General features: G+C 73.8%; 56 protein-coding genes (1 of these 56 running past the window's edge). 26 read left to right on the top strand and 30 right to left on the bottom strand.

Translation table 11 applies throughout. The features are described 5' to 3' along the window. Positions 1–46 precede the first annotated feature (46 nt). Together ABD976_RS26645 and ppgK are read right to left on the bottom strand one after the other, a co-directional pair. Positions 47–1,441, bottom strand: a complete 1,395-nt coding sequence (locus tag ABD976_RS26645; RefSeq protein ID WP_345367832.1) for an RNA polymerase sigma factor — start codon at positions 1,439–1,441, stop codon at positions 47–49. A gap of 239 nt (positions 1,442–1,680) precedes the next feature. Continuing rightward, positions 1,681–2,442 (bottom strand): polyphosphate--glucose phosphotransferase, encoded by a 762-nt coding sequence (gene ppgK / locus ABD976_RS26650; protein WP_345367833.1) that lies wholly within the window; start codon positions 2,440–2,442, stop codon positions 1,681–1,683. Between the two features lie 93 nt (positions 2,443–2,535). On the opposite strand from ppgK, the gene ABD976_RS26655 reads away from it, so the two are divergent. Beyond that, positions 2,536–3,336, top strand: coding sequence for an inositol monophosphatase family protein (locus ABD976_RS26655; protein WP_345367834.1), 801 nt, complete (start codon positions 2,536–2,538; stop codon positions 3,334–3,336). A 96-nt stretch (positions 3,337–3,432) separates the two neighbouring features. Here the strand turns inward: ABD976_RS26655 and cei are convergent, their stop codons facing one another. Continuing rightward, positions 3,433–4,182 (bottom strand): envelope integrity protein Cei, encoded by a 750-nt coding sequence (gene cei, locus ABD976_RS26660; RefSeq protein ID WP_345367835.1) that lies wholly within the window; start codon positions 4,180–4,182, stop codon positions 3,433–3,435. A 449-nt stretch (positions 4,183–4,631) separates the two neighbouring features. On the opposite strand from cei, the gene ABD976_RS26665 reads away from it, so the two are divergent. Beyond that, positions 4,632–4,931: a DUF4193 domain-containing protein gene (locus ABD976_RS26665; RefSeq protein WP_345367836.1), complete on the top strand. Its 300-nt coding sequence runs from the start codon at positions 4,632–4,634 to the stop codon at positions 4,929–4,931. A 110-nt stretch (positions 4,932–5,041) separates the two neighbouring features. On the opposite strand, the gene ABD976_RS26670 is transcribed toward ABD976_RS26665, so the two are convergent. Continuing rightward, positions 5,042–5,548: a DUF3093 domain-containing protein gene (locus tag ABD976_RS26670; protein ID WP_345367837.1), complete on the bottom strand. Its 507-nt coding sequence runs from the start codon at positions 5,546–5,548 to the stop codon at positions 5,042–5,044. 24 nt (positions 5,549–5,572) lie between these two features. Between ABD976_RS26670 and dut the strand changes: the two genes are divergently transcribed. From dut to ABD976_RS26690, 4 genes are all read left to right on the top strand, one after another. Continuing rightward, complete coding sequence (dut, locus tag ABD976_RS26675; RefSeq protein WP_345367838.1) at positions 5,573–6,067, top strand: dUTP diphosphatase; 495 nt, start codon at positions 5,573–5,575, stop codon at positions 6,065–6,067. A 3-nt stretch (positions 6,068–6,070) separates the two neighbouring features. Then, positions 6,071–6,712 carry a DUF3710 domain-containing protein gene (locus tag ABD976_RS26680; protein ID WP_345367839.1) on the top strand — a complete coding sequence of 214 codons (642 nt, stop codon included), beginning with the start codon at positions 6,071–6,073 and terminating at the stop codon, positions 6,710–6,712. Positions 6,713–6,947: 235 nt separating this feature from the next. Next, positions 6,948–7,322, top strand: a complete 375-nt coding sequence (locus ABD976_RS26685) for an OB-fold nucleic acid binding domain-containing protein (RefSeq protein ID WP_345367840.1) — start codon at positions 6,948–6,950, stop codon at positions 7,320–7,322. Then, positions 7,319–8,161, top strand: coding sequence for a DUF3159 domain-containing protein (locus ABD976_RS26690; RefSeq protein ID WP_425570127.1), 843 nt, complete (start codon positions 7,319–7,321; stop codon positions 8,159–8,161). Before ABD976_RS26685 ends, ABD976_RS26690 begins: the two co-directional genes overlap by 4 nt. 17 nt (positions 8,162–8,178) lie before the next feature. Here the strand turns inward: ABD976_RS26690 and ABD976_RS26695 are convergent, their stop codons facing one another. Continuing rightward, the gene (locus tag ABD976_RS26695) at positions 8,179–8,847 is read right to left on the bottom strand and encodes a potassium channel family protein (RefSeq protein ID WP_345367841.1); all 669 of its coding nucleotides are present in this window, start codon (positions 8,845–8,847) and stop codon (positions 8,179–8,181) included. After that, entirely contained in the window at positions 8,847–9,512 is a 666-nt protein-coding gene (locus ABD976_RS26700; RefSeq protein WP_345368027.1) for a potassium channel family protein, read from the bottom strand. The genes ABD976_RS26695 and ABD976_RS26700 overlap by 1 nt, the downstream gene beginning before the upstream one ends. A 227-nt stretch (positions 9,513–9,739) precedes the next feature. Here ABD976_RS26700 and ABD976_RS26705 point away from each other — a divergent pair, with 227 nt between their 5' ends. From ABD976_RS26705 to ABD976_RS26730, 6 genes are all read left to right on the top strand, one after another. Continuing rightward, positions 9,740–11,749 carry an APC family permease gene (locus ABD976_RS26705; protein WP_345367842.1) on the top strand — a complete coding sequence of 670 codons (2,010 nt, stop codon included), beginning with the start codon at positions 9,740–9,742 and terminating at the stop codon, positions 11,747–11,749. After that, positions 11,746–12,981, top strand: coding sequence for a class I SAM-dependent RNA methyltransferase (locus tag ABD976_RS26710; RefSeq protein ID WP_345367843.1), 1,236 nt, complete (start codon positions 11,746–11,748; stop codon positions 12,979–12,981). Before ABD976_RS26705 ends, ABD976_RS26710 begins: the two co-directional genes overlap by 4 nt. After that, entirely contained in the window at positions 12,981–14,066 is a 1,086-nt protein-coding gene (locus tag ABD976_RS26715; RefSeq protein ID WP_345367844.1) for a hypothetical protein, read from the top strand. The genes ABD976_RS26710 and ABD976_RS26715 overlap by 1 nt, the downstream gene beginning before the upstream one ends. A gap of 327 nt (positions 14,067–14,393) precedes the next feature. Continuing rightward, positions 14,394–16,334 carry a 1-deoxy-D-xylulose-5-phosphate synthase gene (dxs, locus tag ABD976_RS26720; protein ID WP_345367845.1) on the top strand — a complete coding sequence of 647 codons (1,941 nt, stop codon included), beginning with the start codon at positions 14,394–14,396 and terminating at the stop codon, positions 16,332–16,334. Between the two features lie 82 nt (positions 16,335–16,416). After that, complete coding sequence (locus ABD976_RS26725) at positions 16,417–17,088, top strand: response regulator transcription factor (RefSeq protein WP_345367846.1); 672 nt, start codon at positions 16,417–16,419, stop codon at positions 17,086–17,088. A 95-nt stretch (positions 17,089–17,183) separates the two neighbouring features. Continuing rightward, positions 17,184–18,323: a sensor histidine kinase gene (locus ABD976_RS26730; protein ID WP_369774577.1), complete on the top strand. Its 1,140-nt coding sequence runs from the start codon at positions 17,184–17,186 to the stop codon at positions 18,321–18,323. A 118-nt stretch (positions 18,324–18,441) separates the two neighbouring features. On the opposite strand, the gene ABD976_RS26735 is transcribed toward ABD976_RS26730, so the two are convergent. From ABD976_RS26735 to ABD976_RS26755, 5 genes are all read right to left on the bottom strand, one after another. Beyond that, positions 18,442–20,541, bottom strand: a complete 2,100-nt coding sequence (locus ABD976_RS26735) for a 3-hydroxyacyl-CoA dehydrogenase NAD-binding domain-containing protein (protein ID WP_345367847.1) — start codon at positions 20,539–20,541, stop codon at positions 18,442–18,444. Beyond that, positions 20,538–21,779: a thiolase family protein gene (locus tag ABD976_RS26740; RefSeq protein WP_345367848.1), complete on the bottom strand. Its 1,242-nt coding sequence runs from the start codon at positions 21,777–21,779 to the stop codon at positions 20,538–20,540. Before ABD976_RS26740 ends, ABD976_RS26735 begins: the two co-directional genes overlap by 4 nt. A 157-nt stretch (positions 21,780–21,936) precedes the next feature. Further along, positions 21,937–23,181: an HRDC domain-containing protein gene (locus ABD976_RS26745; protein ID WP_345367849.1), complete on the bottom strand. Its 1,245-nt coding sequence runs from the start codon at positions 23,179–23,181 to the stop codon at positions 21,937–21,939. 119 nt (positions 23,182–23,300) lie between these two features. Continuing rightward, positions 23,301–24,017 (bottom strand): response regulator, encoded by a 717-nt coding sequence (locus ABD976_RS26750; protein WP_345367850.1) that lies wholly within the window; start codon positions 24,015–24,017, stop codon positions 23,301–23,303. Between the two features lie 474 nt (positions 24,018–24,491). Further along, complete coding sequence (locus tag ABD976_RS26755; RefSeq protein WP_345367851.1) at positions 24,492–25,070, bottom strand: DUF3000 domain-containing protein; 579 nt, start codon at positions 25,068–25,070, stop codon at positions 24,492–24,494. A 172-nt stretch (positions 25,071–25,242) separates the two neighbouring features. Here ABD976_RS26755 and hemE point away from each other — a divergent pair, with 172 nt between their 5' ends. Genes hemE through hemQ form a run of 3 tightly spaced genes read left to right on the top strand, consistent with a single transcriptional unit; the run spans position 25,243 to position 28,456 of the window. Beyond that, positions 25,243–26,322, top strand: coding sequence for a uroporphyrinogen decarboxylase (gene hemE / locus ABD976_RS26760; RefSeq protein WP_345367852.1), 1,080 nt, complete (start codon positions 25,243–25,245; stop codon positions 26,320–26,322). Continuing rightward, positions 26,322–27,734, top strand: a complete 1,413-nt coding sequence (gene hemG, locus ABD976_RS26765; protein WP_345367853.1) for a protoporphyrinogen oxidase — start codon at positions 26,322–26,324, stop codon at positions 27,732–27,734. The genes hemE and hemG overlap by 1 nt, the downstream gene beginning before the upstream one ends. Before the next feature lie 26 nt (positions 27,735–27,760). Beyond that, positions 27,761–28,456: a hydrogen peroxide-dependent heme synthase gene (gene hemQ, locus ABD976_RS26770; protein WP_345367854.1), complete on the top strand. Its 696-nt coding sequence runs from the start codon at positions 27,761–27,763 to the stop codon at positions 28,454–28,456. A 93-nt stretch (positions 28,457–28,549) separates the two neighbouring features. On the opposite strand, the gene msrB is transcribed toward hemQ, so the two are convergent. Further along, entirely contained in the window at positions 28,550–28,972 is a 423-nt protein-coding gene (gene msrB, locus ABD976_RS26775; protein WP_345367855.1) for a peptide-methionine (R)-S-oxide reductase MsrB, read from the bottom strand. Positions 28,973–29,043: 71 nt separating this feature from the next. Then, positions 29,044–30,297, bottom strand: a complete 1,254-nt coding sequence (locus ABD976_RS26780; protein WP_345367856.1) for an MFS transporter — start codon at positions 30,295–30,297, stop codon at positions 29,044–29,046. A 251-nt stretch (positions 30,298–30,548) separates the two neighbouring features. On the opposite strand from ABD976_RS26780, the gene ABD976_RS26785 reads away from it, so the two are divergent. Further along, positions 30,549–30,842, top strand: coding sequence for an EF-hand domain-containing protein (locus ABD976_RS26785; protein WP_345367857.1), 294 nt, complete (start codon positions 30,549–30,551; stop codon positions 30,840–30,842). A gap of 92 nt (positions 30,843–30,934) precedes the next feature. Here ABD976_RS26785 and ABD976_RS26790 read toward each other — a convergent pair whose 3' ends face one another. The 3 genes from ABD976_RS26790 to ABD976_RS26800 form a co-directional block, all read right to left on the bottom strand. Next, the gene (locus tag ABD976_RS26790; RefSeq protein WP_345367858.1) at positions 30,935–31,213 is read right to left on the bottom strand and encodes a hypothetical protein; all 279 of its coding nucleotides are present in this window, start codon (positions 31,211–31,213) and stop codon (positions 30,935–30,937) included. A 45-nt stretch (positions 31,214–31,258) separates the two neighbouring features. After that, complete coding sequence (locus tag ABD976_RS26795; RefSeq protein WP_345367859.1) at positions 31,259–31,810, bottom strand: AAA family ATPase; 552 nt, start codon at positions 31,808–31,810, stop codon at positions 31,259–31,261. 340 nt (positions 31,811–32,150) lie between these two features. Continuing rightward, positions 32,151–33,692 carry an alpha/beta hydrolase gene (locus ABD976_RS26800; RefSeq protein WP_345367860.1) on the bottom strand — a complete coding sequence of 514 codons (1,542 nt, stop codon included), beginning with the start codon at positions 33,690–33,692 and terminating at the stop codon, positions 32,151–32,153. Between the two features lie 251 nt (positions 33,693–33,943). Here ABD976_RS26800 and ABD976_RS26805 point away from each other — a divergent pair, with 251 nt between their 5' ends. Next, positions 33,944–34,771: an EamA family transporter gene (locus ABD976_RS26805; RefSeq protein WP_345368030.1), complete on the top strand. Its 828-nt coding sequence runs from the start codon at positions 33,944–33,946 to the stop codon at positions 34,769–34,771. 29 nt (positions 34,772–34,800) lie between these two features. Here the strand turns inward: ABD976_RS26805 and ABD976_RS26810 are convergent, their stop codons facing one another. From ABD976_RS26810 to ABD976_RS26850, 9 genes are all read right to left on the bottom strand, one after another. Continuing rightward, positions 34,801–35,688, bottom strand: a complete 888-nt coding sequence (locus tag ABD976_RS26810) for a 2-dehydropantoate 2-reductase (RefSeq protein ID WP_345367861.1) — start codon at positions 35,686–35,688, stop codon at positions 34,801–34,803. Between the two features lie 57 nt (positions 35,689–35,745). After that, a complete protein-coding gene (gene amaP, locus ABD976_RS26815; protein ID WP_345367862.1) occupies positions 35,746–36,360 on the bottom strand; it encodes an alkaline shock response membrane anchor protein AmaP in 615 nt (204 codons plus the stop codon). Continuing rightward, complete coding sequence (locus tag ABD976_RS26820; RefSeq protein WP_345367863.1) at positions 36,357–36,893, bottom strand: DUF6286 domain-containing protein; 537 nt, start codon at positions 36,891–36,893, stop codon at positions 36,357–36,359. The genes amaP and ABD976_RS26820 overlap by 4 nt, the downstream gene beginning before the upstream one ends. Positions 36,894–36,918: 25 nt before the next feature. Continuing rightward, positions 36,919–37,326 carry an Asp23/Gls24 family envelope stress response protein gene (locus ABD976_RS26825; protein ID WP_345367864.1) on the bottom strand — a complete coding sequence of 136 codons (408 nt, stop codon included), beginning with the start codon at positions 37,324–37,326 and terminating at the stop codon, positions 36,919–36,921. After that, positions 37,323–37,502, bottom strand: a complete 180-nt coding sequence (locus ABD976_RS26830) for a hypothetical protein (protein WP_345367865.1) — start codon at positions 37,500–37,502, stop codon at positions 37,323–37,325. The genes ABD976_RS26825 and ABD976_RS26830 overlap by 4 nt, the downstream gene beginning before the upstream one ends. A 36-nt stretch (positions 37,503–37,538) precedes the next feature. Beyond that, the gene (locus tag ABD976_RS26835; RefSeq protein ID WP_345367866.1) at positions 37,539–37,787 is read right to left on the bottom strand and encodes a hypothetical protein; all 249 of its coding nucleotides are present in this window, start codon (positions 37,785–37,787) and stop codon (positions 37,539–37,541) included. After that, entirely contained in the window at positions 37,787–38,101 is a 315-nt protein-coding gene (locus ABD976_RS26840; protein WP_345367867.1) for a hypothetical protein, read from the bottom strand. The genes ABD976_RS26835 and ABD976_RS26840 overlap by 1 nt, the downstream gene beginning before the upstream one ends. A gap of 56 nt (positions 38,102–38,157) precedes the next feature. Further along, entirely contained in the window at positions 38,158–38,697 is a 540-nt protein-coding gene (locus tag ABD976_RS26845) for an Asp23/Gls24 family envelope stress response protein (protein ID WP_345367868.1), read from the bottom strand. A 210-nt stretch (positions 38,698–38,907) separates the two neighbouring features. Further along, positions 38,908–39,654, bottom strand: a complete 747-nt coding sequence (locus ABD976_RS26850) for a pyrimidine reductase family protein (protein ID WP_345367869.1) — start codon at positions 39,652–39,654, stop codon at positions 38,908–38,910. 145 nt (positions 39,655–39,799) lie between these two features. On the opposite strand from ABD976_RS26850, the gene zapE reads away from it, so the two are divergent. Further along, complete coding sequence (gene zapE / locus ABD976_RS26855; protein WP_345367870.1) at positions 39,800–40,828, top strand: cell division protein ZapE; 1,029 nt, start codon at positions 39,800–39,802, stop codon at positions 40,826–40,828. Positions 40,829–40,877: 49 nt separating this feature from the next. On the opposite strand, the gene rocD is transcribed toward zapE, so the two are convergent. Next, positions 40,878–42,110 (bottom strand): ornithine--oxo-acid transaminase, encoded by a 1,233-nt coding sequence (gene rocD, locus ABD976_RS26860; protein WP_345367871.1) that lies wholly within the window; start codon positions 42,108–42,110, stop codon positions 40,878–40,880. A 200-nt stretch (positions 42,111–42,310) separates the two neighbouring features. Between rocD and ABD976_RS26865 the strand changes: the two genes are divergently transcribed. Then, entirely contained in the window at positions 42,311–43,369 is a 1,059-nt protein-coding gene (locus ABD976_RS26865; RefSeq protein WP_345367872.1) for a lactonase family protein, read from the top strand. A 16-nt stretch (positions 43,370–43,385) separates the two neighbouring features. Here the strand turns inward: ABD976_RS26865 and ABD976_RS26870 are convergent, their stop codons facing one another. Next, complete coding sequence (locus ABD976_RS26870; RefSeq protein WP_345367873.1) at positions 43,386–45,158, bottom strand: serine/threonine-protein kinase; 1,773 nt, start codon at positions 45,156–45,158, stop codon at positions 43,386–43,388. Positions 45,159–45,407: 249 nt separating this feature from the next. On the opposite strand from ABD976_RS26870, the gene ABD976_RS26875 reads away from it, so the two are divergent. Genes ABD976_RS26875 through ABD976_RS26885 form a run of 3 tightly spaced genes read left to right on the top strand, consistent with a single transcriptional unit; the run spans position 45,408 to position 48,950 of the window. Next, on the top strand, positions 45,408–46,913 hold the full coding sequence (locus ABD976_RS26875) for a sugar ABC transporter ATP-binding protein (protein ID WP_345368031.1): 1,506 nt from the start codon (positions 45,408–45,410) through the stop codon (positions 46,911–46,913). Further along, complete coding sequence (locus tag ABD976_RS26880; protein WP_345367874.1) at positions 46,910–47,923, top strand: ABC transporter permease; 1,014 nt, start codon at positions 46,910–46,912, stop codon at positions 47,921–47,923. The genes ABD976_RS26875 and ABD976_RS26880 overlap by 4 nt, the downstream gene beginning before the upstream one ends. Before the next feature lie 19 nt (positions 47,924–47,942). Further along, entirely contained in the window at positions 47,943–48,950 is a 1,008-nt protein-coding gene (locus ABD976_RS26885; protein WP_345367875.1) for a sugar ABC transporter substrate-binding protein, read from the top strand. Between the two features lie 23 nt (positions 48,951–48,973). On the opposite strand, the gene ABD976_RS26890 is transcribed toward ABD976_RS26885, so the two are convergent. Further along, entirely contained in the window at positions 48,974–49,732 is a 759-nt protein-coding gene (locus ABD976_RS26890; protein WP_345367876.1) for an SDR family NAD(P)-dependent oxidoreductase, read from the bottom strand. Between the two features lie 228 nt (positions 49,733–49,960). Here ABD976_RS26890 and ABD976_RS26895 point away from each other — a divergent pair, with 228 nt between their 5' ends. Continuing rightward, the gene (locus ABD976_RS26895; RefSeq protein ID WP_345367877.1) at positions 49,961–50,821 is read left to right on the top strand and encodes a 3-hydroxybutyryl-CoA dehydrogenase; all 861 of its coding nucleotides are present in this window, start codon (positions 49,961–49,963) and stop codon (positions 50,819–50,821) included. 60 nt (positions 50,822–50,881) lie between these two features. Here ABD976_RS26895 and ABD976_RS26900 read toward each other — a convergent pair whose 3' ends face one another. Then, positions 50,882–51,526, bottom strand: coding sequence for a GntR family transcriptional regulator (locus tag ABD976_RS26900; protein ID WP_345367878.1), 645 nt, complete (start codon positions 51,524–51,526; stop codon positions 50,882–50,884). Positions 51,527–51,632: 106 nt separating this feature from the next. Here ABD976_RS26900 and ABD976_RS26905 point away from each other — a divergent pair, with 106 nt between their 5' ends. Together ABD976_RS26905 and ABD976_RS26910 are read left to right on the top strand one after the other, a co-directional pair. Beyond that, the gene (locus ABD976_RS26905; protein ID WP_345367879.1) at positions 51,633–52,838 is read left to right on the top strand and encodes a CaiB/BaiF CoA transferase family protein; all 1,206 of its coding nucleotides are present in this window, start codon (positions 51,633–51,635) and stop codon (positions 52,836–52,838) included. After that, positions 52,835–54,022, top strand: a complete 1,188-nt coding sequence (locus ABD976_RS26910) for an acyl-CoA dehydrogenase family protein (protein WP_345367880.1) — start codon at positions 52,835–52,837, stop codon at positions 54,020–54,022. Before ABD976_RS26905 ends, ABD976_RS26910 begins: the two co-directional genes overlap by 4 nt. Before the next feature lie 61 nt (positions 54,023–54,083). Here the strand turns inward: ABD976_RS26910 and ABD976_RS26915 are convergent, their stop codons facing one another. Next, positions 54,084–55,547, bottom strand: a complete 1,464-nt coding sequence (locus tag ABD976_RS26915) for an amidase (RefSeq protein ID WP_345367881.1) — start codon at positions 55,545–55,547, stop codon at positions 54,084–54,086. Between the two features lie 188 nt (positions 55,548–55,735). On the opposite strand from ABD976_RS26915, the gene ABD976_RS26920 reads away from it, so the two are divergent. Continuing rightward, position 55,736, top strand: partial view of an MFS transporter gene (locus ABD976_RS26920; RefSeq protein ID WP_345367882.1) — a 1-nt sliver only. 1,184 nt of this gene lie beyond the right edge of the window; only 1 of the gene's 1,185 nt is visible here; only part of the start codon is in view: it crosses the right edge, with 1 base visible at position 55,736; the stop codon falls past the right edge of the window.

A 55,736-nucleotide genomic window follows, 5' to 3' on the forward strand; every position in this document is an offset into this window, starting at 1 on the left:
CGTCGACCCGCGGGTCGACGGCAGCCCCCTTCGGCGGAGCTCCGCCTCAGTCCAGGTAGTCGCGCAGCACCTGGGACCGGGACGGGTGGCGCAGCTTCGACATGGTCTTCGACTCGATCTGCCGGATGCGCTCCCGGGTGACCCCGTAGACCTGCCCGATCTCGTCCAGCGTCCGCGGCTGGCCGTCGGTGAGGCCGAACCGGAGGCGGACCACACCGGCCTCGCGCTCGGAGAGCGTGGCGAGCACCGACTGGAGCTGGTCCTGCAGCAGCGTGAACGACACGGCGTCGACCGCGACGACCGCCTCGGAGTCCTCGATGAAGTCGCCGAGCTGGCTGTCGCCCTCGTCGCCGATGGTCTGGTCCAGCGAGATCGGCTCCCGGGCGTACTGCTGGATCTCCAGCACCTTCTCCGGGGTGATGTCCATCTCCTTGGCGAGCTCCTCGGGCGTGGGCTCGCGGCCCAGGTCCTGGAGCAGCTCGCGCTGGATGCGGCCGAGCTTGTTGATCACCTCGACCATGTGGACCGGTATACGGATGGTCCGCGCCTGGTCCGCCATCGCCCTGGTGATGGCCTGCCGGATCCACCAGGTCGCGTAGGTGGAGAACTTGTAGCCCTTGGTGTAGTCGAACTTCTCCACCGCGCGGATGAGGCCGAGGTTGCCCTCCTGGATCAGGTCCAGGAACGCCATGCCGCGGCCCGTGTAGCGCTTGGCCAGGCTGACCACCAGGCGGAGGTTGGCCTCGAGCAGGTGGTTCTTGGCGCGCTCGCCGTCGCGCACGATCCAGCGCAGGTCGCGCCGCATCTGCGTGGTGAGCTGCTCACCGGCCTCCTCGACCTGGCGCACCCGCTCCGCGGCGTAGAGACCGGCCTCGATCCGCTTGGCGAGCTCGACCTCCTCCTCGGCGTTGAGCAGGGCGACCTTGCCGATCTGCTTCAGGTACGCCCGCACCGAGTCCGCGGAGGCGGTGAGCTCGGCGTCCTTGCGCGCCTGGCGGAGGGCCTCGGACTCCTCCTCGTCCCAGACGAAGTCGCCGGACTCCTTGCTCTCCTCGTCCGGGACCGGCTCCTCCGGGATCTCCACCTCGACGTCGGCGAGGTCGCCGACGTCAGGAGAGGTCAGGTCGGTCTCGATCGGTTCGTCGATCTCCAGGCTCTCGCCGTTGCCCTTGGCGGCCTTGGCCGGCTTCTTCGCCGGAGCCGACTTGGCGCCCTTCTTGGCCGTCGTCTTCGGCGCGGCCTTGCGGGCGGTCGACTTCGTGCCGGCCGTGCTCTTGGCGGTGCTCTGGGGAGCGGTCGTCGGTGTGTTCGACTCGACGGCTTCGGCCTGCTCCGCGCCGGAGGCGGCCTGCGCCGCGTCGGTCTGGGCCGACGGGGACTGGGCACCGCCAGTGGTAGCAGCGGAGCTGGAGCGTCGGGTTGCGGTTTCTGCGGCTGCCACGTACGCCCTTTCGCGACGGTCGATCAGGGCAGGCCGGAGGGCGCGAAACCTCGGCCGCCAAAGGTCGGGGACAACCCACCCGTCGAAACCCCCCGCGAACTCGAGAGAACCGCTGGTCGGCTCCCAGGTGGAGGTGTCGGCTCAAGTGGGCCGTGTTCCATTGTAACTGCGTTGAGCGAGTGCGGTTCCGCTGCAAGGCGGACTCCGCACCCGTTCCGGTGTGCTAGCCCCGGGGGAATTCAGCCGTTGAGGCTGGTGGCGGCGGCCGTGGCGGCCCCGACGATCCCCGCGTCGTTCTTCAGCTCGGCCGCCACGACCGGGGTGCGCGTGTCGAGCAGCGGGATCCACTTGTGAGCCTTCTTGCTCACCCCGCCACCCGCGATGAGCAGGTCCGGCCACAGGAACCGCTCCAGCGCGCGCACGTACCGGCTCACCCGGGGCGCCCATTCGGGGTACGACAGGTCCAGGGTGTCCTTGACCGATGCCGCGGCCTCGGTCTCGGCGTCCTTCCCGTCGACCTCGATGTGCCCGAACTCGGTGTTGGGCACCAGCGCGCCGTCGACGAACATCGCGCTGCCGATCCCGGTGCCGAAGGTCAGCACCACGACCAGGCCCCGGTGCCCGGCGCCCGCGCCGGAGCGCATCTCGGCGATGCCCGCCGCGTCGGCGTCGTTGAGCACCACGACCTCGTCCCGCCGCAGGCCGAGGCGCTCGGCGAACAGCGCCTGCGCGTCGGTGCCGATCCACCCCTTGTCGACGTTGGCCGCCGTGCGGGCCTCACCGTCCTTGACGACGCACGGCAGGGTGACGCCCACCGGTCCGGTCCAGGAGAACTTCTCGACGATCTCGGCGACCACGTCGGCCACCGCATCGGGCGTCGAGGGCTGCGGTGTGGGCACGCGCATCCTCTCTTCGGCGAGAACGCCCCCGTCGATGTCGACGGGGCATCCCTTGATGCCGGAACCGCCGATGTCGACGCCGAAACCGCGGGCACTACCCATGGCTGACCCTTCCTTTTCGATTCAGACCAAGGTGTGCAGACCTTAACCGCGTTGTGTTGCGATGTGCGTGTGGGATCCGGAAATGAAGTCGATGTGGAAACGTTGCGCGAGGTCGCGGTGCGGATCGCCGGGGAGGCGGCCGACCTCGCGCGCACCGTGCGTGCCGAGTCGGTCACCGGGCGTGCGGTGGACACCAAGAGCACCGAGACCGATGTGGTGACCCAGGGCGACCGCGCGGTCGAGCGGCTGGTGCGGGAACGGCTCGCCGCACTGCGCCCGGGCGAGTCGGTGCTCGGCGAGGAGGAGGGCGGGGCCGCGGCCCTCGAAGGCCTGCGCTGGGTCGTCGACCCGATCGACGGCACCGTCAACTACCTCTACGGCTACCCGTGGTACTCGGTGTCGCTGGCCGCCCAGATCGACGGCCGTTCGGTGGCGGGCGCGGTGGTCGAACCGGCGACCGGGCGGACGTGGAGCGCGGCGGCCGGGCGCGGAGCCCTCGTCGACGGGCAGCCGCTGCGGGTCACCGGCGCGCAGCGGCTCGACCTCGCGCTGATCGGCACCGGGTTCGCCTACGCCGCCGAGCGCCGGTCCGCCCAGGCCGCGGTGGTCGCCCGGCTGCTCGGGCAGGTGCGCGACCTCCGCCGCAGCGGCGTGGCCTCGCTGGACCTGTGCGCGGTCGCGGCGGGATGGCTGGACGGCTTCTACGAGGTGGGCCTGAACCGATGGGACTGGGCCGCCGGCGCGCTCGTCGCCGCCGAGGCGGGTGCCGCGCTGCGGCTGCCGGGCCCCGACTTCGCCGACGGCCTCGGCGACGGGATGCTGGTGTGCGCCGCACCGGGCGTCAACCGGGAGCTGACCGAGGTGCTACAGGCCGCGGACGCCGGCGGCGTCTGAGCGCGGGTGGCGCCGCTCCGCCGGGGCGGTCGCCCGCACGATGAGGCGGGCTCCGGGGTGCGGAACCCCGGAGCCCGCCTCATCGTCGGTGCGGCCTCAGCAGTGCACGTCGCGGGCCTTGGTCATCAGCTCGTCGCTGATCCGCGGTGGCGTGACCTCCCGCTGGGCCGCGTCGGCCTCATCGCGCTCGGGAACCCAGTTCTCCAGCTCCTGGAGCACCTGCTTGGCCTCCTGGGTGGTCTTGATGTCGTCGAAGCGGGCACCCAGGGCCAGGTCGACGCTCGCCCCCTCGCGGTCGTCCCGCACGAGCTGGGCGCACGGCACGACCAGGCTCAGCGTGCGCGCCGCGCTCACCCCGGCGCCGCCGAAGCGGATCTGCCCGTGGCAGTCGAGGTCGTAGTTGACGTACACCGGGTCGTTGGCGGCGTCACCGCCCTTGGCGAAGCCGAGGTTGCTGAGCTCGCTGCTCACCAGCGTCGCCTGGTTGCTCTCCCCGTTGCCGTTGAGCACCCGCACCTGGACGTCCGCGGGCGGGATCGGGTGGGCGTCGTCGAGGGCCTTGCGGGGCAGCATCTGGCCGAGCGCGGCGGGCTGGGTCGGCTCCTCGCCGGGGGCCGGCGGCGCGGTCGGCGCGCCGGGCGGGTTGCAGGTCGTCGCGGTCTCGATGTCCTCGACCGCGCCGAACACCTGCGTCCACAGCAGCACGGAGGCCACCACGAGCGTGGCGAGCAGCACGAGGGCGGGCACCGGCCGCCGTCGGCGGTACCGTGGGCCGCGCCGTCCCCACCTTGCACTCACCGCAGACACGTCTTGGCCCTCCCTGGATGATCCGACCCGTGTGCGCACCGGGTTCCGCTCGTCCCTAGATCAGCGTAGGCGCTGCCCGGTCGCCGCGCGGTGCCGGACGGCCGGTCGTGTCGGTACTGGTACCCGGCCGTGCCGGAACCGCCGTCCGGCGCTGCGGACCGGCGAGAACCGGCCGGTTCACCGCATCACGAGGCGCGTGGCGGGGCAACCGGATGGGAGCCGGGTAACCCGGACCGGCGGGCACGAGCCTTCCAGGCTGCCGCACGTGCCACACGTACGGGTGACCCGGTGGGTATCCGGTGGACGGATGAGCTACCCTCTCGGCGCCTCAGGGAGTGCCGGATGAGGCGAGTCGCTCGCAAACGGGGGAACTACCGCGTTCCAGGGCGAGACCACGATCACTCGTGCCCGCGGGCACAAATCCGGGTCCTGGAACGTTGACCAGCGGCACACCATTGCAATCTCCACACACGCAGGGGTGAAAAACGATGGCGACCGACTACGACGCTCCACGCCGCGAGTCCGAGGATCTGGCCGAAGACTCGCTGGAGGAGCTGAAGGCGCGGCGCAACGATGCGCAATCCGGCGTCGTCGACGAGGACGAGGGGGCTATCGCGGAGAACTTCGAGCTCCCGGGCGCCGACCTGTCCGGCGAGGAGATGACCGTCAAGGTCCTGCCCAAGCAGGCCGACGAGTTCACCTGCTCGAGCTGCTTCCTGGTGCACCACCGGAGCAGGCTGGCCGAAGAGCGCAGCGGGCGGCTCGTCTGCCGCGACTGCGCCGCGTGAGGTGACCGCCCGTCGACGGCGGGCGGCCCGTGCGGCCACCGGGCGGCAGCGGCCGGGAAGTCGCTGGGCACACGCGGGCGCGTGTGCCCAGTTGTCTTTTCCGGCCCGGTTCACCGGGTGAGGACGTCGGCGAGCTCCGCGGGCCGGCGGGTGCTGACCACCCAGTACGGGGTCGGGTCGTCGGCGTCGTTCAGCCATACCCGCACCGAGGTGCGCACCCAGGGCCGGTGCACCACGAACGCGGCCGGGTCCAGTTCCGGGCCCAGGGCGCGGCGCTGCTCGCCCGCGGAGCTGACCGGCTCGGCGTGCTCGACGAACCGCAGCGGCACGTGGGCATCGCCGACGTGCAGTTCCCCGGCCCGGACCTCGATCTTGGTCCGGCCCAGCCACAGCGGGACGAGCACCGCCAACGGGATCAGCACGGCGTAGGGCAGCCAGGCCCGCACGCCCGGGTAGCCCATGTGCACGGTGGCGGCCATCAGGGCCGCACCGACGACCGGCAACGGCCACGTCCACCAGGTCGCGTGCAGGCGTTCCCGGAACTCTCGAGGTCCCTCCGCCGTCCCCTGACCGGGGGTCGCCTCGGCGGGGGCCGTGACTTCTGCGCTTTCGGACACGGCTTCAGGGTAGTCTCGCCGCCCGTGTCGAACGTGAAGGTCCTGCTGTCCCGTCTAGACCCGGACGTCCCGCTGCCCGCCTACGCGACCCCCGGTGATGCCGGGGCGGATCTGGTGACCACCTCGGACCTGGTGCTGGAGCCAGGTGCCCGGGCGGTCGTCGGCACCGGTGTCGCCCTGGCCCTCCCGGAGGGCTACGCCGGATTCGTGCACCCGCGTTCGGGGCTGGCCGCGCGCGCGGGCCTGGGCATGGTCAACGCACCGGGCACGATCGATTCCGGGTACCGCGGTGAGATCAAGGTTTGCCTGATCAACCATGATCGGGAGGAGCCGCTGGCGTTGCGGCGGGGGGACCGGATCGCCCAGCTCGTGGTGCAGCGGGTCGAGCGCGCGGTGTTCCAGGAGGTGGACGAGCTGCCCGAGTCGCAGCGCGGCACCGGCGGATACGGGTCCACCGGTGGGCACGAGGTGCTGACGGTCCCGGCCGAGGGCGGGACCGATCACAGGACGGAGGTCTGAGGGATGTTCGGATTGGGCCGTCGGCGACGCGGGGCGCAGCCCGTCGAGGACGAGGAACCGTTCGAGGCGGTGGAGCCCGGAGGCGGTCCGCACGATTCCGCCGAGGCGCCGCCGGACGACGTGGAGCGGCTCGACCTCGGTTCGGTCCGCCTGCCGGTCCCGGAGGGCGGACAGCTCCAGGTCGAGGTCGACCCGACCGGACCGGTGCGCGCGGTGCACCTGGTCACCCCGGTCGGCAGGCTGACGGTGAGCGCGTTCGCCGCCCCGCGCAGCAGCGAACTGTGGCCGGAGGTCAGCGCGGAGCTGGCCGAGCAGCTCCGCAAGGACGGGGCGCGGGTGCACACCGAGCAGGGCGACTGGGGCGAGGAGCTGGTCGCCGATTCGCCGAAGGCCGCGCTGCGGTTCGTCGGCGTGGACGGGCCGCGGTGGCTGCTGCGCGGTGTCGCGGCCGGCCCGGCCGACCACGCGGCGGAGTGCACCTCGACGCTCTACGCGGTGCTCAACGAGACCGTGGTGGTGCGCGGGGACGAGCCGCTGCCGGTCCGCACCCCCTTGCCGATCGAGCTGCCCGAGGAGATCGTGCGGCACATCCAGCAGGCCCAGGCCCAGGAGGACGGCGGCGGGCAGGCGCCTCCGCAGGCCTGAGGGGCTCGGCGGCCCCAGTCCTGGGCGCGGGCCCGGCGGGCGGGCCGCTGAGCACACCCGGGTGGGTCGATCCGGTGAGGTTGGCCACGTGCCGTGATCAATTCGGATGTCGGTTGGCCCGTTCGTGCGGCACTTCCGAGTGAGGACGCTGGGCCCGCGACTACCGTCCCCACTGGGGCTACGCTGGACTGGCACGGGCTGCGAGGCCGAGCCCCGACCCGCACGGGAGTGCGAGATGAGCAACACCGGCGGCTACTGGCGTCGCCTCGTCCGTCGCCTCACCAGCGACGTCGCCGAGCTCGACGCCGACGACCTCTCCGAGCGGTCGGAAGCGGGCGGCGCCCGCCACGCGTGCGACTGCCGGGGCGGTGAGGAGGCGGTGGTGCTGGGCAGGCTGCGCAGCGTGGGCCGGTCGCCGAAGGCCTCGGCGCCGACCCTGGAGGCCGAGCTCTACGACGGCACCGACGAGGTGGTGCTGGTCTGGCTCGGCCGCCGCCAGATCACCGGGATCGAACCGGGCCGGGTGATCAAGGCCCGCGGCCGCATCGCGGTCCGCGACGGCCGCAAGGTGCTGTACAACCCCTACTACGAGTTGCAGAACACCGCATGAGCGAACGCAGCACGTCGCCCGGCCACGAGCCGGCGGACCGCCCGGACCAGCCCGGGACCGACCAGACCGGCCCAGCGGGCGGGCAGCCCGGCGGGCAGCGCGACCCCGAGCAGGCCGAGCAGACCCTCCTGGAGCAGATGGGCGGGGTCAGCGGCCTGGCCTACTCCGCGGTTCCGATCGTGGTCTTCGTGCTGGTCAGCTCGCTGACCAGCCTGATGCCCGCGATCTGGACGGCCATCGGGACGGCCGTGCTCATCGCGGTGGTCCGGGTGATCCGCAAGGAGCCGCTGCAACCGGCCATCTCCGGACTCCTGGGGGTGGCGGTGTGCTGCTTCATCGCCTACCGCTCCGGGGAGACCAAGGGCTTCTTCCTGCTCGGCATCTGGACCAGCCTCGTCTACGGCGGTGTCTTCCTGGTGTCGGTGATCGCGCGCTGGCCGCTGGTCGGGGTCGCCTGGTCGGCCCTCAACGGCCTCGGCTTCCGGTGGCGGCAGCAGCCCCGGGCGATGCGCGGCTACGACCTCGCCACGCTCGCCTGGGTGGTCGTCTTCGGCGCCAAGTGGATCGTGCAGCGCTGGCTCTACGACGCCGACCTGACGGGCTGGCTGGCCTTCGCCCGGATCGCGATGAGCTACCCGCTGACCGCGCTGGCGCTCGTGGTGACGGTGTGGGCGATCCGCCGGGCGGGCAAGGTGGCCGAGGAGCAGGCCGAGCGGGAGCGGGCCGAGGACCGCGCGGCCGAGGAACGCCTGCGCGCCGCGCACCCGGGGCCCGCGCACTCGCCGACCGCGCACTCGCCGACCGGGCAGCCGCGTCCACCGGGCCCCGCCGCGGGGTGACCGGCCGGGCCGGTTGCTCAGCCCGCGGGCTGGTCGTGCACGACCTCGCGCAGCCGCTGCTCGGCCTCGACCGGGGCGACGAACAACATCTCGTCGCCGGGTTCGAGCGGGTCGTCGGCCTCCGGCACGATGACCCGGCCGCCGCGCAGGATCGTCACCAGGGCCGCCTCGGCGGGCAGCGCGAGGTCGCGGACCCGGCGCCCGGCCAGCGGGGTCGGGTCGGGCAGCGTCACCTCGACGAGGTTGGCCTGGCCCTGGCGCAGCGTCATCAGCCGCACCAGGTCGCCGACGTTGACGGCCTCCTCGACCATCGCGGCGAGCATCCGCGGGGTGGACACCGCGACGTCCACGCCCCACGCCTCGGTGAACAGCCACTCGGCCCGCGGGTCGTTGACCCGGGCCACCACCCGCCGGACCGCGAACTCGGTCTTGGCCAGCAGCGAGACCACGAGGTTGACCTTGTCGTCGCCGGTGGCCGCGATCATCACGTCGCAGGACTCCAGCCCGGCGTCCTCCAGCGAGGCCAGTTCGCAGGCGTCGGCCTGCACCCACTCGGCGTCGGCGATGGCCTTCGGCTGGTAGTTCTGGGCGCTGCGCTCGATGAGCATCACCCGGTGCCCGCCTTCGAGCAGCTCCCGGGCGATGGACTGGCCGACCGCGCCGGCGCCCGCGATGGCGACGCGCATCAGTCGTCCTCCTCGGGGGTGCGCCGGGCCGCCGCGGTGACGTCGGTGACGGTGCCGGACAGCGCGGCCACGTAGACGGTGTCGTCGGCCTGGATCATCGTCCGCCGATCGGGCAGCACCCCGTTGCCGAACCGCATCAGGAACGCCACCCGCGCGCCGGTGGCGGTCTCCAGCTCGTCGACCCGGCGGCCCACCCAGCCCTCGTGCAGCGGGAGCTGGAGCACGGCGACCGACCCCGAGGGCTCCCGCCAGTCGGTCGCCACCCCCTCGGGCAGCAGCATCCGGAGGAACCGGTCGGTCGTCCACGGCACGGTGGCCACGGTCGGGATGCCCAGCCGCTGGTAGACCTCGGCCCGCTTCGGGTCGTAGATCCGGGCGACCACGTGCTCGACGCCGAAGGTCTCCCGCGCCACCCGCGCCGAGATGATGTTGGAGTTGTCGCCGTTGCTCACGGCGGCGAAGGCGGTGGCGCCCTCGATCCCGGCTTCGACGAGCACGTCCCGGTCGAAACCGTTCCCGGTGACCCGCTGCCCGGTGAACCCCCTGCTCAGCCGGTGGAAGGAAGCGGCGTCCTTGTCCACGACGGCAACGGTGTGATCGAGCCGCTGCAACGCGGAGGCGAGGGAGGCCCCGACCCGGCCGCAGCCCATGATCACGACGTGCACACCAGTCTCCTCGGCGGCTCGGCGGTCGATGTTCGACCACCTCATCAGCGTGACGGTACCCGGAGCGCCCCCGTCCGGTGGCCGGCCCGCGCTCGGTGCTCGCGGGCTGGTGCACCGTACCGGGTGAGGCGCTCCGGTCCGCAGGGGTGCGGCGGGGATGTGACCTGAGAGCGATTCGGACTCCTGCGCACGACGTCGCCCCGGAGGTTGCCCTTACGCTCTGTGCCGTGTCCAAGCTCGCAACCGCGGCGAAGCGCTTGATCGTCGGGCGGCCGTTCCGCAGCGATCGGCTGGCGCAGACGCTGCTGCCGAAGCGGATCGCGCTGCCCGTGTTCGCGTCGGACCCGATGTCCAGCGTGGCCTACGCGCCGGAGGAGATCCTCCTGGTGCTGTCCGCGGCCGGCCTGTCGGCGTACGCGATCAGCCCGTGGATCGGCCTGGTGGTCGCCGTGGTGATGATCGCGGTGGTCGCCTCGTACCGGCAGAACGTCCGCGCCTACCCCTCCGGGGGCGGGGACTACGAGGTGGTGACGGTCAACCACGGCCGCCGCTGGGGTCTGGTGGCCGCCAGCGCGCTGCTGGTCGACTACGTGCTGACGGTGGCGGTGTCGATCTCCTCGGCGGCGGCCCACATCGGCTCGGCCATCCCGTTCGTGGCCACCCACAAGGTCCTGTTCGCGGTCGGTGCCATCGTGCTGCTCACCGCGGTCAACCTGCGCGGCGTCCGGGAGTCCGGGTCGTGGTTCGCGATCCCGACCTACGCGTTCGTGGTCGGGGTGCTCGGCATGATCCTGTGGGGCTTGTTCCAGACCGTCGTGCTGGACCGGCCGCTGCGGGCGGAGAGCGCGGACTTCCAGCTCGTGCAGGAGGAGACCCAGGTGGCCGGGGTCGCCTTCGCGTTCCTGGTGCTGCGCGCGTTCTCCTCCGGCAGCGCCGCGCTGACCGGCGTGGAGTCGATCAGCAACGGCGTGCCCGCGTTCCGCAAGCCGAAGTCCCGCAACGCCGCGACCACGCTGGCCCTGATGGGCGGGATCGCGATCACCATGTTCCTCGGCCTGCTCGCGCTGGCCCGGATCACCGGCGTGGTGGTCGCCGAGGACCCCGAGCACCAGCTCCTCGGCGCGCCGCCCGGCTACGAGCAGAAGACCTTGGTGGCGCAGCTCGCCAACGCGGTGTTCGCCGGGTTCCCGCCGGGCGTGTGGTACCTGATCTTCTTCACCGGCCTGATCCTGATCCTGGCCGCCAACACCGCCTTCAACGGGTTCCCGGTGCTCGGCTCGATCCTGGCCCAGGACCGCTTCCTGCCGCGCCAGCTCCACACCCGGGGCGACCGGCTGGCGTTCTCCAACGGCATCGTGTTCCTCGCGGTGTGCGCGAGCGTCCTGGTGATCGCGTTCGACGCCGAGGTCACCCGGCTGATCCAGCTCTACATCGTCGGGGTGTTCCTGTCGTTCGTGCTCAGCCAGAGCGGCATGATCCGGCACTGGCACCGGCTGCTGCGCACCGAGCAGGACCCGGCCGCCCGCGCCCGGATGCGCCGCGCCCAGACGATCAACGGCTTCGGCCTGGTGATGACCGCGATCGTGCTGCTGATCGTGCTGATCACCAAGTTCACCCACGGGGCGTGGATCGCGATCGCCGCGATGGCGACCGCCTACGCGGTGATGACCGGCATCCGGCGGCACTACGACCGGGTGGCCGAGGAGCTGCGCGAATCCGAGGCCGACGCGGTCCTGCCCTCCCGCAACCACGCGCTGGTGCTGGTGTCCAAGCTGCACCTGCCGACGATGCGCGCGATCGCCTACGCCCGGGCCACCAAGCCGGACTCGTTGGAGGCGATCACGGTCAACGTGGACGACCAGGACACCCGGGCGCTGGTCTCGGCGTGGGACAAGGAGAATCTCCCGGTGACGCTGAAGGTGCTGGAGTCGCCGTACCGGGAGATCACCCGGCCGGTGCTGGAGTACGTGAAGCGGATCCGCCGGGACAGCCCCCGCGACGTGGTGACGGTGTTCATCCCGGAGTACGTCGTCGGGCGCTGGTGGGAGCAGATCCTGCACAACCAGAGCGCGTTGCGCCTCAAGAGCAGGTTGCTGTTCCAGCCGGGCGTCATGGTGACGAGCGTGCCCTGGCAGCTCGTGTCCTCGGAGCGGTTGCGGCGGCGCAAGCCGATCGTGCCGCCCGGTTCGACGCGGCGCGGCCTGGGGTCGAACGGGAAGGACAAGGAACGGCGTTGACCGAGAAGCCGGATTGGACCGGTAGGCGGCTGGAGGTCGAGATCGGCCCGGTCGCCCACGGCGGGCACTGCGTGGCCCGGTACGAAGGGCGGGTGGTGTTCGTCCGCCACGCGCTGCCCGGCGAGGTGGTCGTCGTCGAGGTCACCGAGGACGGCGGTGGCGGGTTCTGCCGGGCCGACGCCGTCGAGGTGCGCACCCCGGCCCCCGGCCGGGTGACGCCGCCGTGCCCGCTGGCGGACATGGCGCGCGGCAAGGACCGCTGCGGGGGCTGCGACTGGCAGCACGCCGATCCCGCGACCCAGCGCGAGCTCAAGGCCGCGGTGGTGGCCGAGCAGTTGCAGCGGATCGCGGGGATCGAGCGGTCCGTCGAGGTCGAGGAACTGCCCGGCGGGCCGCTGCGCTGGCGCAGCCGCGCGCGGCTGGCCGTGGACCAGCGGGGCCGACCGGGTTTCCGGGCGCACCGCAGCCACCGGGTGATCCCGGCGGAGGACTGCCCGATCACCGTCGCCGACGCGGTGCCCGAGGTCACCGGCCGCAACTGGCGACCCGGTGCCGAGCTGGCGCTGGCCGCCGACGCCGAGGGGGAGCTGCACGTCACCGCGATCGACCACAAGCCGCAGCGCCGCCGGGGCCGCCCGGTGGCCCGCCAGGTGCGCGGTGGGGGCGTGGCCCGCGAGGTCGCCGCCGGGCGGCCGTTCGAGGTCTCGGGGCAGGGCTTCTGGCAGGTCCACGTGCGGGCCCCGGAGACCTTCACCGAGGTGGTTTCGGCGATGGCCGCGGTGCCGCGGGGCGCGGTCGCCTGGGACCTCTACGGCGGCGTCGGGCTGTTCACCGCACCGCTGGCCGAGCAGGCCGGACCGGCCGGATCGGTGCTCCTGGTCGAATCGTCGCAGCGGGCCGTGGAGGACGCGGTCGGCAACCTGCGCGACCTGCCGCAGGTGTCGTTCCGCGCCGGGTCCGTCGAGGAGGTGCTCGACGACGGTTCGCTGGACGACCCGGACGTGGTGGTGCTCGACCCGCCGCGCAAGGGTGCCGGTCGCCGCGTCGTCGCCGGGATCACCGAACGGCGGCCGAGCCGGATCGTCCACGTGGCCTGCGACCCGGCCGCGCTGGCGCGCGACCTCGGGCTCTACCGCGAGGGCGGGTACCGGCTGGCGCAGCTGCGGGCCTTCGACGCCTTCCCGATGACCCACCACGTCGAGTGCATCGCGCTGCTGGAACCCGACGAGTGATGGCCGAGCCGCGTCCCGCCGCCGAAGGCCCGCCCGCCGAGCCGGTCCCGCCGCCGGAGCGGCCCGCGCCCGGCGCGGTGCGCCACCGGCGCGCGGTGGCGCACCTGCTGGCGCTGCTGGGCGTCGTCGCGCTGCCCGGCCTGGCGCTGTGGGCGGGCGGGGTAACCGGTGCGCGGCTGGGCCTCGGGATGGGCTGGATCGCGGTCGCCGCGCTGATCTGGACCGCCGACCTGCGCGCTCCGCGGCGATGGCCCGGGTGGGCGCTGCTCGCGGCGGTGGCCGCGGCGATCGCCACCGCGCATCCCGTGGCGCTGCCCGGGCTGGTGCTCGGCCCGGTGGTCACCGGCCTGGCGGCGCGACGGCTCACCCGGCCGCTCGGCCCCGACCTGGCCGAGCGGGACCACGAGGTGCCGGTCCCGCTGCGCTCCGCGGGGACGCTGCTGATCGGCCGGGACCGCGCGGTGCTCACCCGGCGGCGCGGTCACCTCCGGCAGGCGCTGCCGCTGGCCGAGCTGCGGCTGGCCCAGCCCGGGCGGCTCGCGGAACCGGAGCGGTGGCCGCTGCCCGGCGGTGCCGTGCTCGACCTGCCCGCCGGACCCGCGGTGCGGCTCGTCGCGGCCGGGCAGCAGTGGGTGCTGCCGGTCGACGAGCCCGGCCTGGTGGCCGATGTGGTCCGGCGCCGCCACACCGCCGCCTGGCCGCTGCGCACCGGACCCACCGACGCCGCCGGCTGGCGGCGGCTGCGCGCCTGGGCGGTGCGGCACGGCACGTTCACCTGGCACGGCCGGACGGGGCGGGCGCTGCCCGGCTGGCGGCTGTGGGCCGGGGCGTTCCTGGCGCTGGTCGGTTCGCTGCTGCTGGTCAGCGCGGTGGAACGCCCGGTCCACGCCTCGGTGTGGGTGGTCGCGGTGGTGGCGCCGCTGCTCGGCGCCGCGCTGGCGGTGGACTGGTGGCGGGTGCGCAGGCGGCTGGACTCGGCCGACCGGCATCCGCTGCCGCCGGACGCCGCGCCGTGGGGCGAGCAGCGCCCGGACCGGGCCCCGGTGCCGAGCTGGCGCCCGTGGGCGCTCCGCACCGCACGATGAGGTGATCTGGCGCACAGCGGCGGGTCGCGCGCGGTAGTGCCCCTGACCGCCGAACGGCGGAACGGGGGCGCTGGTGGATGTGCTGCCGGTGAGCGCACGGAGCAATAGACCGTACGGCTGATCTTGGCCCGGCGTGTGTTCCCCCGGTGGAGTGGATTTCGACTACAGGGCCGCCTTCCCCTGTCGCCTCCCGGCGGCTCCGTAGACTGGGTGCGGTCTGCGTCGCGCGGGGGGCTCACGACGGCCACCGCGCACAGCGGAGGACCGCGGACAGCCGACGCGAGACACGCGAGAGAACCGTCCGGCGAAGACAAGCGAGGTGGAGCGGTGACGCTGCTGGGAACCGTGCAGAGTCCGGCCGACGTCAAACGCCTGGGGCACGGAGAGCTGGCGGAGCTGGCCGCCGAGATCAGATCGTTCCTGATCGAGAAGGTCTCCCAGACAGGCGGTCACCTGGGGCCGAACCTGGGGGCGGTGGAGCTCACCCTGGCGTTGCACCGGGTGTTCGACTCGCCCCGGGATGCGGTGGTCTTCGACACCGGCCACCAGGCGTACGTGCACAAGATCCTGACCGGCAGGCAGGAGGGCTTCGACCGGCTGCGCAAGCGCGACGGGTTGTCCGGCTACCCGTCGCGGCAGGAGAGCGAGCACGACGTGGTGGAGAACAGCCACGCCTCCACGGCGCTGTCCTACGCCGACGGGCTGGCGCGCTCCTTCCAGATCAGCGGGACCCCGCGGCACGCGGTGGCGGTCGTCGGCGACGGCGCGCTCACCGGCGGGATGTGCTGGGAAGCGCTGAACAACATCGCCGCGGACCAGGAGCGCCCGGTCGTCATCGTGGTCAACGACAACGGCCGCTCGTACTCGCCGACGATCGGCGGGCTCGCCGAGCACCTCGCGGCGCTGCGGCTGAACCCGAGCTACGAGAAGGCGCTGCAGAGCGGTCGCCGCACCCTGCGCAACCTGCCGGTGGTCGGCCGCTCGCTCTACACCGGCCTGCACGCGGCCAAGAGCGGCATCAAGGACGCGATCAGCCCGCAGGTGATGTTCTCCGACCTCGGCATCAAGTACCTCGGCCCGGTGGACGGCCACGACCTGCGCGCGATGGAGCACGCGCTGTCGATGGCCAAGTCCTTCGGCGGGCCGGTGATCGTGCATGCCGTCACCCGCAAGGGCAACGGTTTCGCCCCCGCGGAGAACGACCAGGCCGAGCAGATGCACCAGGTGAAGGTGATCAACCCGGAGACCGGGATGCCCACCAAGCCGGCGCCGCGGAGCTGGACCGACGTGTACTCCGAGGAGCTGGTGCGGATCGGCGGTGAGCGGGAGGACGTCGTCGCCATCACCGCCGCGATGCTCGGGCCGACCGGGCTGAGCAAGTTCGCCGCCGCCTACCCGGAGCGCTGCGTGGACGTCGGCATCGCCGAGCAGCACGCCATGACCTCGGCCGCCGGGCTGGCGATGGGCGGGATGCACCCGGTGTTCGCGGTGTACTCGACCTTCCTGAACCGGGCGTTCGACCAGTTGCTGATGGACGTGGCGCTGCACCGCCAGCCCGTCACCATCACCCTGGACCGCTCCGGCATCACCGGCGACGACGGCGCCAGCCACAACGGCATGTGGGACCTGTCGATCCTGGGCCTGATCCCGGGAATCCGGGTCGCCGCCCCGCGCGACGCGATCACCTTGCGGGAGGAGCTGCGGGAGGCGGTCGCGGTGGACGACGGCCCCACGGTGCTGCGCTTCCCCAAGGGCTCGGTCGTCGACGAGGTGCCCGCCCTGGAGCGCACCGGGTCCGTCGACGTGCTGCGCCGACCGGACGCGGGCGTGACCGAGGACGTGCTGCTGGTCGCCGTGGGGGCCTTCGCCGGGCTCGGGCTGGCGACCGCCGACCGGCTCGCCGCCCAGGGCATCGGCGTCACCGTGGTCGACCCGCGCTGGGTCGCGCCGGTGCCCGCCGAAGTGGTGGAGCTGGCGTCCCGGCACCAGCTCGTCGTCACGCTGGAGGACAGCGGGAGGCACGGCGGCTTCGGCTGGGCGACGGCCGCCGCGCTGCGCGACGCGGGCGTCGACGTGCCGCTGCGGGACCTCGCCGTGCCGAACCGCTTCCTGATGCACGCCTCCCGCGACGAGGTGCTGGCCGAGCTGGGGCTGACCGACCAGGACATCGCGCGGCAGGTCACCGAGTGGGTGGTGGACCGCGGCCGCGCCGAGGACCCGGTCCGGTTGGCCGCGGGCGAGCAGGCCCCGGGGTCGGCGCGCAGCTGATCCGCGCCCGGGGGCGGACGCGTCGGCGCGCCCGTCCCCGGAGCAGCCGCGGTGCCGTGATCGGCTGTGGCAGGGTGGGCCCGTGCGCATCCTGGTTGTCGAGGACGAACGGCCGCTGGCCGATGCGATCGCCCGCGGGCTGCGGCGCGACGGGATGGCCGTCGACATCGCCTACGACGGCGAGAGCGGTCAGGAGAAGACGACGATCACCCGGTACGACGTCGTGGTGCTGGACCGCGATCTGCCCGGTCTGTCCGGGGACGCGCTGTGCCGGGAGATCGCCGCGTCCGCCGAGCTGACCCGGGTCCTCATGCTGACGGCCAGCGCCGCGGTGGAGGACCGCGTCGCCGGGTTGTCGCTGGGCGCCGACGACTACCTCGGCAAGCCCTTCGCCTTTCCCGAGCTGGTGGCCCGCATCCGCGCCCTGGGCAGGCGCGCCACGCCCGCGCAGCCCCCGCTGCTCGCCGCGCGCGAGCTGCGCCTGGATCCCGCGCGCCGCACCGTGCACCGCGGTGGTGCCGAGGTGGAGCTGACCCGCAAGGAGTTCGGCGTGCTGGAAGTGCTGCTGTCCGCGGGGGGCGCGGTGGTGAGCTCGGAGGAGCTGCTGGAGCGGGTGTGGGACGAGAACGCCGACCCGTTCACCACCACCGTCCGGGTCACCGTGATGACGCTGCGCAAGAAGCTGGGGGAGCCGGGCGTGATCGAGACCGTGGTGGGCTCCGGGTACCGGGTGCCCTCGGCCGGTCAGGGCTGAGCGCTCGTTCCCGGCGCGAGGGGCGGGAATGGACGGAGGCAGGCACCGGGACGGCTTCGCCGCGGGTGCGTGCCGCTGTCGGGGAGGAGTGCTGAGTGTCCCGGATCTCCCGGCGCGGCCCCGGGTTGCGGCTGCGGATCACGTTGCTGGCCACCGGCCTGGTCGCGGCGGTCAGCGCGGTGCTGCTGTGGCTGGGCTGGGAGCTGGTGGGCAACGTGGTCGCGGCGGTGCCCCGGCTGCCCGAGGGCAGCGTGGTGCGGGTCCACGGGGTCGACGTGCCCGCGGGCTCGCTGGGCGAGGCGTTGCGCGCCTCGGCCCGGGAGCAGGTGCTGGTCGTCGGCGGGTTCGCGTTCGTCGGGGTGGTGCTCGCGGCCGCGCTGCTGGCCTGGACGGTCACCGGGCGGGTGCTGCGCCCGCTGCACGAGGTCACCGATTCCGCCCGGCGCCTGTCGGCGGAGTCGCTGGACGAGCGGATCGCGCTGCGCGGCCCGCGCGACGAGGTCGCCGAGCTCGCCGAGACCTTCGACGCGATGCTGGACCGCTTGCAGGTCGCGTTCGACTCCCAGCGCCGGTTCGTCGCCAACGCCAGCCACGAGCTGCGCACCCCGCTCGCGGTGGTGCGGGCCGAGCTGGACGTCACGCTGTCCGACCCGGACGCCGACGTCGCCGAGCTGCGCCGGATGGCCGACGTGGTCCGGGACGCCACCGCCCGCGCCGAACGGCTGGTGTCCTCGCTGCTGCTGCTGGCCAGGACCGAGGGCGGCGGGCTGAGCTCCGGCGAACCGGTGGACCTGGTCGGGGTGCTGGACCGGGCGCTGCGGGTGGTGGACCCGGAGGTCCGGGACCGCGGGTTGCGGCTCGCCCGCGACGCCGAACCCGCGTGGGCGGCGGGCGATCCCGCGCTGCTGGAGCGGGTGGCGGGCAACCTGCTGGAGAACGCGGTGCGGCACAACGTCGACGGCGGCTGGATCGAGGTCCGGACCCGGGAGGCCGGGCGGTGGGCCGTGCTGCGGGTGGCCTCGTCCGGCCCGGAGGTGGCGCCGGAGCAGGTGGAGGCGCTGTTCGAACCGTTCCGGCGGGCGGGGGTGCAGCGCACCGCGCGCACCGGCGCCGGGCTGGGGTTGTCGATCGTGCGGGCGGCGGTGGCGGCCCACGGAGGTGCGGTGCGCGCCGAGCCGGTCCCGGGCGGGGGACTGGCGGTCACCGCGGAGCTGCCCGCCGCCGACCTGCCCTGATCACCACGGCACCCGATCGGTGCCGTGATGGGAACGGGTGAGGGGCACCTTCATCCGAGTAAGCCGGATGAAGGTGCCCCTCACCTGGAACGAAGACCACCTGATCGGGTGGTCGGGGTCAGGCCGGGACGGAGGCCACGCCCGGGGCCAGGAACCGCTGGCCGGTGACGCGCTCGGCGACGCCGGAGCGGTCCAGGTACGGCGTGATGCCGCCCAGCCAGAACGGCCAGCCCGCACCCAGGACCATGCACAGGTCGAGGTCCTGGGCCTCGGCGACGACGCCCTCGTCGAGCATCAGCCGGGCCTCCTCGGCCAGCGCGGCCAGCGCGCGGTCGCGGACCTGCTCCTCGGTCGACGGCGCGTCGCCCTGCTGCCACATCGCCGCGACCTCGGGGTCCACGACCTGGTTGCCGGACCCGTCGTCGATCCACACCGCGGCCTTGCCCGCGTCGACGAAGCGCTGCAGGTTCTCGCTGATCCCGAAGCGCTCCGGGTAGGCGGCGTGCATGGTGCCGTTGACGTGCTGGGCCACGGCCGGGCCGACGAGCTGGAGGAGCACCAGCGGGCTCATCGGCAGCCCGAGCGGGGTCAGCGCCCGGTCGGCCACGTCGAACGGCGTGCCCTCGTCGATCGCGGCGATGATCTCGCCCATGAACCGCGTCAGCAGCCGGTTCACCACGAACGCGGGGGCGTCGGAGACCAGCACGCAGGACTTCTTGAGCTGCTTGCCGACCTTGAACGCGGTGGCCAGCGCCGCGTCGTCGGTGCGTTCGCCGCGCACCACCTCCAGCAGCGGCAGCACCGCGACCGGGTTGAAGAAGTGGAAGCCCACCACCCGCTCGGGGTGCTCGAGCTTCGCGGCCATCTCGCCGATCGACAGCGAGGAGGTGTTGGTGGCCAGCACGGCCTCCGGGGAGACGTGCTGCTCCAGCTCGCCGAAGACCTGCTGCTTGACCGACATCTCCTCGAACACGGCCTCGATGACGAAGTCCGCGTCGGCGAAGGCCGACTTGTCCAGCGAGCCGGTGACCAGCGCCTTGAGCCGGTTCACCGCGTCCGGGGAGAGCCGGCCCTTGGCGGCCAGCTTGTCGATCTCGCCGTGGATGTAGGCCACGCCCTGGTCGATCCGGTCCTGGTCGACGTCGGTGATGACCACCGGCACCTGCAGCCGTCGGACGAACAGCAGCGCGAGCTGACCGGCCATCAGCCCGGCGCCGACGACGCCCACCTTGCCGACCTCGCGGGCCAGCGACTTGTCCGGCGCGCCCGCGGGGCGCTTGGCGCGCTTCTGCACGAGGTCGAAGGAGTAGAGGCCGGCGCGCAGCTCGTCGGTCATCAGCGCGTCGGCCAGCGCCTCGGTCTCGGCCGCGTAGCCGGTGTCGAGATCGGCGGTCTCGGCGAGTTCGATGAGCTCCACCGCCTTGGTCACGGCGGGGGAGGCGCCCTGGGTGCGGGCGGCCACGATGCCGGACGCCCGCCGGACCGCGTCGGCCCACGCCGCACCGCGTTCGACCTCGGGGCGCTGCACCTGCTGCTCACCACCGGCCACGCGCACCGCCCAGCGCACCGACTCCTCCAGGAAGTCGGCGCTGTCCAGCAGCTCGTCGAAGATGCCGAGCCCGTGCGCCTTGACCGGGTCGAGCGTCCGGTTCTGGCTCAGCGCGTTCTCGATGATCACGGTGACCGCGGCGTCCGCGCCGATCAGGTTCGGCAGGAGCTGGGTGCCGCCCCAGCCCGGGAACAGCCCGAGGTAGCACTCCGGGAACGCGATCGCGCCCGCGGACTTCGACGCGGTGCGGTAGTGGCAGGACAGCGCCAGTTCCAGGCCGCCGCCCATCGCCGCGCCGTTGACGAAGGCGAAGGTCGGGATCGTCGCCTCGGTCAGCCGCCGGAACACGTCGTGCCCGGTGCGGGCGATCGTCAGCGCGTCCTCCCGGCGGGTGATGCGCCCGATGCCGGACAGGTCGGCGCCGACGGCGAAGACGAACGGCTTGCCGGTGACCGCGATGGCGGCGGGCTCGGCGGCGAACGCCTCGTCGAGCGCGGCGTCCAGGCTGGCCAGCCCGGCGGGGCCGAAGGTGGACGGCCGGGTGTGGTCGTGCCCGTTGTCCAGGGTGATCAGCGCGAGCTTGCCCGGCAGACCGGGTGCGTCGACCAGGCGGGTGTGGGCCCGGGTGACGACCTCGTCGGGGAACAGCGCGGTGACGTCGTCGCTCACTTGTCGCCTCCAGCCTGGTGGTGGGGGTTCTCCCAGATGACGGTCCCGCCCATGCCGAAACCGATGCACATGGTCGTGATGCCGTAGCGGACCTCGGGGTGCTCGGCGAAGTGCCGGGAGAGCTGGGTCATCAGCCGCACGCCGGAGGAGGCCAGCGGGTGACCGCAGGCGATGGCGCCGCCCCACGGGTTGACCCGCGGGTCGTCGTCGGCGATGCCGAAGTGGTCCAGGAAGGCCAGCACCTGCACCGCGAAGGCCTCGTTGATCTCGAACAGGCCGATGTCGTCGATGGACAGCCCGGCGCGCTGCAGCGCCTTCTCGGTGGCGGGCACCGGGCCGACGCCCATCACCTCCGGCTCGACGCCGGCGAAGGAGTAGCCGACCAGGCGCATCCCGACCGGCAGCCCGAGCTGCTCGGCGGTCTCGCCGTCGGCGAGCAGGCAGCCGGTGGCGCCGTCGTTGAGCCCGGCGGCGTTGCCCGGGGTGACCCGGCCGTGCGGGCGGAACGGCGTCTTGAGGCCGGACAGGGCCTCGGCGGTGGTGCCGGGGCGCGGCGGCTCGTCGGCGGTGGCCAGGCCCCAGCCCTGCTCGGAGCGGGTGGCGACCGGCACCAGGTCGGGGGCGATCCGCCCGGCCCGGAACGCCTCGTCGTAGCGGTGCTGGCTCAGCGCGGCGTAGGCGTCGGTGCGCTCCTTGGTCAGGTGCGGGAACCGGTCGTGCAGGTTCTCCGCGGTGGAGCCCATGACCAGCGAGGACGGGTCGACCAGCCGGTCGGAGACGAACCGCGGGTTGGGGTCCACGCCCTCGCCCATCGGGTGCCTGCCCATGTGCTCCACGCCGCCGGCGATGGCCACGTCGTAGGCGCCGAAGCCGATCCCGCTGGAGACGGTGGTCACCGCGGTCATCGCGCCTGCGCACATCCGGTCGATGGCGAAGCCGGGGACCGACTTCGGCAGGCCCGCGAGCAGGGCGGCGCTGCGACCGATGGTCAAGCCCTGGTCACCGGTCTGAGTGGTGGCGGCGATGGCGACCTCGTCGATCCGCTCCGGCGGCAGCTCGGGGTGCCGCCGGAGCAGCTCCCGGATCACCTTGACGATCATGTCGTCGGCGCGGGTGTCGGCGTACTGGCCCTTGGACCCGGCCTTGCCGAACGGCGTGCGTACGCCGTCGACGAAGACCACGTCCCGGACCGCGGTGCGGCTGCGGCTGTCGGCGGCTGCCGACGCAGGTGCGGCCACGGCGTGCTCCTCACTCGGGTGGTGGATGTGCGACGGCCGGAGCTGTGGTGCTACCGACCGGTAACCGCAACTCTAGCGCTCATTACCAGTCGGTAACCACGGAGCCCGGGATGTCGGCTCGATCACACCACCGCTGCGGCGAGCGGGCCCGCCGGGGTCAGCCCGCCGACGTCCGCAACGCCTCGCCGAGCGCCTCGGCGGTGAGCCCGATCTGCCACTCGCGGGCGCCCTTGTCCCGCAGCACCGCCGCGACGCTGCCCGCATCCCGGTCCTCGGGCGGCGACCAGCAGGTCCGCCGCACCAGGTCCGGCAGCAGCAGGTTCTCGGTCGGCAGCGAGTGGCGTTCGGCGATCTCGGCCAGCGCCGCCCGCGCGGCCGAGAGCCGGGCCGCGGCGTCGGGATCGCGATCGGCCCAGCGGTTGGCCGGCGGTGGGCCGTCGTGCGGCGCCGACGCGGCGGGCAGCTCGTCGTTGTCCAGCCGCCGCGCCGCGCGCAACGCCTGCAACCACATCGAGGCGCGGCGCCGCTGCTGCTTGCCGCCGAAGACCGGCAGCGCGGTCAGCTCGCCCTCCGTCTTGGGGCCGGTCTGCGCGGCTTGCACGATCGCGGAATCCGGCAGCACCCGGCCGGGGGCGATGTCCCGCTCCCGGGCGAAGTCGTCCCGGGCCTGCCACAGCGACCGCACGGCGGCGAGCTGCCGCGGGCTGCGCACCCGGTGGATGCCGGAGGTGCGCCGCCAGGGCTCCGAGCGCGGACCGGGCGGCTCGGCGGTGCGGACCGCCTCGAACTCCTCCACGGCCCAGTCCAGCTTGCCCTGCCGCTCCAGCTCGTCGCGCATCGCGGAGCGCAGATCGGTGAGCAGTTCGACGTCGAGGGCGGCGTAGACCAGCCACTCCTCGGGCAGCGGACGGCGGGACCAGTCCGCCGCGCTGTGGCCCTTCTCCAACTGGTAGCCGAGCACCCGTTCCACCAGGGCGCCCAGCGAGACGCGCTCGAAGCCGGCCAGCCGCCCGGCGAGCTCGGTGTCGAACAGCGCGCTCGGGCGCAGGTCCAGTTCCGCCAGGCAGGGCAGGTCCTGCGAGGCGGCGTGCAGCACCCACTCGGCGTCGGCCAGCGCGGGGATCAGCGGGTCGAGCCCGCCGTCGATGGCGACCGGGTCGACCAGCACGGTCCCGGCGCCCTCCCGGCGCAGTTGCACGAGGTAGGCGCGTTGCGAGTAGCGGTAGCCGGAGGCCCGCTCGGTGTCGACCGCCACCGGACCCCGGCCGCCGGCGAGCGCCGCGGCGGCCGCGCTCAGGGCGGCGGGGGTGTCGACCACCGGCGGCACCCCGTCGGCGGGCTCGGTCAGCAGCACCGGCTCCGGGCGATCGGACCCGACGGACTCGGGACGAACAGATTCCACGGGTACCAGACCTTACGTGTTCGGGTCCGGGCCGTGTGGTGGTCCGCCCGAGCTCATCGGGTCCGACCGCGCCGGAGCGGGTGCGCCGCCGAGATCGGTGCTCGAAGAGCCCGTCCGGATCAGCGGATCACGCCGGCACGCATGGCCAGCGCGACCATCTGGGCTCGATCACCGGTTCCCAGCTTGCGACCGATCCGCGACAGGTGGGACTTCACCGTGAGCGCGGACAGGTTCAGCGCCTCGCCGATCTCCTTGTTCGATCGGCCGTCGGCCACCAGCTGGAGGACCTCGACCTCGCGGGCGGACAGTTCCCTCGGCGTGTTGTCGGTCCCCGGCACCCTGGTGCCCGCTGCGAGCACCGGAGCGACGCTGGGATCGGCGTACACGCCGCCGTCGAGCACTCTGCGCACCCCGTCGGTGACCACCATCGGCGAGGCCGACTTCAGCAGGTACGCCTGCGCACCTGCCTGGAAGGCGGCCCGGACCGCGTAGGGGTCGTCGGACGAGGCGAGCACCACGATCCGCGGCCAGCCCTGGCTCCGGAGCTCCGTCACCAGTTCGATGCCGGTCCCGTCGGGCAGCCCGAGATCGAGGATCGCGAGGTCGCACGGACCGGTGGCCAGGGCACGCGCCCTGGCCTCGGCCATCGATGCGGCCTCGTGCACCGTGCCGGCGCCCATCTGCAGCAACCGGGCGGCGATGGCCTCCCGGAGCAGCGGATGGTCGTCCACCACGAGCACCGTGAACAGTTCTTCCCGCGGGTGCGGGACCATGTTGGCCGGCAGTGCACCGGCCGGCGTGGTACGAGCGGCCTGACCTAAGCCGACGGCAGCCACGTCACTACCTCCCTGGAGTCGGTCGTGCCCCCCGACCGGCACCGGGACTCTCGACCAATCAGCCGCGCCACTGATCGACCGAAAGTGGTGTCGTCGGAGGCAGCGTAACCGCCCAAGCGGGTCAGCGGGACGATCAATCGGGTATGTATCCCGATCGAGTTGTCACTCCGGCATGAGTGCATCGCTCATTCGGGTGACTCTCCGCGATCTGCGTAACGGCTGAGCGTTGCAATCCGACGTAACCTGAATGCGCACGGTGAAGAGCTTGCGCGGGCAAGCGGATCCCGCTCGCGCTCAGCTCTTCCCGAACGGGAACGGGCTCGGCGTGTCGCCACCCGGCGTGTCCGTTCGTCGCTCTGCGTGACCGCGCTGCTCGTCCGCCGCTCGGGATCCGGGGCCGCCCGACCGGTCCGCCGCGAGGCTCCCACGCGCCGGGAGCCGTCCCGCGGTCGGCTCCCCGCCCCGGGCCGCCGCTCAGTCGCGCCGGGACGGTTCCGCCGCCCGCGGCCCGAACACCGCGACGCCCTCCGGCGGCAGCCCCGCCGCGCTCGACATCAGGTCGTGGAACGCCGCGGCGTGCAGGTCCAGGTGCACGTCGGTGGCCGTCCACGAGCCGCGCAGCTCGAGGTCGTGGGTGCGGCTGGGACCGGCGATGTCGCCGAAGCGGGCCGAGGACGTCTGCGTCACCGTGCCGCCCAGCGCCGTGTGCGCGGCGCCGGAGCCCTCCAGCGCGTCGGTCAGCCACGACCAGCCCACGGCGGGCAGCAGCGGGTCCGAGGCCACCTCGGGGTCGAGTTCGGCCCGCAGGTACACCACCAGCCGCAGCACGCCGTCCCACGCCTGCTGACCCTCCGGGTCGTGCAGCACCACCAACCGCGCGGTGGCGAGCTCGCCGGAGGGGCCGTTCGCCTCGGCCGCGAGCGCGTAGGACCACGGCGCCAGCCGCTTGGGCGCTCCGACCGCGGTCACCTCGATCTCCGCACGCGGGCGGGACGACGTCAGCGCGACGACCGCCTTCCGGAAGAGCTCGGGCGCCGCCGACATCTCCGTCACGGGGCGGAACTGTAGGCGCCCGCCGGGAGCGGGTGTCGGAGGCGCGCCGGGAGAGCAACCCGGCGGACCACGGCGCCGCCGGGTGCGTGCGAAGATTGCCCGGCACAGGCCGTCGCCCCGTCGCCGACCCGGCCGCGGCAGGACCCTCCAGACGTACGGACACGACATCCCCATGACGCATTCCGCTCCGGTCTCGGCCCGCCGGGACCTCGCCGACGCCCCGCTGCTCGTCGCCGCCCGGGGAGGCCGGCCCGCGCGCACCCCGGTCTGGTTCATGCGGCAGGCCGGCCGGTCGCTGCCCGAATACCGGCAGGTCCGCGAGGGCGTTCCCATGCTGCAGGCCTGCCTCACCCCGGAGCTGGTCCGCGAGATCACCGCGCAGCCGGTCCGGCGGCACGGGGTGGACGCCGCCATCCTGTTCAGCGACATTGTGCTGCCGCTCTACGCCGCGGGCGTCGGCCTGGACATCGTCGCGGGCACCGGCCCGGTCGTCGCCGATCCGGTGCGCACCGCCGCCGACGTCGAGCGGCTGCCGTCGCTGGACCCGGAGCAGGTCGCCCCGGTGGGCGAGGCGGTGCGGCTGCTGCTGGACGAGCTGGACCGGACCCCGCTGATCGGATTCGCCGGCGCCCCGTTCACCCTGGCGTCCTACCTGGTGGAGGGCGGCCCGAGCCGCAACCACGAGCGCACCAAGGCGCTGATGCACTCCGAGCCCCGGACCTGGCACGCGCTGCTGGAGAAGCTGGCCGACACGACGCTGACCTTCCTGCGCGCCCAGCTCGCCGCCGGGGTGGACGCGATCCAGCTCTTCGACTCCTGGGCCGGGGCGCTGTCGCTGCGCGACTACCAGGAGTTCGTCCTCCCGCACAGCCGGCGGATCTTCGCCGGGGTCGCCGAGGTCGCCGACGTGCCGAAGATCCACTTCGGGGTGGGCACCGGGGAGCTGCTCGGCTCGATGCGGCAGGCCGGTGCCGACGTGGTCGGCGTCGACTGGCGCATCCCGCTGGACACCGCGGTCCGCAGGCTCGAGGGCGCGATGCCGGACGCGCCGCCGCCGGTGGTGCAGGGCAACCTCGACCCGGCGCTGCTGTTCGCCGGGTGGGACGCGATCGAGGCCGAGGTGCGGCGGATCGTCGCCGAGGGCCGCGCCGCCGGGGGGCACATCGTCAACCTCGGCCACGGCGTGCTCCCGACCACGGACCCGGAGGTGCTGACCCGGGTCGTCGAGCTCGTGCACTCGCTGGAGGGCTGATGCCCCGGGTGGCCGTCGTCGGCGGCGGGATCAGCGGGCTGACCGCCGCCCACCGGTTGCGCCGGGAACTGGGCGACTCGGCCGAGATCGTCGTGCACGAGCAGGCCGACCGGCTCGGCGGCAAGCTGCGCACGGCGCGACTCGCCGGGCGCCCGTTCGACCTGGGCGCCGAGGCGTTCCTGGCGCGGCGGCCGGAGGTGCTCCGGCTCGCCGAGGAGCTGGGCCTGGCCGACGAGGTGGTCCACCCCAGCGGTGCGTCCTCGCGGATCCGCGCGGGCGGCGGCACCCACCGGATGCCCGGCGGCACCGTGATGGGCGTGCCCTCGGACGTGGCGCAGGTGCGCGGGCTGCTCTCGCCCGCCGGGGTCCGAGCGGTCGAGGCCGAAGCCGGGCTGCCGCCGCTGGACCTGGGCGGTGCCGACGTCCCGGTCGGCGCGCTGCTGCGCGAGCGGGTCGGCGCCGAGGTGGTGGACCGGCTCGTCGAACCGCTGCTCGGCGGCGTCTACGCGGGCAGCGCCGACTCGTTGGGCCTGCGGGCGACCATCCCCGCGCTGGCCGCCGCGCTCGACGCCGGAGCGGGGTCGATCAGCGCCGCCGCGACCGCCGCGCTGCCGCCGCCCGCTCCCGCCGGAGCGGCCAAGCCCCCGGTGTTCGGCGCGTTGCGCACCGGCTACACCGCGCTGCTCGACCGGCTGCGCACCGCCTCGGCCGCGCGGATCCGGACCGGGGCACCGGTGCGCGCCCTGCACCGCCGCGACGCGGGCTGGCGGCTGGAGATCGGCGCCGCGCCCGATCCGGAGTTCGCCGACGCCGACGCGGTGGTGCTCGCGGTGCCCGCGCCGTCGGCCCGGCGGCTGCTCGCCGACGTCGCCCCGGAGGCCGCCGACCGGTTCGGGGCGGTGGAGCTGGCCTCGATGATCGTCATCGGGCTCGCGCTGCCGCCCGACGCGTTGCCGCTGGACTCCTCCGGGGTGCTGATCGCGCGCGGCGAGCGGCACGCCGACGGCACCCCGTTCACCGCCAAGGCCTTCACCTTCTCCAGCGCCAAGTGGCCTGAACTGCGCGGTGCGGGCGGTGAGCTGCTGGTGCGCGGTTCGGTGGGCCGGTTCGGCGAGGCGGAGTCGCTGCGGCTGTCCGACCAGGAAGTGCTGCGCCGGGTCCGCGCCGACCTCGCCGAGCTCACCGGGGTCGACGTCGAGCCGCGGGACAGCGCGGTGGTGCGCTGGGGCGGTGGGTTGCCGCAGTACGGCCCGGGCCACCTGGACCTGGTCGCCGACGTGGAGCGGGCCGTCGCGGCGGTGCCCCGGCTGGCGGTGGCCGGCGCGGCGCTGCACGGGGTCGGCGTACCGGCGTGCATCGCCACCGGTGAAGCCGCCGCGACCAGGATCACGGCGGACCTGGTGGGCGGCTGATCCGCCGGCGGTGGGACGATGGGCGCATGGCGCGCCTGGACTATGCCGAGCTCAACGACACCATCCGCTACACCATGTGGTCGGTCTTCCGGATCGAGCAGGGGGCCCTGCCCGAGGACCGGGAGAAGGCCGCCGCGCAGACCGCGGAGTACCTCGACTCGCTGGCCGGGTCCGGGGTCGTGGTGCGCGGCGTCTACGACGTGTCGGGGCTGCGCGCCGACGCGGACTTCATGATCTGGTGGCACGCGGAGCGCATCGAGGACGTGCAGGCCGCCTACACCGGATTCCGCCGCGAGACGGCGCTGGGCCAGGCCTCCGAGCCGGTGTGGAGCAACGTCGCGCTGCACCGCCCGGCCGAGTTCAACAAGAGCCACGTCCCGGCGTTCATGGCGGGCGAGGAGCCGAAGCAGTACCTCTGCGTGTACCCGTTCGTCCGCTCCTACGAGTGGTACCTGCTGCCCGACGACGACCGCAGGAAGATGCTCGCCGACCACGGCAAGGAGGCCCGGGACTACCCGGACGTGCGGGCCAACACGGTCGCCTCCTTCGCGCTCGGCGACTACGAGTGGATCCTGGCCTTCGAGGCCGACGAGCTGCACCGCATCGTCGACCTGATGCGCCACCTGCGCGCCACCGAGGCCCGGCTGCACGTGCGCGAGGAGGTCCCCTTCTACACCGGCCACCGGGTCGACGTGGCGGACCTGATCAACCGCCTCCCCTGACCCAGGGCTTTCCTGGTGAGGGGCACCTCCATCCGGCATACAGGATGAAGGTGCCCCTCACTCGCGGAACCGGCGGGTGGTGGTCGTTCGGGGTCAGGACTCGGCGGGTTCGAGGCGGACCGCGATGGAGTTGATGCAGTAGCGCTGGTCGGTCGGCGTGCTGAAGCCCTCGCCCTCGAACACGTGGCCGAGGTGGCCGTGGCAGGTCGCGCACAGGACCTCGGTGCGCCGCATCCCCATCGAGTTGTCCGCGCGCAGGATCACCGCGTCGGTGTCGGCCGGGTCGTAGAACGACGGCCACCCGCAGTGCGACTCGAACTTGGTCTCGCTGCGGAACAGCTCGGTCCCGCAGGCCCGGCACGTGTAGACGCCCTGCGTCTTGGTGTCCACGTACTCGCCGGCCCAGGCGGGTTCGGTGGCGGCCTGGCGCAGCACGGCGTACTCGTCCGGGCTGAGCTGTTCCCGCCACTCCTGCTCGGACTTGGTGACCTTGGGGCTCTGTCCGGTGGAATCCATACCTTCACGCTAATAGGTCAGGTCGTCACCCGCTCGTGCCCGGTCGTCGAAGGAGTCGAAGGCCACCGGCGTCAGGTCGGCTCGGGCACCGGTTCCGCCGGGGGAGCCGGCGGCCGGTAGGCGCGCAGCGGGCGGTGCGTGGCGGCCACGGCAGCGACGGCGAGCGCGGCGCTGAGCCCGCCCGCGACGAGCGCGACCGGCGCGGACCACAGCGCGGCGAGCGCACCGCCGCGGAAGTTGCCGAGCTCCGGTCCGGCGAACCCGATGACGTGCTCGACGGACGACACCCGCCCCCGGTGCTCGTCGGGCGTTTCGAGCTGGATCAGCGCGGCGCGGGTGATCACCGAGGTGGTGTCGGCGGCCCCGGCGACCGCCAGGCAGCCGAGGGCGAGCCAGAGCGGGGCGGCGAGGCCGAAACCGGCCAGCGCGAGGCCCCAGACGAAAGCTGCGCCGAGCTGCACCAGCCCGCTGCGGCGATGCCGGGTGATCGCCCCGGAGAGCAGCCCGGCGGCGATGCCGCCCACCGCGACGGCGGAGAAGAACAGCCCGAGGACGCTCGGGTCGCCGCCGTAGCGCAGCTCGTTGATCACCGGGAACAGCGCCATCGGCATGGCCAGCGCGGTCGCGGCGAGATCGGTGGCCAGCGAGCCCCGGATGGTCGGGCGCTGCCAGGTGGTGCGCCAGCCGCCGCGCTGCGGTCGCCGCGGTCCGTCCCCGGTCCCCGGGAGCAGCGCGGGCAGCCGGAACACGGCCGCCAGCGCCACCGCCGCCGATCCCGCCTGCACCGCGTACGCCGCCGGGTAGCCCCACCCGGCGAGCACGACGCCGGCGAGCGCGGGGCCCACCAGCATCGCCGCCTGGAAGGCGATGTTCTGCAACGCCAGTCCCGCCGCGACCTGGTCGGCCGGGAGCAGCAGCACCGGGAACGTCCGCCGGGCCGGGGCGCCCAACCCGGCGCAGGCCGTGTGCACCGCGACCAGCGCGAGCAGCAGCAGGACGTCGCGGTTGCCCGCCAGCGCCTGCGCGGACAGGCCCGCCGCGGCGAGGAGCTGGCCGGTCGTGGTGCACCGGACCAGGGTCGTGCGGTTCACCGCGTCGGCGAGCGTCCCGCCGAGCAGCCCGAACAGCATCATCGGCACCCCGGTGGCGAGGCCGATCGCCCCGGTCCACAGCGGACTGCGGGTCAGGTCCCACACCTGCGCCAGGACGGCGACGGTGGCGACCTGGTGGCCGAACGCCCCGAGCGAGGAGCCGATCCACAGCTCGCGGAACGGACGGCTGCGCCGCAGCGGGCGCAGGTCCAGCACCCGGTCGCGCCAGCTCATCGCCGTTCCGGGGGAGGCGGGAATCGCACGCCGATCAGCCACCTCTCGGTCGGGTCGCGGGCCCGGTGAGTGTGCCCGACACCGGTGGGTGCCTCAACCGGTTTTCGCGGCCGGGCGATCGGGACCAATCGGTTCCGGCGGGGCTGGCGAATGAACGGGTGGGAGACGTCGAGGATCTCCCACCGCGACCGGGCCGCGGCGCAGCCGGGCCGGGTTCGCGGTGCGACGCAGGACAGGAGAGGAGTCCCGCCATGCGCAAGATCACCCGTGGCATCGCCGCGACCGCGCTGTCCGCACCGCTGGTGCTGGGCGCCACCGGGGTGGCCGCCGCCGACGAGTTCGAGCAGTCCTCGTCCACGGTCGGCCCGGAGGGTGCTTCGACCAGCCACGTCGTGGCCACCGCCGACAGCGACGGCGACGGGCAGGTCTCCTACGAGGAGCACCGGGCCTGGGCCGGGCCGAACGGCGCGGGCAGCTCCAGCACGGAGTCCAGCGCCGGTGGTGACGACTCCGACGGCCTGCTCGGCCTGGGCCTGCTCGGCTGACGTCCGGGCCCGGCCGGGGGGAAGGGGGCTGAGCACGAGCTGATTCACCACTCGCGAACCGGGACCGCCGCCGTCGGCGGCGGTCCCGGTGCTCAGCCCGCGAACGTGGTGAACATGAAGGCGACCGCGTTCCACACGGTGAACAGGACGCCGAACAGGATCAGCACCACGACGCCCACCGCGACCACCCGGCGGTGGCCGTCGGCGCGGTTGATGCTCTGCGCGAAGTCATCGACCCCGCGCAGCATTCCTTCCACGGTCGCTTCGGAGTGCGGTCGCCGCATCCGGTCCCGGTGCGCGGCGAAGGCCTGCACCTCCGGATCGTCGGGGTCGAGGTCGTCCAGGTCGTCGGTGAAGCCGTCGCGCTCCATCGGGCCACGGTAGCGCCCGCGGCGCCGGCCCCGCCGGTGACCTCGTCACACGACGGCGTCGGTCCAGGCCCGCCGCAGCACCTCGTCGGCGGTCTGCTCGGGGGACTGCCACGAGGTGTCCAGCCACAGCCCGAGGCGCGGCGTCCGCTGCCGCAGCACCGCGTCCAGCGCCTCGACCTCCCAGCGGTCGTAGGCGGCACCGCCCCGGGCCGCGTCCCGCTCCGCGACGGCCTCGATCGAGGGAGCCAGCACCACGACCAGCAGCGGGCGGCTGCGCACCGCCTCGACCAGCTCGGCGAGGTGCTCGCCGAGCACCACGTCCTGCGCGACGACGGTGAACCCGGCGTCGAAGTAGGCGTCGGCGGTGCTCGCGGTGAGCCGGTGGCGCAGCCGGAGCTGCTCGATCGCCGCTTCCGGGGGATCGGGCGCCATGTCCACCCGCCCGTTCACGATCATCCGGCGGAAGACGTCACCGGGCAGGTGCACCGACTTCGGCAGCCGCTGGGCGATCCGCCGCGCGACCGTCGTCTTGCCCGCCGCCTGGACGCCGGTGATCAGCAGGACCGCGCGCCCCTGCGGCGGTATCGGACCGGACATGGTGCTCCTCTGCGCTCGCGGTGGCGCGATCTTCTCACCCGTTCGCCGCGGAGGTGGGGGACTTCCCCGGGGAAGCGTCACCGACCGCCACCGATGTGTTCCCGGGTACACCGGTCCGGCCGCCGCCTTTTCGCTCGGGCGGCGGTGTTCGTTCGCCTCGGTGGGCGAGCACCATCGCAACTGCCGGGAACAGGCCACGAGGCGGGAGGCTCGAAAATGGACCGCACTGAAGTCACCCCTGCGCCCCAGCAGGGCGGCTGCAGCTGCTGCGGCAGCTGCACCGGACCGTCCTGCGGCTGCTGCGCGAGCTGCGGCTGACGGTGGCACCGGCCTGCCCGGCTCAGCCCGGGCAGGCCATGCCCTCGGTCGGGACCGCGCCGTACACCAGGAACCGGGCGACCGCCCGGGTGGCGCACTCGGAGCGGCCCACCGCGCCGTGCCCGGCGCCCTGCCAGCTCAGCGGCACCCCGGTCGGGAGCTGCTCGGCGAGGTGGTCGGTGCCCAGGGCGAGCTGGAGCGGGTCGTGCGCCGTGCTGATCACCGGGATCGGCGGCACGTCCGGACGCCGGGGGGTCGGCAGCGGCTGCTGCGGCACCGGCCATCCCGAGCACCACACCAACCGCTGCGCCGCGACCCCGCCGAACAGCGGGAAGCGCGCCACCCAGTCGGCCGCGATCTCGCTGGTGCGCTGGGGCGGCACCCGCAGCGTCGTGTCGTTGCAGCTCCTGATCAGCTCACCGTCCAGCCACGGCGGATCGGCGCCGTCGGAGGACACCACGGGCCGGACCATCGCCTCGATCCCGGCGCCGTCGCCGCCGCGCGCGGCGGCCAGCGCCGCGGCCAGCTCGGGCCAGCGCTCCCGGTCCGACAGGCCCCGCAGCATCGCCCGCACGACGTGACCGCCGGGGAGCCCGGGCGGCGGTGCGGCCAGCAGCTCCGCGACGGCCGCTCGCGGGTCCGATCCCAGCGGGCAGCCCCCGGTCCGGCAGTCCTCGGCGAACACGTCGAAGGTCCGCTCCGCGCTCTGCGCCTGCGCCTCGTTCTGCCCGATCGCGTCGCGGGTCGGGTCCGGTCCGCCGTCGAGCACCATCCGGCCCACCGAAGCCGGGAACCGCTCGGCGTAGGTGGTCAGCAGCCGGGCGGCCTCGCCCCGGCCGATCGCGTGCAGCTTCGGCACCCGCAGTTCCAGCCGCAGCTCCTCCAGGTCCGCGGCGGTGCGCCAGGTGTCGTAGGCCTGCAACCGCTCGTCCAGTTCGAGCAGGCATTCCTGGCTGGCCACCCGCACCGCGTCCAGCAGCCGGTCCAGCTCCGGGCGTTCGGTGGCGAGCGGGTCGAACCCGGCGATCGCGTCCCGCTGCTGCGGCGGGATGCAGTCGGCCGCGTCGGAGCCGCCGGTGCCGCGCTGGTCCAACCCGATGACGGTGAAGGTGCTCAGCACCTCCGGCGGCAACCGCAGCGCCGTGCGGGCGGCGAAGGTGGTGCCCGGTTCGCCCCGGGTGTCGCCGACCAGCACCAGCGGGACGCGCCCGGTGCCGGTCCGGATCAGGGACGTGCGGGCGGTGCCGCCGATCGGGTCCTCGGGGGCGTCCAGCGTGGTCGGCAGCCGGGAGCAGGAGAACGCCGTTCCCGGTGGTAGCGCAGGCACGCCGAGTTCGGCGCGGGTCGCCTCGGTGCAGTCCTGCCAGCTCAGCGCGTCCTGCGCGGGCGGGCCGAGCGGCGGCACCGGGGCGGGTTTCGGCGGCTGCGGCGCGGGGGCGATCTGCTGCTCGCCGTCGTGGTAGGCCACGGCGGGGCGCTGCGAAGGCCCCGCGGAGCAGGCCGTCACCACCACCACCAGCAGCGGCAGCAGCACGGCCACGGCGCGGTGCGGGGAGCGCGGCACGGGTACTCCTGTCTGGCTGCGTGGCCTCGGGCGCGATCAGCATCGCACGGTGGAGGTGAGACCCCGGTGAGGGGCGGGGCGCGACGGGTTGAACCGCGCGGCGGGAGCGTTATCGTGCGTGGGCGGAAATGGGACGACTGTCCCGATCGGTGAGCGAGGGGGAGGCCGTGCAGGTCGCGCAGAGCAGCTCGGAAGCCGGGGCGTGGTCGTCGGGCGGGTCGTCGCACCCGCTGCGCGCGACCGCGCGCGCGATGGGCGCGATCCCGCCGCCGATGCTGGTCCTGGCGGGGGTCGTCAGCCTCCAGGTCGGCGCCGCGTTCGCCAAGCAGCTCTTCCCGGTGGCCGGGGCGTCCGGGGTGGTGGCGCTGCGGCTGGTCTTCGCCGCCGTGGTCCTGCTCCTGGTCTGGCGCCCTTCGCTGCGGCTGGACCGCCGGACCTGGGCGGTGGTGGCCGGGTACGGCGCCGTGCTGTCCGGCATGAACATCTGCATCTACCAGGCGTTCGAACGCATTCCGCTGGGCGCGGCCGTCACCATCGAGTTCCTCGGGCCGCTGGCCGTCGCGGTGTTCGGCTCGCGCCGCAAGCTCGACCTGGTGTGGGCGGCGCTGGCCGCCGCGGGGGTGCTGCTGCTGTCCCGGGTCGAGGGCGGGCTCGACCCGGTCGGCGTCGGGTTCGCGCTGGCCGCCGGTGCGATGTGGGCGGCCTACATCCTGATGGGCGCCAAGCTCGGCAGCCGCACCAGCGGCGGGACCGGGCTGGCGCTGGGCATGGCGTTCGGCGCCGTGGTCGCCGCCCCGTTCGGCGTCGCCGAGGCCGGGACCGCGCTGCTGGACCCGACCGTGCTGGTCGCCGGGCTGGTGGTCGCGCTGATGTCGTCGGTGGTGCCGTACTCCCTGGAGCTGGAGGCGCTGCGCCGGATGCCGCCCCGGGTCTTCGGCGTGCTGATGAGCCTGGAACCGGCGGTGGCGGCGCTGGCCGGGCTGCTGGTGCTCGGCGAGCTGCTCACCGGCTGGCAGTGGGCGGCGGTCTGCTGCGTGGTGCTCGCCTCGATGGGGGCCACCCGCACGTCGCCCGGCTGACGGCGCGCTGCGCGCGGGTGGACCGCGGGTCAGGAGGCCGGGCGCAGCGCGCGCAGCAGGGTCAGCAACGTCCGGTTGTACGGCGTGGGGATGCCGTGCTCCCGGCCACCGGCCACCACCGGACCGGTGATGTGGTCGTGCTCGGTGGGCAGTCCGGCGAGCCGGTCGTAGAGCATCGAGGTGCCGCTGTCGGCGGAGAACGTCTTGGTGTAGCCGTCGAGCACCGCCTCGGCGTCCGACCAGCTCAGCGCCGCGCCCTCGGCGTTGGCCACGGCGACGGCCTCGGCGAGCACCCCGGAGGCGAGCTCGCGCACCTCGGGCGAGTCCAGCACGTCGAGGCGGCGCAGGGTCAGCGCGGTGATCGGGTTCGCGGCGATGTTCACCAGCATCTTGCGCCAGGCGGCGGTGCGGAAGTCCTCGGCCTCCTCGATCCGCACCCCCGATCCGGCCAGCAGCGCCGCGAACCGGGCGCCCAGCGCGCCGCCCTCGACGAACATCCGGGCGCCGGAGCGGCGGATCACGTGACCGGGGCGGGTCCGCTCCGCGGCGACGTAGATCAGGGCGGGCAGCAGCGGGCCGCGCAAGCCGAACGCGGCCACCGAACGGCGGTGCTCGACGCCGTTGTGCACCAGCACGATCGGCGCCGAGCCGTCGTCCAGCGCGCGCAGCCACGGCTCGGTCCCCGGCACGTCCTGGACCTTGGTGCTCAGCAGCACCCAGTCCGCTCCGGCGACCTCGTCCGGCGCGGTGGCGATCTCCGCCGGGACCTCCTGACGGCCCTCCGGGGTGTCCAGCGCGAGCTTCTCGAAGGGCGTGCGCACGCAGGCGGTCACCCGGTGACCGGCCTCGTGCGCGGCGGCGGCCAGGACACCGCCGACGGCGCCCGACCCGATCACGGCGATGTGCTGCGGTTCCACGCCGGTGACCCTACTAGGCGATCACCGCGCTCGGCGCCGGTCGGGGCGGGCAGGTGCTCAGCGCACCCGCTGGCGGGGCGCGCGGTCGAGCCGGAGGCGGATCGACGTCGGCAGCGTGTCGGTGCCCAGCGCGCCGCGAGCCCGGGCGAGCACCTTCTCGTCGAGCTCGTCCCACACGTCGCGGACGTTGGTGCCCTCCTGCAGCGACAGGGTCAGGCGCAGCGACGGGGCCTGGTCGCTGCCCGCCATCCGCGCCCGAGCGCGGGTGACCCCGGTGACCTCCTCGGCGTCCGCGCGCACCGCCTCGGTGAGCGCGTTCGAGGTGACCGTCAGGCGCCCGCCGGAACCCTGCTCCAGCCGCACGTCCGGGCGTTGCTCGGGCCGCATCGCCCGCAGCAGCCACCACAGGCCGAGGCACAGCAGGAGCAGACCGACCACGATGGCGATCGGGTAGGCGATCTGCGGGTTCTCGCGCCACCACTGCAGCGCCAGCGGGTCCAGGACCGGTCGCCGCGCCCGGTTGGTGCCCAGCAGCCCGGTGCTCACCACGACGGCCGCGGCACCGGCGAGCACGGCGAGCAGCCCGATCACCACGACGACACCCCGCTCGAACGCCGCGCTGCGCCCGGCCGGGGTGCGGCTGGGGCGCGCGTCCTGGCGCGCGGTGGTCATCGCCGCTCCTTCGGCGGGGTGACCGAGACCGCGACCTTGGGCGAGCGGCGCAGCGGCAGCTCCCCGACCGCGTCGCGGGCGGTGTCGGTGAGCCGCTGCCGCAGATCGCCCATCTCGCGGAACCGGGCGGTGGCCTTGACCCGCACCCGCTTGGCGCCCGCGGTGACCGAGGCGCGGGCCACGCCGTCCTGGTCGCGGACCTGGTGGCCGACCAGCCGGGCCAGCGAGCGCGGATCGGTGATCACGGTGACCTCCGGGGCGGGGTCGTGCAGCCGCACGTCCCGCCGCCCGGCGCGCGTCGCCAGCAGCAGGAGCAGCAGCCCGACCACGCCCACGACGATCGCGGTGACCAGCGCCGCGGTGTCGGCCCACGTCACGCCGCCGAGGCCGGAGCGCACCGCGCGCCAGGACACCACCAGCCCGTCCGCCTGCGGCCGGATCCAGGCCCACACCGCCTCCGCGGCGATCAGCACTCCCAGGGCGGCGACGGCGAGGCCCAGCAACGCCGCCAGCAGCCGTACCAGAAGGCGCATGGCACGTCCTTTCCGAGTTCAGCGGTCACCGCACCCGAGGAGCCTCGGCGTCGGGGACCAGGGTCGAGACGGTCACGTCCACGGCGTGCACCTGGCAGTCGGCGATCCGGGCGAGTTCGGCGCCGACCCGTTCCCGGACCGCCCGCACCGCCTCGCGGATCGGCGTCGGGTAGCGCAGCGCCACGTCGAGGCGCACGTGCAGCCGGTGGTCCGGGCCGGTGATCCGGGCGCTCGACCCCTGGCTGCCCATCCCGACCCCGGCCACCTGGCGCGGCGTCCGGGCGCTGTCGGGGGCATGGTCGGCGGCGTACTCGGCGATCTTGCGCAGCACCGAGCGGTCGACCTGGAGCCGGCCCCGGTCCTCGGGTGGCGGACCGGTCGGTTCGACCGCGGTCCCGCGGTCCGGCTCGGTCCGGGGCACCGTGCTGGTCATCGGTCCCTGCCCCGGCCGAGGAGATCGCTGAACTCCATGTCCCCGTCCAGCACGCGCCCGATGACCAGCCCGGCCGCGCCGAGCACGAGCGCGATGAGGAACCCGACGAACCCGCCCGCCGCGGCCGCGGTTCCGAGGAGGAGACCGGCCAGCAGTCCTGTCTTCGTTGCGTTCATGTGCGAAACCTTTCAGAAGTCGTCGTGGTGCCGCGGTCACCGCACCCGGGGCGGTCGGCGCCGCCGGGCCCGCCACCGGACGATCCGGTGCAGCACCCCGCGCAGTCCCCGGGGCCGGACCACCACCACGACCGGGGCGTCGAACCGGTCCGGTCCCGCCGACCGCCGGTCCAGTTCGGCCAGCCCGGCGGCGAACTCCTCCGGGTCGCCGCCGACGTCCGGGTGGTGCGCCCGGACGAACGCCCGGCGAGCGGCCCGCCGCGCCGCGGCGTCGCGGTCCGGCATCAGTCGGTGACCACGTCCGCGATGGTGATGTCCACCGGCATCGCGCCGGTGGTGGAGCCGATCGCGGTGCGCAGCTCACCGATGATCTCCGGCAGCGGTGGGCCGAGGCGCACCACGACGGAGACCTCGACGCCGCCGTCCTCGCGCAGCCGCACGCCGTCCACGCGACGTCCGGGCAGCGGGGTGGCGGTCTCGCCGAACCGGCCCGGGTGCATCCGGGCCACCGCCGGGTGCGCCAGCACCACCCGGCTGATCTCGTCGGCCGGTTCGGTGCGCGCACCGCTGCGGATCGCCGTGCTGTCGGGTTCCGCCATCTCGGATCATCCCTTCGGCGCTGGTCGCGGCGGCCGGTGAGCGGTCCGCCGCCGGATCACTCCACGCGCGAGGAGGCGGCCTGCTGACCGCTGTCCTCGTCGTCCTCGGACGGCAGGTGGATGTCGTTGACCGCGATGTTGACCTCGATGACCTCCAGCCCGGTCATCCGCTCGACCGAGGTGACCACGTTGCGCCGCACCGCGCGGGCCAGCTCGCCGATCGAGGCGCCGTACTCCACGACCAGGTCGAGGTCGACCGCGGCCTGCTTCTCGCCGACCTCGACGGCCACGCCGGGCGTCGAGGAGGTGCCGCTGCCGCCCGGGATGCGCTCGCGCAGCGCGCCGAAGGCGCGGGACACGCCGCCGCCCATCGAGTACACGCCGGAGATCTCCCGGGCCGCGATGCCGGCGATCTTCTGCACCACGGAGGCCGCGATCGTGGTCTTGCCCTGGGCGCCCTCGGACGTCCGGGCGGGGGAGTCGCCGGAACGGGTCTGCGGGATGCTGCTCCCGCCGCTCTGCTCCCCGGCGCTCTGCTTCCCGGTGCTCTGCGTCCCGGTGCTCTGGGCGCCCTGGGCTCCGCTCCCTTGGGTCATTGCCGTCAGCTCCTCTCCTGTCGCCGCCGGTAGGTTCGGCGGGATCGGTACGAGGTCGGATGCGCCGCACGTCCGAGGCTCGCGGTGTTGTGGCCGATGTCACACCAGGGCGGTTCGGCCGGTACCCTCGGGTACCCCGCCGACGCGGTGCGACTCCCCGATTCTCGGCGCCGGGTGCGGAACTCGCCTCGTGGCGGAGCGGGACCGCGCTCAGGACCCGGTTCGCCGGTAGCGGAGCAGCAGCAGCGAGTCCGCGTGCAGCGCCCCGGCCAGCCGCATCGGCAGCGGGGAGCGGGGCAGCGGCCCGCGGGCGATGCGCCCGGCGTCGCCGCCCGCCAGCACCGGTGCCAGCGACAGGCACAGCTCGTCGACCAGGTCGGCATCGACCAGGTGCCCGAACAGCGTCGGCCCGCCTTCGCAGACCACCCGCCGCAGCCCCCGCCGCGCCAGCGCGTCCAGCGCGGCGCGGAGGTCCACGCCCCCGTCCCCGGCGAGCACCACCTCGGCACCGGCCTCGGCCAGCGCCCGCCGCCGCTGCGCCGGAGCGGCGGCGCAGGTCAACACGATCGGAGGAATCTCGGTGCTGGTGAGCAGCGGCGAGTCCGGCGGCACCGCCGCGTTCCCGCTCACCACGGCCACCGGCGGCACCCCGGTCAGCCCGAGCCGGGCGCGGCGCTCCCGGCGGGCCGCGGTGCTCCGGAGCCCCCGGTACCCCTCGACCAGCGCGGTGCCCACCCCGACCAGCACCACGTCGGCGAGGTCCCGCAGCAGCGTCAGCACCGCCCGGTCGGCGGGGTCGGACAGGCCGCGCGAGCTGCCGTCCACCGCGACCGCGCCATCCAGGCTGGACACGAAGTTCACCCGCACCCACGGGCGGTCCGGGGTCGCGGGGTAGCGGTAGAAGTCCTCCAGGTCGGCCGCCGTCGCGGCGCCGTCCACCGGCCAGAGCCTGTCCACGCGGGCATCCCACCACGTCGGCCGGGACCTGCCCGCGCCGGGTCGATCACGGTTGTGACCTGGCGTTTCGATCGTCCGGTCCGGTGATGAGGAGCACCCCGGGCGCCGTCCCGGCGCAGGGTGCCGCGGCGATAGAGTCACCCGCATGAGTGCTCTGCGCCTGGTCGACCGCCGGCCCGAGGTCACCCCGGACGAGCTGGTCCAGGCGATGACCCCGCCGCCGCGGTTCGACGCGGTCCGGTTCGACAGCTACCTGCCGAACCCGGACGAGCCGAGCCAGGCCGAGGCCGTCGGGGCCTGCCGCGCGTTCGCCGAGCAGGTCGACGCGGGAACCCCCAGCACCTCCTGGCTGCGCGGGCTCCTCGGCCGCGGGCGGGCGCGCCCCGCGGGGCTGCCCGGCCTCTACCTCGACGGCGGCTTCGGGGTCGGGAAGACCCACCTGCTGGCCTCCACCTGGCACGCGGTGCGGGGAGCGAAGTCCTACGGCACCTTCGTCGAGCTGACCAACCTGGTCGGGGCGCTGGGCTTCGCCGAGACCGTCCGCCGGCTCTCCGAGCACCGGCTGCTGGCCATCGACGAGTTCGAGCTCGACGACCCGGGCGACACCATGCTGGTCACCCAGCTCGTCGCCAAGCTCACCGACGCGGGCGTGCACGTCGCGGCCACTTCGAACACGCTGCCGGACAAGCTGGGGGAGGGGCGGTTCGCCGCGCAGGACTTCCTCCGCGAGATCCACGCCATGTCGGCCCGCTTCGCCGTGGTCCGGGTGGACGGTCCGGACTACCGGCACCGCGGTCTGCCGGACGCGCCGCCGCCGATGGCCGACGACGCCCTCACCGAGCTCGCCGAGGGCACCGACGGCGCCGCGCTGGACGACTTCGCCCCGCTGTGCGACTTCCTGGCCGGGGTCCACCCCTCCAAGTACGGCAGGCTGGTCGACGGCCTCAGCGCCGTGCACCTGCGCGGGGTGCGCCCGGCGCGGGACCAGGACGTGGCGCTGCGCCTGGTGGCGCTGGCCGACCGGCTCTACGACCGGGCGATCCCGGTGCGGTCCTCCGGCGTGCCGCTGTCGGAGATGTTCACCCAGGAGATGCTCGAGGGCGGCTACCGCAAGAAGTACCTGCGGGCGATCAGCAGGCTCACCGCGCTCTCCCGGGACCTCGCCAAGTCCTGACCGCCCCGGGCAGCTCGCCCCTCACCCACGTTCAGGACGGGCGGAGCTTTCAGCGGCCGAGCACGTCGGCGACCGCGTCGAGGCCCGCGTCCAGGTCGTCGCGCTCGATCACCAGCGGGGGTGCCAGCCGCAGCGTGCTCTCCTGGGTCTCCTTGCACAGCACGCCGCGGGCGGCGAGCGCCTCGGCGGCCTGCCTGCCGGTGGGGCCGCCCGGGGCGAGCTCCACCCCGGCCCACAGGCCGCGGCCGCGCACCTCGGTGACCCCGCGCCCCACCAGCTCGGCCAGCCGCGCGTGCAGGTGCGCGCCCAGCTCGCGGGAACGCCGCTGCGGCTCGCCGGTGCGCAGCAGGTCGACCACCGCGCGCCCGACCGCGCAGGCCAGCGGGTTCCCGCCGAAGGTCGAGCCGTGGCTGCCCGGGCGCAGCACGCCGAGCACGTCGTCGCGGCCGACCACCGCCGAGACCGGGAGGATGCCGCCGCCCAGCGCCTTGCCCAGGGTGTAGAGGTCGGCGCGCACCCCGTCGTGGTCGCAGGCCAGCAGTTCCCCGGTGCGGCCGAGGCCGGACTGGATCTCGTCGGCGATGAGCAGCGCGCCGCGCCGGTCGCACAGCGCGCGCAGCGCGGGCAGGTAGTCGGCGGGCGGGACGACCACGCCCGCCTCGCCCTGGACCGGCTCGACCAGCACGGCGGCGGTGCGCTCGGTCATCGCCGCCTCGACGGCCGCCGCGTCGCCGTACGGGGTGAGCACGAAGCCCGGGGTGAACGGGCCGTACCCGGCGCGGGCCACTTCGTCGGTGGAGAACGACACGATGGTGGTGGTGCGGCCGTGGAAGTTGCCGCCGGCCACGACGATCTCGGCCTGGTCCGCCGGGATGCCGCGCACCTCGTAGGCCCACTTCCGGGCGACCTTGATCGCCGACTCCACCGCTTCCGCGCCGGAGTTCATCGGCAGCACCCGGTCGGTCCCGGTCAGCTCCGCCAGGTCGCGGCAGAACGGCCCGAACTGCTCGTGGTGGAAGGCCCGGCTGGTCAGGGTCAGCCTGCCGAGCTGCTCGGTGGCCGCGCGGACCAGGTCCGGGTGCCGGTGGCCGAAGTTCAGCGCCGAGTAGCCCGCCAGGAAGTCCAGGTAGCGGTGCCCGTCCACATCGGTCAGCCACGCGCCGTCGCCGTCGGCGAGCACGACCGGCAGCGGGTGGTAGTTGTGCGCCCCGTAGCGCTCGTCCAACTCGCGCGAACGCGTCGCGGCCGGGGAGGCTCCGAGGGCGGAGCGGGCGGTGGTCATGCGCTCAGGTTATGGCCGCGCGGCGAAGATTTCAGCCGCTGACCGTTGCTCCTGGCAGCACTTCGTTGCGCAGTTCGGCGGGCTGGTGGCGGAACGTTGTCCACTGGGTTGGGAGCCGCGGTTTCCGGTCGTGCCGCTCCTTGCCACCATGGCGGGACGGCCACCGCTGCGGTGGCCACGACCACGAGGAGCGTGACGCGGTGGCCCACGACGGCGCGTACCGGATCTACCTGGGGACCTACACCGGCACCGAGGCGGCGGCGGGCGGCATCCGGGCGCTGCGCGCCGATCGGCGCGGGGCGGTGCGCGACGACGGCCTGCTCGCGGAGCTGGCCGATCCCTCCTTCCTGGCCGCCTCGCCGGACGGCGGCGCGCTGTACGCGGTCAGCGAGCAGGACGACGGCGAGGTGGCGGCCTTCGCGGTGCGCCCGGACGGTTCGCTCGCCGAGCTCGGCAGGCGGTCGTCCGGCGGTGCCGCGCCGTGCCACCTCAGCGTCCACCCGTCGGGCGAGTACCTGTTCACCGCCAACTACGGGTCCGGCACCGTCGCCGTCCACCCCGTCGAGCTCGGCGGGGCGCTGGGCGAGCCGTGCGACGTGGTGCGGCACCGCGGTCGCGGCCCGAACCCGCAACGCCAGGAGTCCCCGCACGCGCACCAGGTGCTGCCCGACCCGTCCGGGCGGTTCGTCTTCGCCGTCGACCTGGGCACCGACTCGGTGCACGGCTACGGTTTCGATCCGCTCACCGGGCGTCTCACGCCGCGCGAGCAGGTGCGCACCCGCCCGGGCGCGGGGCCCAGGCACCTGGCCTTTCACCCGGACGGGGAGCGGGCCTACCTGATCAGCGAGCTGGAGTCGTCGGTCACCGAGTTCGGCTACGACGGCTCGACCGGCGCGCTGCGCACCGAGCAGAGCCTGTCCACGCTGCCGCCCGGGTACGGCAAGCCGAACCTCGCGGCGGAACTCGTCATCACCCCGGACGGGCGGTTCGCGATCGCCTCCAACCGGGGCCACGACAGCCTCGCGGTGTTCAGCCTGGACTCCGCCGACGGCGAGTTCCGGCTGGTCGAGATCGTCTCCGCCGGGGTCGCCGCGCCCCGGCACATCGCGCTGTCCCCGGCGGGCGACGTGCTGTTCGCGGGTGGTCAGGACAGCGACGCCGTGCAGCCCTTCGCGCTGGCCGAGGACGGCCGGCTGACCCCGCTGGGCCGCCCGGAGCCGGTGCCCAGCCCGGTCTGCCTGCTCCCCGCGGTGGGCTGAGCCCAGGCGTCGGCGGTCAGCTCAGCCGGGAGTCGTAGAGCGCGGGGGCGTGGTCCTGCAACGCCGACCGCACCCGCCGGATCTCCTGGCGCCGCCGCCACCAACCCCCGGTGTCCCCGATCGGGTAAACCCGGTAGCCGCCGTGGTAGGACCGGACCAGGTGCCAGGGCCGGGTGCTCGGCTTGGCCGCCCCCTCCACCGGCCACACCGCGACGTACTGGGCGCTGCCGCGACCGACGACGCCGACCCGCCGCACCTGGCTCCACGGGATCTCCCGGTGCAGCCCGAGTCGGGAGATCCGCAACCCGTCGGGGTTGATCTTCAGCTTCAGCTTGGGCACCAGCAGCCGCACGGCCGACCACGCCGCGCTCACCACCAGCAGCAGGGAGCCGACCTGGAACGCGATGGTGTCCAGGTCGTTCGGTAGTACGGAGACCTGGGCGGCCAGCGCGTTCAGGCCCGCGACCACGAGCACGCAGCAGAGGATCCAGAGGAAGGCCGCCACCTTGCCCGCCGTGACGAACACCGGGCCCGGCACGTCGTCGCGGACCCGCGCGGCGATCTTCGCCGGGGCGGTGTGCCTGGGGGCGGCGGGGACGATCGGGTCGCGCCGCGCGACCTCGCCGGAGCGGGCCGGTGCCGCGGACTTCGGCGCCGGTGGTTCCGGGGCCTTCGGTTCCTTCGGGGCGGGGGCCTTCGGTGCCGGTGGTTTCGGGGCCGCCCAGTCGCCGTGCGATTTCGGCCGGGGCGGAGCCGGTTCGGCCACCGCGCCCGCCGCGACCGGTGCCGCGCCCGCCTGGGTGTAGGAGCGGGTCCCCGAGCCGGGCTGCGGCGGTGCCGCGCCCGCCTGGGTGTAGGCGCGCGTGCCCGAGCCGGGCTGCGGCGGTGCGGTGTCCGGCGGCGCGGCGCTGGTGGTCTGCTGCAGCTCGGTGGCGTGCTGCTGGATCACCTGGTTGATCACCGGGGGCAGCCAGTGGGCGCCCTGCGGGCTGGTCTCGCCGATCCGGTCCAGCAGCTGCTCGGGTCGCGGGCGAGCGGTGGGGTCCTTGGCCAGGCAGTCGGCCAGCAGCGGGCGCAGCCGGTCGGGCACCGCGGCCAGGTCCGGCTCGGAGTGCACGACCCGGTAGAGCATGGCGGCCGTGTTGTCGTTGCCGAACGGACCGCTCGCCGTCGCGGCGAACACGAGCACCGCGCCGAGCGAGAAGACGTCGCTGGACTGGGCGATTTCCCCGCCCGAGGTCTGCTCCGGGGAGAAGTAGCCCGGGGTGCCGAGGAACATGCCGGTCGCGGTCAGCGCGTTGCCGGTCATCGCCCGCGAGATGCCGAAGTCGATCACCCGCGGCCCGTCCGGCCCGAGCAGCACGTTGGCCGGTTTGAGGTCGCGGTGCACCAGACCGGCTCGGTGGATGGCCACCAGCGCCTCGGCGAGGCCGGCGGCGAGCCCGCGGACGGTCTCCTCCGGCAGCGCGCCGTGGTCGGAGACCGCCTGGTGCAGGGTGGGGCCGGGGACGTACTCGGTGGCCAGCCACGGCTGATCGGCGTCCGGGTCGGCACCGACGACCGCGGCGGTCCAGAACCCGCCCACCGAGCCGGCCATGTCGGCCTCGCGGCGGAACCGCTCGCGGAACTCGGGGTCCTCGGCCAGGTCCGGGCGCACGACCTTGACCGCGACCACGCGGCCGCCGCGGGACCGGCCGAGGTAGACCCCGCCCATCGCGCCGCGCCCGAGCCGGGCCAGCAGCCGGTAGTCACCGACGCGGTTGGGGTCGCTGGCCAGCAGCGGCTGCACGTGCTCACTCCTCCGGTCCGTCCGGTGCCTCCGTTGCGAGCTTACGGACCGCCGTCGGCGCGGTGGTGGAAGCCACGGCAATTTGCGCGGTGCCGGGGCGCGGGGTTGGACTTGTCCGGTGGCGTCGGTAATCGAATACTTCGCTTCGTCGCAACCCTTTCGAGGGGTGGTGGAGCTATGTATGATCCGGCGCACCGCGAGCTGACAGCAACGATCTCGACGATCGAGGGGAGCCGCGTCGTGACGGCAATGGAGTCGTCCGCACCGCCGCGGGCCGCGGTGGCGCTCAACGGTGTGAGCAAGCGCTTTCCCGGCGTGGTCGCCGTCTCGGACGTCACGCTGGCCGTGCCGCCGGGCGAGGTGCACGTGTTCGCCGGGGAGAACGGCGCGGGCAAGTCGACCCTGATGAAGCTGATCGCCCAGGTGGAGGAACCCAGCACCGGCACCATCGAGCTGGACGGTGCGCCGGTCGCCTTCCAGGGGCCCGGCACCGCGCGGCGGCTCGGCGTGTCGATGGTGCACCAGGAGTTCGCGCTGGCCCCGGACCTGTCGGTGGCCGAGAACCTGTTCGTGGGGGACGAACCGGGGCGGGCCGGCTGGATCGCCCGGTCGGCGGAGCGCCGCGGGGCCAAGGACCTGCTCGCCCGGGTCGGGCTGCGGATCGACCCGACCTGCCGGGTGTCCCGGTTGTCCACGGCCGAGCAGCAGCGCGTCGAGCTGGCCAAGGCCCTCGCGGTGCGCGCGAAGGTGCTGATCCTGGACGAGCCGACCGCCAGCCTCACCGAGCGCGAGACCGAGGAGCTCTACCGGATCATCCGCGAGCTCACCGCCGACGGCATCGCCGTCCTCTACATCTCCCACCGGCTCGACGAGATCTTCGAGATCGGCGACCGGGTGACGGTGATGCGCGACGGCGCGGTGGTGGCCACCCGGCCGACCGCCGAGCTCGACGAGGCGCAGCTCGTGCAGCTCATGGTCGGCCGCGACGTGGAGAACCTGTACCCGAGGAGCTTCCGCGAAGCCGGTCCGGCCCGGCTGGAGGTGACCGGGCTGACCCGGGGCGAGGCGGTCCGCGACGTCTCGTTCGAGGTCCGGGCCGGGGAGATCCTCGGCCTCGCCGGGCTGGTCGGCGCGGGCCGGACGGAACTGGCCCGGGCGGTGTTCGGCGCGGAGGTGCCCGAGTCGGGGACCGTCGCGCTGGACGGCGCCCCGCTGCGCATCCGCGGTCCGGCCGACGCGATCGCCGCCGGGATCGGCTACCTGACCGAGGCCCGCAAGTCCGACGGGCTGGCCATGCAGCTCGGCGTGGACAAGAACATCACGATGGCGAAGCTGCCGATGAAGGCCGGGTTGATCAGTCTCGGCGCGGAGCGTTCGATCGCCGAGCGCGAGCGCGAGGCGCTGCGCATCCGGGTGCCGTGGGTGGGGCGCCCGGTGCGGATGCTCTCCGGCGGCAACCAGCAGAAGGTGGTCCTGGCGCGCTGGCTGGAGACCGGCGCCGAGGTGCTGTTCTTCGACGAACCCGGCCGGGGGATGGACGTCGGCGCGAAGTCGGAGATGTTCCAGCAGATGGACGCGCTGGCCGCCAAGGGCAAGGCGGTCGTGTTCATCTCCAGCTACTTGCCCGAACTGCTGAACATGTGCGATCGGATCCTCGTCATGCGCGCCGGCCGGATCACCGGTGAAGTGGAGCGTGCGGAGTTCTCCGAGGAACGCGTCGTCGCGCTCGCGACCGGAGCGAAGGGCACCCCATGACCGAACAGCAGACGGACGGATCGTCCACGCGGGAGCGCGGACCGCTCGGCGGGCTGGCCGACCGGTTCTCCGGGGCGGTGTCGCAGGTCGCCGCCGCGGGCGCGCTGATCGTCGTCTTCATCGCGCTGTCCATCGTCGCGCCGTCCTTCCTGACGGCCGACAACCTGTTCAACCTCGGCTCGCAGACGTCGGTGAACGCGGTGATGGCGGTCGGCGTGACGCTGGTGATCATCACCGGCGGCATCGACCTGTCGGTGGGTTCGGTGGCCGCGCTGTCCGGTGTGGTCGGCGTGATGCTGATGGCCGGTTTCGGGGTCAACCCGCTGCTGGGCATCCTGGGCGGCATCGCGATCGGGGCGCTCGCGGGACTCGTCAACGGCCTGCTGGTGTCGGTGGTGGGGCTGCCGCCGTTCATCGCCACGCTCGGGATGCTCAGCGTCGGGCGCGGCTTGGTGCTGATCATCACCGGCGCGGTCGCGGTGTTCGGCGCGCCCGACTCGTTCCGGCTGCTCGGCCAGGGCGTGATCGGCGTGCTGCCGATCCCGGTGCTGATGATCGCTGTCGTCGCGGTGCTCGGGCACCTGGTGCTCACCCGGACCCGACTCGGGCGCTACGCCTACGTGATGGGCTCCAACATGGAGGCCGCCCGGTTGTCCGGTGTCCCGGTACGCAGCCACCTGACCTGGGTGTACGTGCTCTCCGGTGCGCTGGCCGGGCTGGGCGGCATGATCGCCGCCTCGCGGATCAACTCGGGACAGCCCAACTTCGGCGAAGGGCTGGAGCTGGACGTGATCGCCGCCGTGGTCATCGGCGGCGCGAGCCTGTTCGGCGGTCGCGGCACCGTCTGGGGCTCGCTGATCGGCGCCTTCCTCGTCGCGGTGATCCGCAACGGGGCGGTGCAGCTCAACATCGGCACCTTCTACCAGAACGTGCTGATCGGCGTGATCATCTGGCTGGCGGTCTGGTGGGACCGCTACCAGCGGCGCAAGCTCGGCGGCGACGTCGGGTAGCGAGCAAGGGAGCTCGGCGATGAAGAGGGTTCTGGGCGTGACGTGCGCGGTGCTGTCGGCGGTCCTGGCCGCCGGGTGCAGCGTCGAGGTTCGCCAGCAGAGCGGTGGCGACGTGGAAGCCGGCGGGCCGGTGAAGATCGTCGTGGTGCCCAAGGCGATCGGCTTCGACTTCTGGGAGCAGGTGCGGGTCGGCGCCGAGTGCGCCGGTTCCAAGGTGCCCAACGTGCAGATCCACTGGGACGGGGTGAGTTCCGAGAGCGACGTGAGCGGGCAGCAGAGCCTGCTGCAGGACATGCTCGCCCAGGGCGGCGTGCAGGGCCTCGTCTACGCCGCCACCGACGCCAAGGCTCTGTCCCAGATCACCCGCACCGCGCAGGGGCAGGGCACCACCGTGGTCAACATGGACTCCGGTACCGAGCCGCAGCCGCCGGACGTCCCGGTGTACGCGACGAACAACGTGGCCGCCGCCCAGATGGGCACGCAGCTCCTCGCCGACCAGCTCGGCGGCCGGGGCAAGGTGGCGTTCATCGAGTTCCAGCCCGGCACCAGCACCAACGAGACCCGCGCCGAGGGCTTCCGGCGCGGGCTGGCCGCCAACCCCGGGCTCGAGCTGGTGGCCGAGCAGTCCAGCGAGAGCGACTACAACACGGCGCTCCAGGTGACCCAGGACATCCTCACCGCCAACCCCGACCTCAACGGGATCTACGCGGCCAACGAGCCGAGCGTGCTCGGTGCCGCCGAAGCCGTGCGGCAGGCGGGCAAGGCGGGCCAGGTCAAGATCATCGGGTGGGACACCTCGGAGGGCCAGATCCAGTCGCTGCGCGAGGGCGTGATCACCGGCCTCATCGCGCAGAACCCCTTCAAGATGGGCTATTTCGCCGTCACGGCGGCGATCGGCGAGATCACCGGCGACCCCGCCCCGCCGCCGCCCACCGACACCGGCTCGATGCTGATCACGAAGGAGAACCTGGACACCGCCGAGGTGCAGAAGCTGCTCAACCCGAGCTGCGCCAACCCGCCCGCCTGAGGCGCCTCGCCGCGAGCGGGAACTCAGCGGAGCATGACGGTGCCGCCGTCGGCCATCAGCGTCTGCCCCGTCATGTAGCGGCTGTCGTCGCAGGCCAGGAAGACCACGACCGGTGCGATGTCCTCCCGCGGGTCGCCCAGCCGGCCCAGCGGGATCGTGCCGAGCATCCGCTCGTACTGCTCGGCGTGCGTCTTCGACCAGGCCTCGACCCCGGCCGTGCGGGCGATCGGGGAGACGAGGTTGACCCGGATGCCGTCGCGCGCCCACTCGTGCGCGGCGACCCGGCTCAGCCCCCGGATCGCCTCCTTGGCCGCGGCGTAGGAGGCCTGGTTGGGCTGCCCGTTCAACCCGGCGCCCGAGGCGAAGTTGACGATGCTGCCGCCGCGCTCGGCCAGGTGGGCGTGGCAGGCGCGCATCAGCCGGTAGGTGGCGAAGAAGCCGGTGCCGAACGACAGCTCGAACATCTCGTCGGTGTGCTCCAGGAGCGGGGCCTGGCGCGAGGCGTGCGCGTTGTTCACCAGCACGTCGATCCGGCCGAACTCCGCCACCGCGGCGTCCCGCACCGCCTCGGCCGTCCCGGCGGCGCCGATGTCGGCGGCCAGGAAGGCGACCCGCGCACCGGGCACGGCCTCGGTGATCTCCCGGACGGCCGCGTCCCCGGCCTCCTGGTCGAGGTCGACGATGAGCACCCCGGCGCCTTCCGCCGCGCACGCGGTGGAGATCCCGCGCCCGATGCCGCCCGCTCCTCCGGTGACGATGACCGCCTTGCCGTCCAGCTTCACCTTGGCTCCTCCTTCGAGACGTCCTCCGCGGACGGTATCCGCCCCGGTCGGGCGCCCGGCGCGCGGGGCAGAATTCATTTCAGAACAGCGCGGCCCGGTTCCGGCGCGCGGACCGCCGCGGTGGGTGAGCGGCACGACCGGTGGTGTGGCGCACTGCCCGGCGTCGTCGGGGCGGTGGTGCTGGCATGATCGCGGCCACGGCAGCACAGCGACGGAAGGACCGGTGTCGTGACGGAGATCGAGCGCCTGGGCGTGGTCGGCGGCGGACTGATGGGTGGCGGCATCGCCGAGGTCGGAGCCCGGGCCGGGCTGGACGTGATCGTCTGCGAGGTCGACGACGAGGCCGCCCGGGCCGGTCGGTCCCGGCTGTGGAAGTCGCTCAACCGCGCGGTGCAGTCCGGCAAGATCACCGAGGCCGACCGGGACGCGGCGCAGTCCCGGCTGCTGTTCAGCACCGACCTCGCCGACCTCGACGACCGGCAGCTCGTGGTGGAGGCGATCGCCGAGGACGAGAAGCTCAAGGTCGACCTGTTCACCCGGCTCGACGAGGTGGTCGCCGATCCGGAGGCGATCCTGGCCTCGAACACCTCGTCCATCCCGATCGCCAAGCTCGCCGGTGCCACCAAGCGACCGGCGCAGGTGCTCGGCGTGCACTTCTTCAACCCGGTCCCGGTGCTCAAGCTGGTCGAGCTGGTGCCCTCGCTGCTCACCGGTGAGCAGACCCTCGCCCGCGCCGAGCGGTTCGCGACCGAGCAGCTCGGCAAGCAGACCATCCGGGCCCAGGACCGCTCCGGCTTCGTCGTCAACGCGCTCCTGGTGCCGTACCTGCTCTCCGCGGTCCGGATGTACGAGGGCGGGTTCGCCACCGCGGAGGACATCGACGACGGGATGGTGCTCGGCTGCGCGCACCCGATGGGTCCGCTGCGGCTCGCCGACCTCGTCGGCCTGGACACCCTCGCGGCCATCGCCGACTCGATGTACGCCGAGTACGGCGAAGCGCACCACGCCGCCCCGCCGCTGCTGCGGCGGATGGTCGACGCCGGCCTGAAGGGCAAGAAGTCCGGCAAGGGCTTCTACGACTACTCCTGATCGACCGGGGCGGGGGCGCCGACCGCGCAGTGCCCCCGCCCGGCCGGGCGCGGCGGCCGCTCAGCGCTCGGTGATGGTGCCGCGCAGCGCCGCCACGGCGTGCCCGCGGTGCTCGTCGAGCAGCCGGACCAGGGTCGGTGCGTCGCGCTCGGCGGCGGCGGTGACGATCGCGTCGTGCTCGGCGCGCACCCGGCGCCGGTTCGCGTCCGAGTTGTAGTACACCGCGCGGTAGGCGTCGGTGGCGTCCCACAGCGTGCGGACCACGCGCAGCAACCGCGGTAGCCCGGCGGGTTCGAGCAGCGCGAAGTGGAACCGCCGGTTCGCCGCGATCATGGCCACCAGGTCGCCGCTGCCCGCGGCGCGCTCCACGTCGTCGCGCGCGTCGGCGATCCGCGCCAGGTCGGACTCGCCGAAGCGCTCGGTGGCCACCGCCGCGGCCTCGGATTCCAGCAGCTCGCGCATCCGGTAGACCTCGAGCAGGTCGCTCAGCGACAGCTCGGCGACCGAGTAGCCGCGGTGCGGGCGGTAGACGACCTGGCCTTCGGCCTCCAGCGTCTTGAGCGCCTCGCGCAGCGGCACCCGGCTGACCCCGAGCCGTTGCGCGATGCCGTCCTGCCGCACCGGCTGGCCGGGCGCGAGCTCGCCGGACACGATCGCCTTGCGGAGCTCCCCGAGCACGAACTCCTGCGTGGTGGGTGGGCGCATGCCGGGCCTCCAGAAGGGCTTGACCGTCGGTCCCGCGACTGTATATTGAATCCAATTCCGCCGTGACGCGATTCGCGGAACTCCGCTGGAGGAAGGTGCTCGCGAGGTGTGCGCAGACGTCGCCGGACCGGACCCGCTCCCGCTGGAGGGCGTGGTCGTCGCCGATTTCAGCCGGGTGCTCGCCGGCCCCTACGCGACCATGCTGCTGGCCGATCTCGGCGCCACGGTCGTCAAGGTGGAGCGGCCGGACAGCGGTGACGACACCCGCTCGTGGGGTCCGCCGTGGACCGAGCACAGCTCGGCTTACTTCGAATCGGTCAACCGCAGCAAGCGCAGCATCGTGCTCGACCTGGCCGACCCGGACGGGCAGCGCGCCGCGCGGGACCTGGTGCGGCGGGCCGACGTGCTGGTGGAGAACTTCCGGCCGGGGGCGCTGGCCCGCTACGGGCTCGACTTCGACAGCGCTGCCGAGCTCAACCCGGGCCTGGTCTACGCCTCGATCTCCGGTTTCGGCGGCGAGGGCGGTGCGCACCTGCCCGGCTACGACTTCGTGGTGCAGGCGCTCGGCGGTCTGATGAGCATCACCGGTGATCCGGACGGCCCGCCGACCAAGGTCGGCGTCGCGGTCGTGGACGTGCTCACCGGCAAGGACGCGGCGCTGGGCATCATGGCCGCGCTGCGCCACCGGGACCGCACCGGGACGGGGCAGCACGTGGAGGTGAACCTGCTGTCCAGCCTGCTGTCCTCGCTGGTGAACCAGATGAGCGCGCTGCAGTCGACCGGCGCCGCCCCGCAGCGGATGGCCAACCGGCACCCCAGCATCGCGCCGTACGAGACGTTGCGCTGCGAGGACGCCTTCCTCGCCGTCGCGGTCGGCAACGACGCCCAGTTCCGCAGGCTCACCGAGGCCCTGGGCCTGGTCGGCATGGCCGAGGATCCGCGCTTCGCCACGAACGCCGAGCGCGTCGCCCACCGCGAGGAGCTGGTGCGGCACCTGGAGAACGTGCTCGGGGCGCGCACCGCGGTCGACTGGCAGGAGCGGTTGCAGCGCATCGGGATCGCCTGCGGACAGGTCAACGACCTCTCCCGCGCGGTGGACTACGCCGAATCGCTCGGGCTGCGGCCGACGGTCGATCCGGGCGACGGCGGGGTGGCCCAGGCGCGGATGCCGATCGACTTCTCCGCCACCGGCAGCGCCGCCGCCACTGCGCCGCCCCGCCTCGGCGAGCACACCGACGAGGTCCTCGCCTGGCTGTCCGACACCGAGTCCGCACCCCTGCCGCCGACCGCCTCCAGGAGGATCCCGTCATGAGCTCGTCCCGTCCCGCCTTCGACCCGCGCGACCCGCTGGGCATCGACACCGAGTTCAGCACCGAGCAGCTCGCCATCCGGGACAGCGTGCGCGCGCTGTGCCGCGACCACGTGCTGCCGCACGTCGGCGAGTGGTACGAGCGCGGGGAACTCCCGGGGGCCCGCGAGCTGGCCCGCGAGCTGGGCAAGCTCGGCGTCCTGGGGATGCACCTGGAGGGCTACGGCTGCGCGGGGATGTCCGCCGTGGACTACGGCATCGCGTGCGAGGAGCTGGAGGCGTGCGACTCCGGGCTGCGCTCGCTGGTGTCGGTGCAGGGCTCGCTGGCGATGTTCGCGATCTGGCGGTGGGGCTCCGAGGAGCACAAGCAGGAGTGGCTGCCCCGGATGGCGGCGGGCGAGGCGATCGGCTGCTTCGGCCTCACCGAACCCGACCACGGGTCCGACCCCGCCTCGATGCGCACCACGGCGCGCCGGGACGGCACCGACTGGGTGCTCAACGGCCGCAAGATGTGGATCACCAACGGCAGCATCGCCTCGGTCGCCGTGGTGTGGGCGCAGACCGACGAGGGCGTGCGCGGGTTCGTCGTGCCGACCGACGCGCCGGGCTTCGCCGCGCCGGAGATCAAGCAGAAGCTGTCGCTGCGCGCCTCGGTGACCAGCGAGCTGGTGCTCGACGACGTGCGGCTGCCCGCGGCGGCGGTGCTGCCCGAGGTGACCGGGCTGCGCGGTCCGCTGAGCTGCCTCAACGAGGCGCGCTACGGCATCGTGTGGGGCGCGGCGGGGGCCGGGCGGGCGTGCCTGGAGGCCGCCCTGGACTACGCCACCACCCGCGAGCAGTTCGGCCGCCCGATCGCCGGTTTCCAGCTCACCCAGAGCAAGCTGGCCGACATGGCGGTGCGGGTGCAGAACGGTCGGCTGCTCGCGCTGCACCTGGGCAAGCGCAAGGACGCCGGGCAGCTCAGCCCGCAGCAGGTGAGCTTCGGCAAGCTGGACAACGTGCGCGGCGCGCTGGAGGTGGCGCGCAGCGCGCGGACCGTCCTCGGGGCGAACGGGATCTCGCTGGAGTACCCGGTGATCCGGCACATGACGAACCTGGAGTCGGTGCTGACCTACGAGGGCACCGGCGAGATGCACGCGCTGACCATCGGCCAGGCGCTGACCGGCATCCCGGCGTTCCGCGGCTGAACGCCCCCGCGGGGCGGCGGAACCCCCGGCGCCCCGCCCGCTCCGGTCAGCCCCGCCCCGGTCAGCGCAGCGCGGGTGGCAGCACCCGGTGCACCCAGTCGGTGACCGCCTCGTAGGCGCAGGCGAGCTTCAGCAGCGGCCACTCGGCGTGGTTGGGGCCGATGAGCTGCACCCCCATCGGCAGGTCGTCGGCGCCGAACCCGACGGGCACGGTGGCCACCGGGTGCCCGGACAGCGTCCACGGCGCGACGGTCTCCATCCACCGGTGGTAGGTGTCCATCTCCCGGCCGCCGACCCGGTTCGGCCAGCGCAGCCCCGCATCGAAGGGGAAGACCTGCGCGCTGGGCGCGAGCAGGTAGTCGTAGTCGTCGAACAGCGCGGACACCGCCGCGTACCAGCGGTCCCGGCCGTCCAGCGCGCGGGTGATGTCGTCGACGGTGAGCTCCAGGTAGCCCTCGACCTCGTAGACGGCTTCGGGCTTGAGCAGCGCCCGGGTGGCCGGGTCGGCGTGCGCGGCGGCGAGGTTCGGGCCGGTGCGCCACCGCCGCCACAGCAGGAAGGTCTCCCACATCTGCTCGGTGGGCAGCCGGGTGCGCACCGGCTCGACGGTGCAGCCGATCTCGCGCAACGCCTCGGAGGCCGTCGAGCACAGCTCCAGCACGCCCGGGTCGAACGGCAGGTAGCCGCCGAAGTCGCCGATCCAGCCGATCCGGGCGCCGGTGAAGTCGTGCTTGAGGTCGCCGGTGAACCGCTCCGGGTCCTGCTCGATGCTCAGCGGCGCGCGCGGGTCCGGACCGGCCATCGTGGACAGCAGCATCGCGATGTCGCGCACCGTGCGGCCCATCGGGCCGGGCACCGAGGGTTCGCTGAGGAAGCCTTCGGCGGGCACCCGGCCGAAGCCCGGCCGCAGCGAGACGACGTTGTTCCAGCCGGCGGGGTTGCGCAGCGACCCCATGAAGTCGCTGCCGTCGGCCACCGGGAGCATCCGCATCGCCAGCGCGGCGGCGGCCCCGCCGCTGCTGCCCCCGGCGCTGCGGGACGGGTCGTAGGGATTGGTGGTGGTGCCGAAGACCGGGTTGAACGTGTGCGAGCCGAGCCCGAACTCGGGCACGTTGGTCTTGCCGACGACGATCGCGCCCGCGTCCCGCATCCGCCGCACGTGCCGTTCGTCGGCCTCGGCGCGGTGCTCGGCCAGCAGCGGTGAGCCCTTGGTGGTGGGGAAGCCCGCCGCGTCGGAGAGGTCCTTCACCGCGATCGGGAAACCGTGCATCCAGCCGACCGGCTCGCCCCGGTCGAGCTGCGCGTCGCGTTCCCGGGCCTGCGCGAGCAGGTCGCCCTCCTCGGCGCGCGAGACGATCGCGTTGACCTGCGGGTTGAACCGGTCGATGTGGTCGAGGTAGGCGCGCATCACCTCGACGCACGAGACCTCGCGCCTGCGGATCGACCAGGACAGCTCCACCGCGTCGAGCAGCACCAGGTCGGGGATGAGGGTGGAGGGGAGTCCGGCTCCCGGCGCCACGGTCACCGATGTCCTCCTGCGGTCGATCGACAACGGTTTAGCACTTTCGCGCGGCCGGACCGCCGGAGTCAACCGGCATTTCGGGCGTCGTGCGGGCCTGCGCGGAGTCGTGCGTCACGTTAGCGTTGCTAAAAACCACCGCGCTGCGCAGCCTGGTCATGACCCACCGCGCCGCCGACGATGGAGGTACGCCGA

Source organism: Saccharopolyspora cebuensis, assembly GCF_039542665.1.
Classification (GTDB): Bacteria; Actinomycetota; Actinomycetes; order Mycobacteriales; family Pseudonocardiaceae; genus Saccharopolyspora; species Saccharopolyspora cebuensis.

Coding starts and splice junctions, on each gene's coding strand:
- ABD976_RS26790 (WP_345367858.1), bottom strand. CDS start 31,213: ATGGAGCGCGACGGCTTCACCGACGACCTGGACGACCTCGACCCCGAC.
- ABD976_RS26885 (WP_345367875.1), top strand. CDS start 47,943: ATGAAGAGGGTTCTGGGCGTGACGTGCGCGGTGCTGTCGGCGGTCCTG.
- ABD976_RS26910 (WP_345367880.1), top strand. CDS start 52,835: ATGAGCTCGTCCCGTCCCGCCTTCGACCCGCGCGACCCGCTGGGCATC.
- hemQ (WP_345367854.1), top strand. CDS start 27,761: ATGGCGCGCCTGGACTATGCCGAGCTCAACGACACCATCCGCTACACC.
- ppgK (WP_345367833.1), bottom strand. CDS start 2,442: ATGGGTAGTGCCCGCGGTTTCGGCGTCGACATCGGCGGTTCCGGCATC.
- ABD976_RS26875 (WP_345368031.1), top strand. CDS start 45,408: ATGGAGTCGTCCGCACCGCCGCGGGCCGCGGTGGCGCTCAACGGTGTG.
- ABD976_RS26715 (WP_345367844.1), top strand. CDS start 12,981: ATGGCCGAGCCGCGTCCCGCCGCCGAAGGCCCGCCCGCCGAGCCGGTC.
- ABD976_RS26795 (WP_345367859.1), bottom strand. CDS start 31,810: ATGTCCGGTCCGATACCGCCGCAGGGGCGCGCGGTCCTGCTGATCACC.
- ABD976_RS26840 (WP_345367867.1), bottom strand. CDS start 38,101: ATGGCGGAACCCGACAGCACGGCGATCCGCAGCGGTGCGCGCACCGAA.
- ABD976_RS26780 (WP_345367856.1), bottom strand. CDS start 30,297: ATGAGCTGGCGCGACCGGGTGCTGGACCTGCGCCCGCTGCGGCGCAGC.
- ABD976_RS26690 (WP_425570127.1), top strand. CDS start 7,319: ATGAGCGAACGCAGCACGTCGCCCGGCCACGAGCCGGCGGACCGCCCG.
- ABD976_RS26805 (WP_345368030.1), top strand. CDS start 33,944: ATGGGCGCGATCCCGCCGCCGATGCTGGTCCTGGCGGGGGTCGTCAGC.
- zapE (WP_345367870.1), top strand. CDS start 39,800: ATGAGTGCTCTGCGCCTGGTCGACCGCCGGCCCGAGGTCACCCCGGAC.
- ABD976_RS26825 (WP_345367864.1), bottom strand. CDS start 37,326: ATGACCAGCACGGTGCCCCGGACCGAGCCGGACCGCGGGACCGCGGTC.
- rocD (WP_345367871.1), bottom strand. CDS start 42,110: ATGACCACCGCCCGCTCCGCCCTCGGAGCCTCCCCGGCCGCGACGCGT.
- ABD976_RS26665 (WP_345367836.1), top strand. CDS start 4,632: ATGGCGACCGACTACGACGCTCCACGCCGCGAGTCCGAGGATCTGGCC.
- ABD976_RS26680 (WP_345367839.1), top strand. CDS start 6,071: ATGTTCGGATTGGGCCGTCGGCGACGCGGGGCGCAGCCCGTCGAGGAC.
- ABD976_RS26830 (WP_345367865.1), bottom strand. CDS start 37,502: ATGAACGCAACGAAGACAGGACTGCTGGCCGGTCTCCTCCTCGGAACC.
- ABD976_RS26845 (WP_345367868.1), bottom strand. CDS start 38,697: ATGACCCAAGGGAGCGGAGCCCAGGGCGCCCAGAGCACCGGGACGCAG.
- amaP (WP_345367862.1), bottom strand. CDS start 36,360: ATGACCACCGCGCGCCAGGACGCGCGCCCCAGCCGCACCCCGGCCGGG.
- ABD976_RS26880 (WP_345367874.1), top strand. CDS start 46,910: ATGACCGAACAGCAGACGGACGGATCGTCCACGCGGGAGCGCGGACCG.
- msrB (WP_345367855.1), bottom strand. CDS start 28,972: ATGGATTCCACCGGACAGAGCCCCAAGGTCACCAAGTCCGAGCAGGAG.
- ABD976_RS26695 (WP_345367841.1), bottom strand. CDS start 8,847: ATGCGCGTCGCCATCGCGGGCGCCGGCGCGGTCGGCCAGTCCATCGCC.
- ABD976_RS26900 (WP_345367878.1), bottom strand. CDS start 51,526: ATGCGCCCACCCACCACGCAGGAGTTCGTGCTCGGGGAGCTCCGCAAG.
- hemE (WP_345367852.1), top strand. CDS start 25,243: ATGACGCATTCCGCTCCGGTCTCGGCCCGCCGGGACCTCGCCGACGCC.
- ABD976_RS26685 (WP_345367840.1), top strand. CDS start 6,948: ATGAGCAACACCGGCGGCTACTGGCGTCGCCTCGTCCGTCGCCTCACC.
- ABD976_RS26820 (WP_345367863.1), bottom strand. CDS start 36,893: ATGCGCCTTCTGGTACGGCTGCTGGCGGCGTTGCTGGGCCTCGCCGTC.
- hemG (WP_345367853.1), top strand. CDS start 26,322: ATGCCCCGGGTGGCCGTCGTCGGCGGCGGGATCAGCGGGCTGACCGCC.
- ABD976_RS26835 (WP_345367866.1), bottom strand. CDS start 37,787: ATGCCGGACCGCGACGCCGCGGCGCGGCGGGCCGCTCGCCGGGCGTTC.
- ABD976_RS26785 (WP_345367857.1), top strand. CDS start 30,549: ATGCGCAAGATCACCCGTGGCATCGCCGCGACCGCGCTGTCCGCACCG.